This window comes from Thalassobacterium sedimentorum (assembly GCF_031127905.1).
In the GTDB taxonomy this organism is placed as follows: Bacteria; Verrucomicrobiota; Verrucomicrobiia; order Opitutales; family Coraliomargaritaceae; genus Thalassobacterium; species Thalassobacterium sedimentorum.
Map to the genome: position 1 here is coordinate 1 of NZ_JARXIC010000004.1, position 57,671 is coordinate 57,671.

49 protein-coding genes (1 of these 49 running past the window's edge) are annotated in these 57,671 nt (G+C 50.9%); 20 read left to right on the plus strand and 29 right to left on the minus strand.

Annotated features, from left to right (window positions below; all coding sequences use genetic code 11):
• The coding region (locus QEH59_RS03230; RefSeq protein WP_308983918.1) for a hypothetical protein at window positions 1–191 on the minus strand (191 nt) is incomplete at its 3' end.
• 41 nt (window positions 192–232) lie between these two features.
• Here QEH59_RS03230 and QEH59_RS03235 point away from each other — a divergent pair.
• The 8 genes from QEH59_RS03235 to QEH59_RS03270 all read left to right on the plus strand — a co-directional run bounded on the left by QEH59_RS03235 (window position 233) and on the right by QEH59_RS03270 (window position 8,442).
• Window positions 233–541, plus strand: a complete 309-nt coding sequence (locus QEH59_RS03235; RefSeq protein WP_308983919.1) for a (2Fe-2S) ferredoxin domain-containing protein — start codon at window positions 233–235, stop codon at window positions 539–541.
• 31 nt (window positions 542–572) lie between these two features.
• On the plus strand, window positions 573–1,709 hold the full coding sequence (locus QEH59_RS03240) for a homocitrate synthase/isopropylmalate synthase family protein (protein ID WP_308983920.1): 1,137 nt from the start codon (window positions 573–575) through the stop codon (window positions 1,707–1,709).
• A 4-nt stretch (window positions 1,710–1,713) separates the two neighbouring features.
• Complete coding sequence (locus QEH59_RS03245) at window positions 1,714–2,226, plus strand: hypothetical protein (RefSeq protein WP_308983921.1); 513 nt, start codon at window positions 1,714–1,716, stop codon at window positions 2,224–2,226.
• 10 nt (window positions 2,227–2,236) lie between these two features.
• The gene (locus QEH59_RS03250; RefSeq protein ID WP_308983922.1) at window positions 2,237–2,695 is read left to right on the plus strand and encodes a flavodoxin domain-containing protein; all 459 of its coding nucleotides are present in this window, start codon (window positions 2,237–2,239) and stop codon (window positions 2,693–2,695) included.
• A 139-nt stretch (window positions 2,696–2,834) separates the two neighbouring features.
• A complete protein-coding gene (nifJ, locus tag QEH59_RS03255) occupies window positions 2,835–6,416 on the plus strand; it encodes a pyruvate:ferredoxin (flavodoxin) oxidoreductase (protein ID WP_308983923.1) in 3,582 nt (1,193 codons plus the stop codon).
• 22 nt (window positions 6,417–6,438) lie between these two features.
• Window positions 6,439–7,215 carry an NAD(+)--dinitrogen-reductase ADP-D-ribosyltransferase gene (locus QEH59_RS03260; protein ID WP_308983924.1) on the plus strand — a complete coding sequence of 259 codons (777 nt, stop codon included), beginning with the start codon at window positions 6,439–6,441 and terminating at the stop codon, window positions 7,213–7,215.
• Complete coding sequence (locus tag QEH59_RS03265) at window positions 7,212–8,228, plus strand: ADP-ribosylglycohydrolase family protein (RefSeq protein WP_308983925.1); 1,017 nt, start codon at window positions 7,212–7,214, stop codon at window positions 8,226–8,228. Before QEH59_RS03260 ends, QEH59_RS03265 begins: the two co-directional genes overlap by 4 nt.
• On the plus strand, window positions 8,221–8,442 hold the full coding sequence (locus QEH59_RS03270) for a Nif11-like leader peptide family natural product precursor (protein WP_308983926.1): 222 nt from the start codon (window positions 8,221–8,223) through the stop codon (window positions 8,440–8,442). Before QEH59_RS03265 ends, QEH59_RS03270 begins: the two co-directional genes overlap by 8 nt.
• Before the next feature lie 84 nt (window positions 8,443–8,526).
• Here QEH59_RS03270 and QEH59_RS03275 read toward each other — a convergent pair whose 3' ends face one another.
• From QEH59_RS03275 to QEH59_RS03285, 3 genes are all read right to left on the minus strand, one after another.
• Window positions 8,527–10,875 carry a glycosyltransferase family 4 protein gene (locus QEH59_RS03275; protein ID WP_308983927.1) on the minus strand — a complete coding sequence of 783 codons (2,349 nt, stop codon included), beginning with the start codon at window positions 10,873–10,875 and terminating at the stop codon, window positions 8,527–8,529.
• Between the two features lie 19 nt (window positions 10,876–10,894).
• Window positions 10,895–12,358 (minus strand): glycoside hydrolase family 130 protein, encoded by a 1,464-nt coding sequence (locus QEH59_RS03280; RefSeq protein WP_308983928.1) that lies wholly within the window; start codon window positions 12,356–12,358, stop codon window positions 10,895–10,897.
• 475 nt (window positions 12,359–12,833) lie between these two features.
• Window positions 12,834–13,796 (minus strand): glycoside hydrolase family 130 protein, encoded by a 963-nt coding sequence (locus tag QEH59_RS03285; RefSeq protein ID WP_308983929.1) that lies wholly within the window; start codon window positions 13,794–13,796, stop codon window positions 12,834–12,836.
• Window positions 13,797–13,938: 142 nt separating this feature from the next.
• Here QEH59_RS03285 and QEH59_RS03290 point away from each other — a divergent pair, with 142 nt between their 5' ends.
• Window positions 13,939–15,399: a beta-N-acetylhexosaminidase gene (locus QEH59_RS03290; RefSeq protein ID WP_308983930.1), complete on the plus strand. Its 1,461-nt coding sequence runs from the start codon at window positions 13,939–13,941 to the stop codon at window positions 15,397–15,399.
• 117 nt (window positions 15,400–15,516) lie between these two features.
• Window positions 15,517–16,473 carry a substrate-binding domain-containing protein gene (locus QEH59_RS03295; RefSeq protein WP_308983931.1) on the plus strand — a complete coding sequence of 319 codons (957 nt, stop codon included), beginning with the start codon at window positions 15,517–15,519 and terminating at the stop codon, window positions 16,471–16,473.
• A gap of 55 nt (window positions 16,474–16,528) precedes the next feature.
• Here the strand turns inward: QEH59_RS03295 and QEH59_RS03300 are convergent, their stop codons facing one another.
• The 6 genes from QEH59_RS03300 to folB all read right to left on the minus strand — a co-directional run bounded on the left by QEH59_RS03300 (window position 16,529) and on the right by folB (window position 21,043).
• Entirely contained in the window at window positions 16,529–17,509 is a 981-nt protein-coding gene (locus tag QEH59_RS03300) for a zinc-dependent alcohol dehydrogenase family protein (protein WP_308983932.1), read from the minus strand.
• Window positions 17,510–17,621: 112 nt separating this feature from the next.
• Complete coding sequence (locus QEH59_RS03305) at window positions 17,622–19,025, minus strand: nitronate monooxygenase (protein ID WP_308983933.1); 1,404 nt, start codon at window positions 19,023–19,025, stop codon at window positions 17,622–17,624.
• A 137-nt stretch (window positions 19,026–19,162) separates the two neighbouring features.
• Entirely contained in the window at window positions 19,163–19,888 is a 726-nt protein-coding gene (locus tag QEH59_RS03310) for a uracil-DNA glycosylase family protein (RefSeq protein ID WP_308983934.1), read from the minus strand.
• 4 nt (window positions 19,889–19,892) lie between these two features.
• Window positions 19,893–20,177, minus strand: a complete 285-nt coding sequence (locus tag QEH59_RS03315) for an Rdx family protein (RefSeq protein ID WP_308983935.1) — start codon at window positions 20,175–20,177, stop codon at window positions 19,893–19,895.
• Between the two features lie 12 nt (window positions 20,178–20,189).
• Entirely contained in the window at window positions 20,190–20,687 is a 498-nt protein-coding gene (folK, locus tag QEH59_RS03320) for a 2-amino-4-hydroxy-6-hydroxymethyldihydropteridine diphosphokinase (RefSeq protein WP_308983936.1), read from the minus strand.
• Window positions 20,678–21,043: a dihydroneopterin aldolase gene (folB, locus tag QEH59_RS03325; RefSeq protein WP_308983937.1), complete on the minus strand. Its 366-nt coding sequence runs from the start codon at window positions 21,041–21,043 to the stop codon at window positions 20,678–20,680. The genes folK and folB overlap by 10 nt, the downstream gene beginning before the upstream one ends.
• Window positions 21,044–21,166: 123 nt before the next feature.
• On the opposite strand from folB, the gene QEH59_RS03330 reads away from it, so the two are divergent.
• Both QEH59_RS03330 and QEH59_RS03335 read left to right on the plus strand, forming a co-directional pair.
• A complete protein-coding gene (locus QEH59_RS03330; protein WP_308983938.1) occupies window positions 21,167–22,531 on the plus strand; it encodes a type IV pilus twitching motility protein PilT in 1,365 nt (454 codons plus the stop codon).
• Window positions 22,532–22,560: 29 nt separating this feature from the next.
• Window positions 22,561–23,607 carry a type IV pilus twitching motility protein PilT gene (locus tag QEH59_RS03335; RefSeq protein WP_308983939.1) on the plus strand — a complete coding sequence of 349 codons (1,047 nt, stop codon included), beginning with the start codon at window positions 22,561–22,563 and terminating at the stop codon, window positions 23,605–23,607.
• Between the two features lie 53 nt (window positions 23,608–23,660).
• On the opposite strand, the gene QEH59_RS03340 is transcribed toward QEH59_RS03335, so the two are convergent.
• The 8 genes from QEH59_RS03340 to QEH59_RS03375 form a co-directional block, all read right to left on the minus strand.
• Window positions 23,661–24,725 carry an alpha/beta hydrolase family protein gene (locus QEH59_RS03340; protein ID WP_308983940.1) on the minus strand — a complete coding sequence of 355 codons (1,065 nt, stop codon included), beginning with the start codon at window positions 24,723–24,725 and terminating at the stop codon, window positions 23,661–23,663.
• A gap of 383 nt (window positions 24,726–25,108) precedes the next feature.
• Complete coding sequence (gene mgrA / locus QEH59_RS03345) at window positions 25,109–26,098, minus strand: L-glyceraldehyde 3-phosphate reductase (protein ID WP_308983941.1); 990 nt, start codon at window positions 26,096–26,098, stop codon at window positions 25,109–25,111.
• A gap of 56 nt (window positions 26,099–26,154) precedes the next feature.
• Entirely contained in the window at window positions 26,155–27,078 is a 924-nt protein-coding gene (gene aroE, locus QEH59_RS03350) for a shikimate dehydrogenase (RefSeq protein ID WP_308983942.1), read from the minus strand.
• 50 nt (window positions 27,079–27,128) lie between these two features.
• Window positions 27,129–29,186 carry an ATP-dependent zinc metalloprotease FtsH gene (ftsH, locus tag QEH59_RS03355; RefSeq protein WP_308983943.1) on the minus strand — a complete coding sequence of 686 codons (2,058 nt, stop codon included), beginning with the start codon at window positions 29,184–29,186 and terminating at the stop codon, window positions 27,129–27,131.
• A gap of 7 nt (window positions 29,187–29,193) precedes the next feature.
• Window positions 29,194–30,648, minus strand: coding sequence for a tRNA lysidine(34) synthetase TilS (tilS, locus tag QEH59_RS03360; protein WP_308983944.1), 1,455 nt, complete (start codon window positions 30,646–30,648; stop codon window positions 29,194–29,196).
• A 159-nt stretch (window positions 30,649–30,807) separates the two neighbouring features.
• Window positions 30,808–32,736, minus strand: a complete 1,929-nt coding sequence (speA, locus tag QEH59_RS03365) for a biosynthetic arginine decarboxylase (RefSeq protein WP_308983945.1) — start codon at window positions 32,734–32,736, stop codon at window positions 30,808–30,810.
• Window positions 32,737–32,901: 165 nt separating this feature from the next.
• Window positions 32,902–33,282, minus strand: a complete 381-nt coding sequence (gcvH, locus tag QEH59_RS03370; protein WP_308983946.1) for a glycine cleavage system protein GcvH — start codon at window positions 33,280–33,282, stop codon at window positions 32,902–32,904.
• A gap of 91 nt (window positions 33,283–33,373) precedes the next feature.
• Window positions 33,374–33,883 carry a PEGA domain-containing protein gene (locus QEH59_RS03375; RefSeq protein WP_308983947.1) on the minus strand — a complete coding sequence of 170 codons (510 nt, stop codon included), beginning with the start codon at window positions 33,881–33,883 and terminating at the stop codon, window positions 33,374–33,376.
• A 215-nt stretch (window positions 33,884–34,098) separates the two neighbouring features.
• Between QEH59_RS03375 and QEH59_RS03380 the strand changes: the two genes are divergently transcribed.
• Complete coding sequence (locus tag QEH59_RS03380) at window positions 34,099–35,151, plus strand: hemolysin family protein (protein ID WP_308983948.1); 1,053 nt, start codon at window positions 34,099–34,101, stop codon at window positions 35,149–35,151.
• Here the strand turns inward: QEH59_RS03380 and QEH59_RS03385 are convergent.
• The 5 genes from QEH59_RS03385 to QEH59_RS03405 form a co-directional block, all read right to left on the minus strand.
• Entirely contained in the window at window positions 35,148–37,499 is a 2,352-nt protein-coding gene (locus QEH59_RS03385; RefSeq protein ID WP_308983949.1) for an ATP-binding protein, read from the minus strand. The two genes, QEH59_RS03380 and QEH59_RS03385, sit on opposite strands and share 4 nt — an antisense overlap.
• Window positions 37,496–38,719 carry an ABC transporter substrate-binding protein gene (locus QEH59_RS03390; protein ID WP_308983950.1) on the minus strand — a complete coding sequence of 408 codons (1,224 nt, stop codon included), beginning with the start codon at window positions 38,717–38,719 and terminating at the stop codon, window positions 37,496–37,498. The genes QEH59_RS03385 and QEH59_RS03390 overlap by 4 nt, the downstream gene beginning before the upstream one ends.
• Window positions 38,720–38,727: 8 nt before the next feature.
• On the minus strand, window positions 38,728–41,055 hold the full coding sequence (locus QEH59_RS03395) for an FG-GAP repeat domain-containing protein (RefSeq protein WP_308983951.1): 2,328 nt from the start codon (window positions 41,053–41,055) through the stop codon (window positions 38,728–38,730).
• On the minus strand, window positions 41,052–42,836 hold the full coding sequence (locus QEH59_RS03400) for a DUF3352 domain-containing protein (RefSeq protein ID WP_308983952.1): 1,785 nt from the start codon (window positions 42,834–42,836) through the stop codon (window positions 41,052–41,054). The genes QEH59_RS03395 and QEH59_RS03400 overlap by 4 nt, the downstream gene beginning before the upstream one ends.
• Before the next feature lie 77 nt (window positions 42,837–42,913).
• Window positions 42,914–43,855, minus strand: coding sequence for a S1C family serine protease (locus QEH59_RS03405; protein WP_308983953.1), 942 nt, complete (start codon window positions 43,853–43,855; stop codon window positions 42,914–42,916).
• Between the two features lie 333 nt (window positions 43,856–44,188).
• Between QEH59_RS03405 and QEH59_RS03410 the strand changes: the two genes are divergently transcribed.
• Window positions 44,189–44,509: a DUF4870 domain-containing protein gene (locus tag QEH59_RS03410; RefSeq protein ID WP_345785320.1), complete on the plus strand. Its 321-nt coding sequence runs from the start codon at window positions 44,189–44,191 to the stop codon at window positions 44,507–44,509.
• Window positions 44,510–44,530: 21 nt separating this feature from the next.
• Entirely contained in the window at window positions 44,531–45,397 is an 867-nt protein-coding gene (gene cdd / locus QEH59_RS03415; RefSeq protein WP_308983955.1) for a cytidine deaminase, read from the plus strand.
• A gap of 57 nt (window positions 45,398–45,454) precedes the next feature.
• Here cdd and QEH59_RS03420 read toward each other — a convergent pair whose 3' ends face one another.
• The 5 genes from QEH59_RS03420 to murJ form a co-directional block, all read right to left on the minus strand.
• Window positions 45,455–46,708 carry an ABC transporter permease gene (locus QEH59_RS03420; protein ID WP_308983956.1) on the minus strand — a complete coding sequence of 418 codons (1,254 nt, stop codon included), beginning with the start codon at window positions 46,706–46,708 and terminating at the stop codon, window positions 45,455–45,457.
• Window positions 46,705–47,397, minus strand: coding sequence for an ABC transporter ATP-binding protein (locus tag QEH59_RS03425; RefSeq protein ID WP_308983957.1), 693 nt, complete (start codon window positions 47,395–47,397; stop codon window positions 46,705–46,707). Before QEH59_RS03425 ends, QEH59_RS03420 begins: the two co-directional genes overlap by 4 nt.
• Window positions 47,390–48,472 (minus strand): efflux RND transporter periplasmic adaptor subunit, encoded by a 1,083-nt coding sequence (locus QEH59_RS03430; RefSeq protein WP_308983958.1) that lies wholly within the window; start codon window positions 48,470–48,472, stop codon window positions 47,390–47,392. Before QEH59_RS03430 ends, QEH59_RS03425 begins: the two co-directional genes overlap by 8 nt.
• Window positions 48,469–50,013, minus strand: coding sequence for a TolC family protein (locus QEH59_RS03435; RefSeq protein ID WP_308983959.1), 1,545 nt, complete (start codon window positions 50,011–50,013; stop codon window positions 48,469–48,471). Before QEH59_RS03435 ends, QEH59_RS03430 begins: the two co-directional genes overlap by 4 nt.
• Before the next feature lie 101 nt (window positions 50,014–50,114).
• Window positions 50,115–51,683, minus strand: a complete 1,569-nt coding sequence (murJ, locus tag QEH59_RS03440; protein WP_308983960.1) for a murein biosynthesis integral membrane protein MurJ — start codon at window positions 51,681–51,683, stop codon at window positions 50,115–50,117.
• A gap of 158 nt (window positions 51,684–51,841) precedes the next feature.
• Between murJ and QEH59_RS03445 the strand changes: the two genes are divergently transcribed.
• The 4 genes from QEH59_RS03445 (at window position 51,842) to dxs (ending at window position 56,409) form a co-directional block, all read left to right on the plus strand.
• Window positions 51,842–52,912 carry a phosphate acyltransferase gene (locus QEH59_RS03445; protein ID WP_308983961.1) on the plus strand — a complete coding sequence of 357 codons (1,071 nt, stop codon included), beginning with the start codon at window positions 51,842–51,844 and terminating at the stop codon, window positions 52,910–52,912.
• A gap of 66 nt (window positions 52,913–52,978) precedes the next feature.
• Window positions 52,979–54,154 carry a phosphotransacetylase family protein gene (locus QEH59_RS03450; protein WP_308983962.1) on the plus strand — a complete coding sequence of 392 codons (1,176 nt, stop codon included), beginning with the start codon at window positions 52,979–52,981 and terminating at the stop codon, window positions 54,152–54,154.
• 8 nt (window positions 54,155–54,162) lie between these two features.
• Window positions 54,163–54,399, plus strand: coding sequence for an exodeoxyribonuclease VII small subunit (gene xseB, locus QEH59_RS03455; protein ID WP_308983963.1), 237 nt, complete (start codon window positions 54,163–54,165; stop codon window positions 54,397–54,399).
• A 114-nt stretch (window positions 54,400–54,513) separates the two neighbouring features.
• Window positions 54,514–56,409: a 1-deoxy-D-xylulose-5-phosphate synthase gene (gene dxs / locus QEH59_RS03460; RefSeq protein ID WP_308983964.1), complete on the plus strand. Its 1,896-nt coding sequence runs from the start codon at window positions 54,514–54,516 to the stop codon at window positions 56,407–56,409.
• 149 nt (window positions 56,410–56,558) lie between these two features.
• Here the strand turns inward: dxs and QEH59_RS03465 are convergent, their stop codons facing one another.
• Window positions 56,559–57,125, minus strand: coding sequence for an iron-sulfur cluster assembly protein (locus QEH59_RS03465; protein ID WP_308983965.1), 567 nt, complete (start codon window positions 57,123–57,125; stop codon window positions 56,559–56,561).
• A gap of 311 nt (window positions 57,126–57,436) precedes the next feature.
• Here QEH59_RS03465 and QEH59_RS03470 point away from each other — a divergent pair, with 311 nt between their 5' ends.
• Window positions 57,437–57,671, plus strand: the start of a protein-coding gene (locus QEH59_RS03470) for a hypothetical protein (RefSeq protein WP_308983966.1). 863 nt of this gene lie beyond the right edge of the window; only the first 235 of its 1,098 coding nucleotides appear in the window; its start codon is at window positions 57,437–57,439; its stop codon lies off the right edge, out of view.

Here is a 57,671-nt window from a genome sequence, read left to right on the forward strand (position 1 = left end):
AAGAGAAACCAAACTTTTATATGTAAAAACCAACTAACAGCTTCTACGTTCTTGACACAAACTAACATAGCAGGGGCTTCACTTGTGAAGACCGCCGATCCTAATCCAAAGCGCATCAACCTAATACAATCCAAAAACAGCAACACCACGGGCGTGACAAGTCGCGCCCCTACAAAAAGCAAACCAATCATCACCCATCATTCATCACTCATCCCCCATCATTCATCCAACCATGAACAAACCCGAACACCACCTATTCATCTGCGGAAGCGCCCGCGCCACTGGCGAACTCAAGGGCGTCTGCTGCAACAAAGAATCCGTCGCCCTGCTCTCTTACACTCAGGGCGAAATCCAAGACCGCATGCTCGACGGCGTTGAGGTCTCTATGACCGGTTGCCTCAACATGTGCACCCGCGGCCCGGTCGTGATCGACTACCCGGGCGGCCACTTTTACGAGCACGCGACCGAAGAGTTGATCGACGAAATACTCGACTCGATTGAAGACGGCGAACTCTGCGAAACCAATCTCATCGCTGACTAGAACCATTGAATCAGGCCACGACCTGCATAAGATGCCACCGAAAGCTCCCTATTTAATCGACACGACACTACGCGACGGCGAACAAGCCGCTGGCGTCGTTTTCGCGCTCTCTGAAAAGCTCCAGATCGCGCGCGAGTTGGATGCGCTCGGCTTACCCGAATTGGAAGTCGGAATTCCTGCGATGGGGGCCAGTGAACGCGCACATATCCGCATGATTGCCGCCAGCGGCCTACAATGCAAAATACTGACTTGGGGACGCGCCACGGTCGAAGACTTACGCGCCGCCATGGGCTCCGGTGCCGACGGCTTTCATTTCTCACTGCCCGCCAGCGAACTGCATCAGCGCATTTGGAAAAAAGATGCCGCATGGGTATTCAAAACAATGGAGTCGATCAGCCGCATCGCAGCGGATCATTTCGAGTATTTCACCATAGGTGCGCAAGACGCCTCACGCGCCGACAATGATTTCTTAAAATTATTCATGCACGCGGCCCAAAGCCTTGGCGCAAAACGTATTCGCTACGCGGATACGACAGGACGCCTCAACCCTTTGCAAACACAGCAAGTCATTCAAAACCTGCGATCGCACGCAGATATCGAAATCGAGTTCCACGGTCACAATGACCTTGGCATGGCCACCGCCAACAGCGTCACCGCCCTGCTGGCAGGCGCCGACTGCGCCAGCGTCACCGTCAACGGGCTCGGCGAACGCGCGGGCAATGCACCGCTGGAAGAGGTCGCCACCGCACTATTATGTTCCTCACGAATTGACCTTGGGCTCGATATCAGCCGCCTGGCATCGCTCAGCGACTTAGTCGCCCACGCCTCCGACCGCCGACTCAAATGGGACAAACCGGTCACAGGTAAAGGCAGCTTCACCCACGAGTCCGGCATCCATTGCAGTGGCCAGATGCAAGACAAGTCCAGCTATGAAGTTCTCAAGCCCGAAGCCGTTGGGCACACACGCCCCCCACATGTCATCGGCCGCCACTCCAGTTGCCGCGCATTGATCGAAGCAGCAGCTCAACTGGGCTGGCAGCTTGAGCAATGCCAAGCGGAACAATTACTGCCCCAAGTGCGTGAAACCGCCACCCAACTCGGCCGCGCACTCGAACAAAACGAACTCAGGCAAATTTTCCACACACTCAACATAAAGAAAGCATCCTAATATTATGGCATTCTGGCTCTACGCAAAAAACGGCTCTACTTTCGAGCGGATTCAATCCATCAAATTAACCGGTAAGGCTGGCATCCTGGCGCGCTTTTTACAATCGCACGCAAGCGATGACACTCCCTTCACCTGGGAGTTGACACCAGCCGCACTGGTCGAACTAGTCGACCCTTCACTGGACAGCGCCAGTCATGAGATCGTCATCGACATGCTGCCCGAGGGTTTAACCGAGGTCAGCCTCTATCGAATGACCTCTCTGCGCGGGAGTTCGGAGTATGATGAATCCGATCTCGTGATGGCCTTCAAGCTACTCCAGCAGGGCCCGATCGCGGCCTCAGCCAACGAGTTCAAGAAGCGCTTTGTCTGCAACACCCCGCCCAACGGCCGCCAAATGGTCGAAGCCTTCCATCTCACCGGCGGCGTAGCCACCGGCAGCTACTACTGGAGCAAACCCAAGATGGATATCGGTGCCGCGATTTGTCCGGCCACAGCTAAAACATCTAAAATCAACTAGAAAGCAGAACATGAAACTCACGGTATTCTACGGAACTGAAACAGGCAACGCCAAGGGATTGGCTCAAAAGGTCGCCAAAAAAGGCGAAAAGAACGGGGTCGAAGTCGACATTGTCGACCTGGCCAGCAGCGAGGTCTCTGTCCTCGAAAGTATCGATCATCCCTTTGTCGTCATCATCTCCACCTGGGACGACGGCGCGCCCCCACCGAAATGTGTGCCCTTCTGCAAAGCTTTGGCGGAAACCGATCTCTCACTGACGGGAAAGCAATACACCGTGCTCGCTCTCGGTGATACAGAATATCCGCTCTTCTGTGAGTGTGGCAAACAAGTCGACGCTCGCCTCTCAGCCCTTGGCGCTGAAGCAGTCATGCCACGCACCGACCTCGGTGCCGACTTCATGGTCAGCTACATCGGCTGGTCTAAGAACTTTTGGAAGACCATGGCCAGCGTCTACGGCGTCAAAAAGTAAAAACTAAAACGTAGGGGCGCGACTTGTCACGCCCGCGTATGCAAAGCCATCCGAGCCTAAGCCACCGAGCCGCCAACTCGGCCGAACCGAAAAGCCAACAACCACTGCGGGCGTTCACAAGTGAAGCCCCTACATCTTTATGAAAAATAACGAAACAAAGCGCATCACACTTGATGCTAACGAAGCCGTCGCACGGGTGGCGTATCGCATGAGCGAATTGATCTCGATCTATCCGATCACTCCCTCCACCTCGATGGCGGAACTCTGCGACGAATGGGCCGCAGCCGATAAGCCCAATCTCTGGGGCGAAGTGCCCAAGGTGATGCAAATGCAAAGTGAAGGCGGCGCCGCGGGCACCTTACACGGCACCGCCATGGGGGGCGCACTCAGCACTACTTTTACCGCCTCGCAAGGCCTGCTACTGATGATCCCGATTCTCTACAAGCTGGCTGGTGAATTGACCCCCAGCGTGTTTCACGTCTCCGCCCGCGCCATTGCGACCAATTCACTGTCGATCTTTGGCGACCACAGCGATGTCATGGCCTGCCGCCAAACCGGCGTGGCACAGCTGGTCTCCAACTCGGTGCAAGAAGCTCAGGATATGGCCGCCATCGCCCACGCAGCGAGCCTCGCCACCCGCCTGCCCTTCATGCACTTCTTCGACGGCTTTCGTACCTCGCATGAATACAATTCCCTCGACACACTACCTGACCAAGTGATCGATAGCTTGATCGATCCAGAATCACTAGCCGCGTTCTATGACCGTGCCCTCAGCCCCGACAAGCCAAGCGTGCGCGGCACTGCTCAAAATCCAGACACCTATTTCCAGACCCGCGAAGCAGTCAACAGCTTCGTCAAAAAGACGCCCGCCATCGTACAAGCTCTGATGGAGAAGTTTGCCCTGCTCACCGGTCGCGAGTATAAACTCTTTGAGTATTACGGCCATCCCGAAGCGGAACAGGTCATCGTCATGATGGGCTCAGGCGTTGAAACGGCAGCGCAAACAGCGGAATTCCTGAACGCCAATCGCGGCAGCAAATATGGGGTCGTCGCCGTCCGACTGTATCGTCCGTTTTTCACCCATGCCTTTATGCACGGAGCACTGCCGCAATCCGTCAAATCGATTGCCGTGCTCGACCGCACTAAGGAGCCAGGCTCCATCGGAGAACCGCTCCATCTCGATGTTTCGTTAGCCTGCCGCAAGGCCAGCCGCTGCCCGAACCAATGCCGCAGCATTGACCCACTGGTCGTCGGCGGCCGCTACGGTCTGGGCTCGAAAGAGTTCACTCCTGCGATGGCGAAATCTGTATTTGAAAATCTACTACAAGAACGCCCCAAGGATCACTTCACAATCGGCATCCGCGACGACGTCACCGAACAATCGCTGGACTTCGACCCTAGCTTTACGTTGGAGGACAAAGGCACCAAATCGGCGATGTTCTATGGGCTCGGCTCGGATGGCACAGTGGGCGCCAACAAGAATACTATCAAAATCATCGGGGAGGCCACCACGCTCAACACACAGGCTTACTTCGTTTACGACTCCAAGAAATCCGGTGGCTTGACCACCTCCCACCTGCGCTTCGGTGAAAAGCCAATCCAAGCGCCCTACCTCATCGACGAGGCCGACTTTATCGGTTGCCACCAACCGCAGTTCCTCGGCCGGGTGGATATGCTGAGCCAACTCAAGTCTGGAGGCACTTTCTTGATCAATACGCCCTGCGCCGCCAGCGACATATGGGGGCGCCTACCTTACGAAGTGCAAGCAGCACTCATTGCCAAAGAAGCGAAACTCTACGTCATCGACGCCTACAAGGTCGCTGCTGAGGTCGGCATGGGCCGCCGCATCAATACCATCATGCAAGTGGCTTTCTTTGCACTGAGCGACGTCATCCCCACCGACGAAGCGATCCGCCGTATCAAGGGAGCCATCGAAAAAACCTATGGGCGCAAGGGGCCCAAGATTGTCGAAATGAACTGCGCCGCCGTGGATGCCGCGCTCGCCTACCTGCAAGCCGTCGAAATCCCAGCGGAGACCACCGCCCGCCCGGAAGCGGTCAAGTGGGTGCCCGACGAAGCGCCCGACTTTGTGCAAAGAGTCACCGCTCGTCTGCTGGCAGGCCAAGGCGACCTGCTCCCCGTCAGCGCATTCCCTGTCGACGGCACCTGGCCCAGTGGCACTTCACAATATGAAAAGCGGAAGATTGCCACCGAGATCCCGGTCTGGAACGCAGCCACTTGCACCCAGTGTAATAAGTGCGCCATGTTCTGTCCCCACGCCGCCATTCGTCCCGCTGTCTACGACAAGTCCGCGCTGGCGATGGCACCGGACGGCTTCCCACATGCGGATTACAAGGGAACGGATGGCCCCGGCAAAGCCTACACGCTGCAAGTTTTCCCCGAAGATTGCACGGGCTGTAATGCCTGCGTCGAGCTCTGCCCCGCACGCGATGCCGAGGGCAAACGCGCGATTGAGATGACACCGATCGACGCGCTATTGCAGAAAGAAAAAGAAAAGTTAGCCTTCTTCCAAAGTCTGCCCACCCACGAGATCGACGACGCCAAACTGACAGCCAAGAACCTGCCCCTGCGCAAACCGCTCTTTGAGTTCTCAGGCGCCTGTTCCGGTTGCACACAAACACCCTATGTGCGCAGCCTAACACAACTCTTCGGCGACCGCCTACTAGTGGCCAATGCCACTGGTTGTTCTTCCATCTATGGCGGCAACTTGCCCACCACGCCCTACTGCACCAACAGCGCAGGCCAGGGTCCCGCATGGGCCAATTCACTCTTCGAGGACAATGCCGAATTCGGCCTCGGGCTTTACCTCTCGGCCAAGCATCGGACAGAGAGTGCCCGCCGCTTACTGCTGAAATGTAAAGACATCATCGGGAGCGATGCGGTCGATGCCGTGCTGGACGCCAGCACCCAGACGAGGGAAGAAACACGTGCCCTGATTCTCAATATCGAAACGCGACTTAAAGGAACCACCGACCGAGACGCCAAACGCCTCCTGCAACAAATCGATTATCTGGTGCCCAAGAGCACCTGGATCGTCGGCGGCGATGGCTGGGCCTACGACATCGGCTTCGGCGGCCTGGACCACGTGCTGGCCAGCGGTGAAAACATCAATGTGCTCGTGCTGGATACCGAAGTCTATTCCAACACAGGCGGCCAATCCAGCAAGTCCACCCCCACTGGGGCGATTGCCAAATTTGCCGCAGCGGGCAAGACTCAACCCAAGAAGGATCTGGCGCAAATCGCCATGAGTTACGGCGGCATCTATGTCGCCCAAATCGCCCTGGGTGCCAACGAACAACAAGCGATCGAAGTCATCCGTGAAGCGGAAGCCTATGAGGGCCCCTCGCTGATTCTCGCCTACGGCCCCTGCCTCGCGCACGGCATTGATATGGCACTGGGACCGGAGCGTCAAAAGGCCGCCGTCGACAGTGGTTACTGGCCGATCTACCGCTACGATCCACGCAAGACCGAGCAAGGCCTGCCCGCCTTCCGCCTCGATTCCTTCGAGCCCTCCGTACCGGTGGCTGAGTTCATGCGCAAAGAAAACCGCTTCCGCTCGCTGGAACGCAGTTCTCCGGAACGCGCCGCGGAACTCTTCGCAGCCGCTCAGCAGCAAGTTGACACCCGCTGGAGTCGATTGGAAAAACTAGCCGCCGCGCAATTGGAGGACGACGACGATGACGACGACGGCTGGGGCTGAGCCGCCCAGAATACGTCATCGAATGAACCTCTGCAATCTTCCGGCATGGGCCGTGGCATCTGTCAGCTTTAACCAAGCACCGACGCCACTGCACATCGCCGGAGTGCGCGAGTCCAACCGCCGACTATTTGAAAAGCTCGACAGCATCCATGCCCCCAGTGAGCGCGCCAAGGTTTTCCACGACTACTTGTGTGTGAAATTTGCCCTGCACCACTGGAAGGCCTTCACGGGCGATAGCCGCAGCAGCTTACGCAACAGCTACCTGCGATTTCTCAATGGTTGGGGCATGGATAGTAACGGCATCGAAGGTGCAGTATTGAAAAGTTGGATACAGAGCCGTTTCGGAGTCTCTCCCACCTATCATCGTGGCATCCTAAAGGACGAAGCATCGGGCGAAGAGGACAACCGCTACGCCTACGATCGTATGCGTGGTCGAGCTCGCACCAATGCCATCGATTCGCAACTCGACCTGCTCTACGAGTATTGCCAATACGAACAAGCCCGACGGGCCCCCGAGACCACAACGCTTACCCTGTTTCGAGGCACCAACGATCCAGAAGAGCACTTTGTCCGTCGCATCCAAAACAAACGCCACGCCATCGTGCGCCTCAATAACCTCGTCTCTTTTACCGCAGACAGGGAACGCGCATGGGAATTCGGGTCCACCGTCTGGAAGACCACCGTCGCCATCGCCAAGGTCGTCTTTTTTAGCAGCTTGCTCGGAGGCAGTGTCCTTTGCGGCGAAGCCGAATACCTGGTCATCGGCGGCGACTACGAAGTCGAGGAACTACTCTATTGAATAACGAACATTCAACATCCAAGGCTCCACAGCAAAACCTCGCAGCGCCCCGCGATCCGGTGCGCGATGGCATGCTGGGCCTACTGGTGGGCGATGCCTGTGGCGTCCCTTACGAATTTCGCGATCCACGCGATTTGCCGCTCTTCGAACAATTGGAGATGCAGCCCCCCAAACGATTCGCGCGCAGCTATGCCCATGTCAAACTAGGCACCTGGTCCGACGACGGCGCACAGGCACTCTGTCTGTATGCCTCGATGCGTGAATGCGGCATGTATCACGCTCAGGACTACGCTGCTCGGCTCATCAAATGGCACGACCGCGGCTATATGGCCGTCGACCACTACGTCTTCGACATCGGCAATCAAACCAGCACCGCCATCGGCCGGCTCAAGCAAGGCACCCCCACCCGCTACTCGGGACTCAGCGGTGAACGCAACAACGGCAACGGCGCACTCATGCGTTGCCTCCCACTCGCCCTCCTGCATCAGGGCAATGACGTCGCCCTGGTCTACGAAGCCCACGCGCAGGCGCGCCTAACCCACGCTCACATACGCTCACAAGTCTGTTGCGCACTCTATTGCCTATGGGCACGCCGCGAAATGCAGCAACACACATCCCCCTGGGAAAGCGCCATCGCCACACTGCGCGCCATCTACCGCCGCGATCCTCCAGCACTCCACGAACTCGACACACACATCCGGCCCGAGCGCCGCGCAGACGGCAAAGGCACCGGCTACGTGCTCGACAGTTTGCATAGCGCCCGCTGGGCCTGTCTGGGGCCGAACTACGAAACCATCATTAAGCGCGCCATCTCCCTTGGCAACGACACCGACACCACCGCATGCATCGCGGGCGGCATCGCCGGCCTCCGCCACGGGGCGCAAGGCATCCCCGCCCGTTGGCTCGAACTCCTGCGCGGTAAAGAAGAACTTAAGCGATTGGGCATCTGGCATGACTCATCTCATGCCCCCAATGGCCTGCACCAACATCAACCAAGCACCACTCATGTCTGAAGCTAATGTAGAAAAACTCCTCCTCGCCGGAGGCTCCGATAAAAACCTGCGCGCTCGCTACAACGTCATCGAAACGAAGGAAAAGTTCGTCGAGACAGCCTGCGCCGAGGGCTACGAATTCACCCTCGAAGAGCTCGAAGCGGTCCTCAAAGAAGAGGAACTGTCCTTCGAATCATCCGGCAACCCACGCTCCCGCGCAATTTGGCTGCGCTAGCGAGCCTTTCGTAGTAACGAGCTTCCAGCCTGTTGTTCTCCCAAACCGACAAGCTGGAAGCTTGTCACTACGCGACGCTCCGCATCATGCACTAAGCTCTGCCATGGGGCTGTGATCGGTTTCCACAGGACGGGCAAAAGCGCTGAGGGCATTCTCCTGAGCTTTCATTTCGGCCAATGAGAGCAAGAAGGCCAACGTGGATTCTGCACCTTGATTGTAATTGAGTCGGTCGACATGCAGACCGTCACGGCAACCACCGGTAGAGGCATCATAGACGGGCACGCCGAGCTTATTAGTCCCGAGGAACCAGTCAAATGCCTGCCAGGCTTGATAAAGCCACTTGTCGTTCTTCGTGACCAAGAAGGCCTCAAGACAGGCAGAGATGGTAACATTGGCTTCAATCGGCTGCTGATCGAAAGTGGCCTTGGCTTGACCTTTAGGGTAGAAGCCTTCGCTACCGATGGGCGCGAAATACCCGCGCTCGTCCACTTGTTGCTGCATCAACCAATCCAAGCTGCTCAGGCCGACTTGCAGCATCTCCTCGTCGTGGAGCCCACGCCCGGACACGATCAGAGCATGCGGCAGACGTGCGTTGCAGTAGGAAAGTATCGGCTCAAACCACGGCCAATCATCGCTGGCTTGCTCGCGATAAAGTTCGAGTAAGCGCTGCGCCAACTCGGAGCGGGCATCTGAAATCGCGCGCACTCCAGATAAGCGGCGCTGATACTCGTGCAGTCCGATCAAGGCAAAGGCCCAGGCGCGGGGCGAGCCCATGCTGAGCACCGCAGGCAACGCGCTTTCAAATAAACGGGCGGCCCAATTTTGCAGGTTGATATCGTGCGAACGTCCAACGCAGGCACCTAAAGCCCAAAGTGAGCGGGCGTGTGAGTCGTCGGAACCCGCCTCTTCGAGCCACCTGCGATCGAAGCTCATAAAGTTGCGAAAGCGCCCGTTCTCCACATTGAAGGCATGCTGCAGAAAGGCCGCGTATGTCTGAGCTAAGTGTCGATAGCTTTCATTCCATGCGTCGCCGGCATGTATATTGTCGAGCATGGAAGTTAAGACCAACGCGCGCGCATTATCATCAACACAGTACCCCTCATCGAAATTGGGAAAGGAAAAAACTGCATGCTGAAACAGTCCGGTCGAATCAGTCATATTGTGCAGATGCCGGAGATTCAACTTCGGTAATTCAAAATTCTTCCACCACTCTTCAGTCGGACCACGACGCAGGCTGGCGTGCTTGCGCTGCACTTGTTCTGGCGTCACCCCCGCATCGATTCGTGCTTGTCGAAAAACATCTGCATAGGACTGCGCAACGCGGCTCCACACCATACGGCGCCCATCCAGATATGCATGCTTACGCATGGCGGCCAATTTACCTTCGTCGCTGAATAAACCATTTACCGCGGTGGCAATAGCCTTGGCATCTCTGAATGGAACTAGACAACCGCGACCATCGGCCAGTAGCTCTTCGGCGTGCCAATAAGGCGTAGAGACCACAGCCTTACCGCTGCCGTAGGTATATGCCAGAGTGCCAGAGGTGATCTGCATCTGATTCAAATAAGGCGTCAGATACACATCGCAGGCACCGATAAACTCTTTGAGCTCTTCGATTTCTACGAAGCGGTTGAAAAACAAAACGTTCTTCTCGACTCCCAGATCACGGGTCAACTGTTGTAGGCGGTGCCGATAACTCTCTCCTTCCTGTCGGACCAGATTGGGGTGTGTCGCACCGAGGATAATATACACGGCATCCGGATGTTCCGCGATAATATCAGGCATGGCTTCGATGGCATATTCCAAACCTTTGCCAGGTGAAAGTAGACCGAAGGTGAGTAAGACCTTTTTCCCTTCCACCCCGAACTGATCTTTAAAGAAGGTCGGATCCACAAACGGCATATCCGGAATGCCGTGCGGGATCAGCGAGATTTTATCTTCAGACACATCATAGGTATCACGTAAGATACTGACGCCCTGTTCACTCATAGTCACCACACGCTGGGACAAACGCACCAGCTCTTCAAAAACGCGGCGCTGATTGGGATTGGGCTCCGTCAGAATGGTGTGAAAAGTCGTGACCACAGGCAAACCGGCCTCACGTAGGAAGGTTAGCAAATGTCCCCCTTCGACACCGCCGTATACGCCGAACTCATGCTGCACACAAATGGTCTCCACATTGTGGAAACGCAAAAACTGAGCGGCGCGACGATAATCATCCAAGTTCTGCTCGTTGACCTCAAACTTCACTTCCGGCGGATACAAGTAATCCTCCTTCGGGTCCGTGACGGCGACGACCAGGCATTCAGTATCCGGTAGATGTGCCGCTACGGATTGTCGCAAGTCGTGAGTAAAGGTGGCAATTCCGCACTTGCGTGGCAGGTAATCCCCAACGAATGCTACTTTGTTTAATTCTGTAATCGGTTTCATCATAATACAAATCATTCAAGCCTCAGCGCGGATTTCCGGCCTGCTTGAGCTCTGTCAGCAATTCTTCTAAATCAAAGGTCGCAAAGCTAGTGCACTGATCACTCAAAGCATATGGGAGTATCAAGCGACCGGCGTGCACCAAGGCGCCACAGCTATACACGACATTCGGCACGTAGCCTTCACGCTCCCGTGCATCGGGCGCCAGCAAGGGACGTTTCAAACGGCCAATCACACGTGAAGGATCGTCCAAATCAAGTAAGACTGCGCCGATGGCATATTTGCGCATAAATCCAACACCGTGGGTCAGCAGCAACCACCCTTCGGAAGTTTCAATCGGCGAACCACAATTGCCTAACTGCACATATTCCCATGGAAATGTCGGGCGCAAAAGCAAGGTCTTCTCATACCAGAAGTGCAGCATGTTGGAATACATCAGATAGACGTTCTCATTATCCTGCCGCGAAATCATCGCGTAGCGTCCATTGATCTTTCGTGGGAAGAGCGCCATTCCTTTGTTTTGCACTTCGGGCCCGTTGAGGGTATTAATGCTGAACTCACAGAAATTCTTGGTCGCAAGCAGTTGCGGTAAAAAGGCATGCCCGTTGTAAGCCGTATAAGTCGCGTAATAAATCGATTGCCCATCCTCCTCTTCAAAACGGACAAAACGTGCGTCTTCAATCCCACGCGTTTCGGTCGAGGAATAAGGAAAGATCACGCGCTCACTCAAATCACCGGTAGGGTTAAAATCCAATTCGTAATTCGCCCGCGCCAGCGATAAGAGCGCATCGGCATTTTCCCGCTCGATCGCGGGGCTAAAACGATTACGAGCCAAGGCCCGCAGCACCACCGCCTCCAATTGCAGCAAGGTAAAGGAGTCCTCCAACTCTTCCATAATCTCCCGCGACCACGGTGTATCCAGCCCCAGTTCATGCAACTTGCGCAGAAATAACGCTCGGTCATAAGACGGGTCCGCCTCTACGGTCCCACTATTCACCAATGGAGAGGCCGGATCGACGGTCACACGGCCCTGGGCATCGATCCGCCCGGTGCGAAATGTTATCGAGGAAATATGCCCCTCACCTGTCGCCCGCAGGCTCATGATATAACGCAGTTCCCCCTGCGTAAGCCCACTCTGATCGGGATGCGGCACAATGGATGGATTAAACAAAGCCGCTGCTTCCAAAGCATATTCTTGTAAGAAATAGCCACCGATCAATAGCTTCCGATCCTCCGTCATCGGCATATCCGTAAGCAGGAACTCTTTGACCTGATTAAAACGGTCCAGGAAAATGGCGCGCGGATTCGTATGCCGACCTCCAAACTCATCGAGCAGGCGCTTCGCTTGATCTCTCGCGCGCCGCTCACTAAGGGAAAAGACGCGTCCAATGATTTTAGCAATGCGCTCGCGATTGTGTAACTCAAAAGGACGGATCACGACTCTGGATGGATCCGGCTGTAACAGGATGGGCGTTCGATTTCGCTTCATATCATTAATAGCTAGAACAGTCTATTTAACACCTCTTTCATCTAACGTATGATTGAACTATTCTATTTTACATGTTCAAAGGGCTAAGCCCTCGGAACGAAACGACAGTGTAATGCATCCCCAAAGAATTGCACTCCCCACGGAGAGATAAGTCATCTACTTATACCCCGATCCGCCTGAGCTAATCTCAGCAACAAGCCTATAGTGAAAAGTTATGCCAATATCATTTCGTTTCATGTCTGAACAAAACCTTCGCCCGCATCACCTGCACATAATATGCCAAAAATAACACCAGCGAACCGGCAATCACTGCCAGAACCGGACCTCAACAGAATCTCAGTATTTATCTAAGTTCGCACAGTATTGAATCTTAATGGACGCAATAGTAGCCATAAAATGACAGGCGACACTGCCTTATGACACTGAGACAAAAAGAACTGTTTGAACGACTCAAATGAGACAAAATAACTCAAGGCTAGGATTCCAAACTCGCCAGCAAATCATCCAACGAAACACGCGCAGCGCAAGTCACCCGATCCGCAGCCCCATAGTAGATCTCCAGCTGTCCCTGCCCCAGATCAATGGTTCCATTATGAAAGACCACCTCCGGCATGAAGCCCTCGCATTCATAAGAAGCCTCGGGAGAAAAGATGGGCTGCCACGAACGCCGGATCACCTGCCACGGTTTTTCCAAGTCCAGTAGCAGCAGTCCCAGACAGTAGCGTGATTGATGATTGCATCCATGATAGAACGCAAACCAGCCTTGCGACGTTTTGATTGGCGGACTCCCGGCGCCGATACGCTCGCAGTCCCAGTGAGCAGAACGCGGCCCAGCTACAAATCGGTGGTGGCCCCAGTCTAACAAATTCTCAGAAGAAGCGGTCCAGATGGAAGCTTGCCCCGCGTGAACCACCGCAGGACGATGCAAGACCTGATAGCGCCCATTGATTTTCTCAGGAAACAAGGCACAGTCTTTATTATCCGGTGCAAATATAATGCCCCGTCGCTGAAACGATTTAAAGTCTGCCGTCTCTGCCAGCACAGTGACCACTCCCCGCTCGGACACGGCTGAATAATTAATATAATAGCGCCCCTCCAGCTGTGTGATCCGCGCATCTTCGATCCCAAAGGTCTCGTATGCCGTCTCCGGATAAAGAACTGGCTCTGCCCCGATGGAAAAGTGCTGCCCATCCTCCGAAGTCGCCACGCGGAAGTGGCTGAGGCTCGTCAGATAGATCTGATGCTTGTAAGTAAAAAAGCGGGGATCTGTATAGTTCAGCTTCGGATCATCCAAACGAAACTGATGAATACGAACCTCCCCAGCCTCCAGATCCAGGACGGGCGAGGCAATACAGCCCCGCTCGGCGATGGCTTTTTCTGCAACACGAATCAAAAGCAGACGCTTACCTTGAAATAAGGTCGCAGCAGGATTGAACACACACATCACTTCAAGCCCTGCTTGCGATGGCCGAAGCTCAGACGGCGTCAATATAGGATTATTAAGAAAACGAGTAAGTACAGACGACGCATTCATTTCTATTTGTGACTCCAAGTATACTTCTCCAACATGCCCCCAAAGCATGAAAAAATCAACCCCAGCAGGCACGGCACAGAGCCCCGATTTCACCCCCAGCTGGAGCCAGGTGGCTCCTCTCTTTGAACGTCGCGGACTGATGCTCGACATCAGCCGCAACCGGGTGCCCACAATGGAGACACTGCGCCAGTTGATCGATGCTCTGGCGGCATTGCAGTATAATGAACTACAGCTCTATACCGAGCACACCTTCGCCTACGCCCAGCACGAAGTGGTCTGGCAACATGCCTCTCCCATGACAGCGGAGGAAATCCGTGAGATCGATCGCTACTGCGCGGAGCGCGGCATCGAGCTGGTGCCCAATCAAAACTCCTTCGGACACATGGAACGTTGGCTGCGGCATGAAGCTTATAAACCGCTGGCAGAATGCCCCGACGGCTTCGAGCATCCCTGGGCAGGCTGGCGTGAATTTGGCAGCACGCTCTATCCAGACGCACGCAGTGCCGACTTCATGGATGACCTCTACTCCGAGCTACTGCCCAACTTCACTTCACGGCAAATACACATCGGCGGCGACGAGCCCTGGGAGCTCGGCAAAGGCCGCAGCGCGGCACGCGTCGCCAGCGAAGGCAAGCACCGCGTATATCTCGACTTCATGAAGCAACTCTTCGCGCTGGCGGCGAAGCATGGGCACACGCCACAGTTCTGGTCCGACATTATCATGGAGCGCCCGGACCTGGTGCCGGAGTTACCCCAAGATGTCATTCCCGTGATATGGGGCTACGAAGCCGACTCCCCCTTTGCCGAACAATGCCGTATCGTCGCCGAAGCCGGCTTTCGCAATCAATTCTATGTGGCGCCCGGTGCGGGCAATTGGAACTCCTTTAGTGGACGTCTGGATGTGGCCGAAACTAACATTCAACTGGCGGCCCAGCAGGGGCATGCCCACGGCGCCCGTGGTCTGCTACTGACTACCTGGGGAGACAACGGACACCATCAACCCTGGCTCACACTCTATCCCGCCCTGGTGATCGCCGCAGCCGCGACCCATGGTCAAGAATTGGAAGCATCCGAATTGATTGAAACCATCGACAAGCTCTTTTATCCAGATCAGCCCGAGGGCAATGGCGCAGCCATTTGTGCCTTGGGACGCATCGATGCTCAACTCCCCCAACCCGCACCTCCCAATAGCTTGCTGCACAGCGCATTCTTTGCCAACGAAACTGAATTCAACAAAGCCATTCGACCACTCACCAACGAGCAAGAACTTGCGCACTGCGCCGCAGCATTAGATACAATTCAAAGCGAACAGCTCGATCCGGAAATTGGCCTCTCGATTCAGCTCAATCGAGCTGGACTCGCCCGATTTCAAGCTCAGTTAAATAGCGAAATGCAACAAATATTAATTGAGAATTTTGCACAGCAATGGCAACGCCATTGCCGCGTGGGAGGACTGGCTGACAGCTTGTCGCGTATGCAAAAGAACATGGCGACAGCTCACAAATAAAAGACAGACAATTAAATAGGAAAGTCCTTGATACCGAATAAGTCTAGCGCAACATCCACTTAATTACGAACAAAGCCGATTGCCAACTGTCTACAGAGATCACTAACTCCCTCATCTATGCTCCAAAGACTATCTCTACTTGCACTCCTACTATGGACTCTCCCATTACCAGCTCAAAACCGCGAGCTTTTGGGCGAATATAAAATTGGGATCGTAGGGCGTGATCAGGATAACGCAATCTATCAAGCGGCACACGCCGGGGCGCAGGCAGCCACCCTCGAACTTAGCGAAAAGTATTCAATCGATATTGAATTAGTGGTCTTCACTCCCAATAAAAGCCAAGGCGCCAATCAAGTAACTGCATTGGCAGAACTTTTTATCGAAGATGCAGATGGCCTTATTATTAGTCCAGAGAACACAGACTCCGTCCGCGCATCTTTAGAGTTTGCCATTCAGCAAGGCCAAGAAGTTGTCTATTTTGAAAGCCAATTACCAGACATACCAGCACTGGCATCGATCCTAGCCGACGAAGCCGAAGCAGGCCGAATGGTAGGACGCACCATATTAAAAAAGCTGCCGACTAAGGCACGCGTGGCCATCCTAACCAGCACCGATCCCAGCCCTGAGCTAAAACAACGCATGCAAGGACTAAGTGAGGTGCTGGGCTATCGCCGAATAGAAACCACGGTAGGCTGCGAACCCAACTACCAATCAGCGATTACAGCCATTATAAATGCTGAAAAAAACGATCGTAATGACCTGATAAAAGGCTGGGTTTTCCTAGAAGACTGGCCGCTGTTAGGCATGCCAGCACTTCCCTGGGCTCCCAAAGAACTACCCACCGTGGCAATTCAATCCTCGCCCTCCGCCTTCATGTATGTGGACCAAGGCTACCTGGATGCTCTAGTCGTACACCCATATTATGAATGGGGCTACCGAAGCGTTGAAGCTATGGTCGAAAAACTACACAAGCAACAGCCTCCCGAAGAAAAAATTCTACGAACTCTTCCACGCGTCGTCGATCGACACAATGCAGAGGATTATCGTGAAAGCTGGAAGCAATGGCTAAAATAACCAGATCACAATCAGAGCCACATGATGTTGCAGCGTAGACTGAACGCCACGACTGCTAAGGCTGAAGCAATACCTTACCAAGTCGTGGCTGACTATCATGTTGAATGGCTGATTCGTATTCACTAAACGAATACGTTTTTTCGATTGGCAAGCTCAGACGACCGTCCGCCATCATTGCATACACTTCGGCCATCACATCACGCACGCCAACCAAACCGTTGCGCTTACCATATCGGTCCCACCAAAAACCAGTCAACCGCACATCGTTAAAAATCAAAAAACGTGTAGGAAAACGCACCTTGTCCCCCACCATTCCACCAAAGGTCACTTGTGTGCCACCATCCCCCAAAGCCTTAATTTGGTCAATGGCACTCTCGCCACCAATGGAATTGAGGGCAAGTTGCACGACAGCCCCACGAGTAATTTCTGAAACACCTTTAGCCCAGCCAGTGCCTTCCAGTACGACATGATCCGCTCCCATCGCCTTGAGCGGCTCGACTAATTCCTCTCGACGCACTTGACTGATCGTCTTCAACCCCATGGCCTTCGCCATTTGAATGACCGAAAGACCTACCGCCGAATTTCCGGCATTCTGAATCACCCAATCACCAGGCTTCAAATCAACAATTTTCTTTAATAAACAATACGCTGTGGGCGGATTGATAAAAGAAATCGCCGCCTGCTCAACTGGTACTTCAGGAGGAACAATCAGTAGTTCATCAGCAGCCACACAAGCTGCAGCTTGCCATGCGCCATCCTCACCGGGAAAGCGCACCCGAGTGCCGATCTCAATACCACTCACGTCTGCTCCGAGCGCGTCCACAACGCCGACACCTTCACGCCCCGCGACTGCTGGTAATTCGCGCAAATTACCATAGCTACCACCAATCATACCATAATCAGAAGGATTGATGGTCGCGAATTCCAACTTCACACGCACCTCACCAGCCCGTGGCTCTGGTTGGGCAATTTGTTCCAATTGTAAAACTTCGAGAGGCTTCCCAAAGCTATGATGTCGTAGTGCAGATTGTTTCATAGAATAAGATTAAAGAGAATAAGTGAAAACGCTAGCGCTAGGAGAAGTTTTCCCTAGGTGACGGCCATATCACAAACAAGAAATAGAATCTTCCACAGCATAAGCTGCAAAACTAGGCCAGAAGGTAGTCAATGACGTCATTCGCGGAATAACTGGATTTATGCGAACCAAGAATAGGGTCCAGGAATCGCATGTCTTCGCCCCATGTAACGAGGGGCTGTACCGCAGTACCACGTCGAACCTGTCCCATACCTATGGTCGCGAGTAGGCCATTGCAAAGACAGTGCTTACCTTCTGCTTCCTCGGAGGTCCCGCCTTTATTGATAAAGGGTTTACGTGGGCTGGCAGGACAGCGATAGCCCAGCGTGCCATCATCCTTGGCATACACGTGACGTAAGTACCCTAAATCACATGCGCGGCAAGCATCACGCCCTGAATTAGCCTCAACTTCTACACGCTTAAATGGATATCCAGTTGGTGAAGCCTTAAAATCCGTAATCACATTCAATGTTCCGGCACGATGTTGCTGTATGATCTCAGTCTTGATTTGATCAGTAATGCCTGATTCCTCACTACAGGCAAATGCCGTACCGACCTGTACTCCGCAAGCACCTGCCTCCTTTGCCTGACGTAGGTCCTGCGGTGAGGCACAGCCTCCCGCCATCCAAAAAGGCAGTCCCAAAGCCGCGACTTTTTCAACCGAACAGATATCTCGCTCCGAATAGGCGTCCCCCCGGCGAGGAGGTGCATTATGTCCGCCTGCATTGTAGTGCTCGATGACGAAGCCATCGACTTGGCCACTGGCTTTTTTCACTAAGGTCTTCGCAAGTATATCCGATGAGATCACGGCGAAAAACAGAGGGCGCTTAAGAGGTTCCTGCACTGCAGAAACATGCGTGCCCGGATGAAATGAGGTCAAGAACTCCTGCGAACGATCGGATGTGATAACATTTAGTTTCATCTCAACCGGCTGCAGCTGTGACATCTTATCCAGTGCACCGGGTATCCCCAGTGGAATCCCCCCCCCCATGATGACCACATCCACCTCTGCCAACATCGCTCCAAATAGCGACGGCAGTGTCGGCAACTGAATTTTCTCCAGTAGGTTAATACCAACCATACCAGTGTTGCCTTCCTTCGCCAGATACACTTCCACAAAATTGGCCACGATCAGCAGCTCTTCATCTTCGCGCAACATATCTGCTGTCGGCATCGGTTTTAGTTTATACGTCTCGTCAATAGGTTTGCCTCCATCAATAAACCAATCTCTCAGAATCGGTTTTACCATCTCCTGGTATGGGAAAGCCGCCATCGCGCGGCGCATGTGCCCTCCCTCATCTCCATCCTGCAATCGCCGAATTAAAATGGTATCCAATGCAGTGCCCGAAATTACGCCGAGTTGCCTCCGCTTAGCCACCGCATTTGCCAAGCGCCAATTAGAGACACCCGCCCCCATACCGCCTTGAATAATTTCAGGATAGGCCGTCGCCTGCGAAGAATCTAAAGTATTTAACATAAGATTCCTTAATAATACGACAGCTTAAAATATGTCGAAACTAATGCCAAGTCTAGCGCCTGTTATAACGCCAGCTATACGCGCACATTAATAAATCACATTTCAGGACAGGGAATTTAATAAAATTCCAGTATTCTTTACCACACGCCCATGGCCACAAGCTGTTGTTCCGCCTGCTCTGCCCAACCACGATTAGCAGCGGGGCTAGCGGGACTGGGATGCAAAATACGTCCAACTTTCAAGTTATAGCCGCGCAAAGCTTCTTTTGCACGTGCTTCTGCAAAGGCGCCCACACCGATCACCCACTCAGGCTGCAACAAATCCACCAAGTCACGCAGGTGCTGATCGCAGACGGCATACAAATCTGCAAGTTCCGCCACGGGCAACTTATCGGGTGTGCGATTCTTACCACTCGCCTCCATAAAAACCAGCGGGCAATAATTAGCCACAAAATGCTGCTCAAAAAAGTCGGCTGCCACCGGATATTTATCCGCAAAGAGCCCCCACAAACGACGTCCACTCACCTCACTTCGCTGACAGGAAAATCCTTCAATCGGACGCTTGGGATGCTCATAGTCAGGGCTCAGGATGGTCGTTTCAACCCCCACCCACTCACGGACTGAGCGAATCTCTCCAAAGGGCACTCCCGTCTGCGCCATACCAAACGGACCTGGATTCATCCCCATAAAGATCACTCGCTTACAACTTCGCGCATGTTGCTCGAGATAGCTTCGATGCCCAGTCCACGCATAACGCAGAGGATTATAAACATGCGTCGTTGGCTCGTCAAAGTGAAGCGCATCAACACCATCAGCCAAGCGCTCGGCAGCGGCAATCGCTTGTTGCGCAATTTCAGCGGACATCTGCTTACCTTTCAGCACGATCACTGTGCCCCAAATCACGTTCAGGTGCGATCTGATCACGCACGCGTTGCTTCAATTCTTTCATTTCTGGAAAACGTCCCTCAATCTTACGATCCCAAAGCAAGTGAGCGTTGACCGTCACACTAAAGGTTCCACTGATCTCAGCAGGGCGCAGTGTCACCGCGCCCAACTCAGACTCGAAGGTAGTTAAGAGTTCCTGCGCCGTCCATGCAGCTCGTAGCAACCAGCGACAGCCAGGGCAGTATTCGATTTCGATTTGTGGCTTCATTTGTCTCAAAAATTAGGCGTTTAGCCTCAGAGGATGCAGCGTCAAGCCCTCTTTAGATAAAGTGGCTGCCAAATCGGCAACACGTTGATCACCGATCCGTAACTCGGGTGCAATAGCATTGAGAGGGTGCACGACGAAGTCGCGCTCTGCGATACGCGGGTGTGGCACATGCAATCGCTCGCATTCAATCGTCTCCGATCCATAAGCAATCACATCAAGATCAATCGTGCGAGGTGCCCACTGCCCTGTACGCACGCGCCCAAGCTCTGTTTCCACCGCTAGACAACGATCCAAAAGCTCCAGTGGGGCCAAGCTGGTCTCCACCTCCGCAATCGCATTGAGAAAGTCGTCAACATCTCCCATTCCCACAGCACGATTCTGGTAAACGGGGCTCACCTGCAGCACCTGTAAACGCTCGTCGACCGCTAAGCGCACCAGCGCCGATTGCATCTGGCCCAATCGATCGCCGAGATTACTCCCGAGCGCAATATATGCTCGAACTAGCGACATCGTGTCACCTCCGCCGCGAAGTAATCGCAGATACAATCGACTGGTACGGAAGGCTTCTTCACCGTAACCGTAATCGAAATAATTTTAGCAAAACGCTCGAGAACCCGTGCTGCAATTCGATCTGCCGCTGCCTCAATCATATTAAAGCGCTGCTGAGTAAAGATCTCCTTCACCGTTGCATACAATTCGACATAGTTTACTGTCGACTCAGGACTATCCAGCGAAAGATCCAGTGAGGGATTGAGCGTCACCACCACATCCACCCGAAACCGTTGCCCTAAGACCGCCTCCTCTTCGAGAAGTCCATGTCGGGCAAAAAACACCAATTCTTTAAGCTCAATCTTCGCGCTCTGCATCTGAGCAATAAACACTTGGAGCTTCAGAATTGAAAGGATACAATTTGCAATAGAAATTGATTTGAGTGACTCTAAGCACAAGAAACTCAATTCGAGACCTCGACTACCAACCTCACAAACTACATGCGCCCCGAAATCCACTGGCTACTCCACTTTTGCTCGGAGAACAAACTTCTAACTTCTAATCAAATCACTGGCATGGTGACCAATTTAGATCCAAGTATGGATGTCGACTCCGTGGCCAGACTATTAACCAGCACCGGCTGGGTTACAGATACAGATTTTCTAACGGAGGCGGTGACTGCAGCCAATCAAAATACTCAAGAAGGCTTTGAACTACCAGAAATCCCCGGCATCGAGCTTGAAATGGACACTGGCTTCACAGGCTTCCCCGCCTTTTCTACATTTAATACTCTGTCAGATGCCGAACTTTTCAAAGCAGTCAAAACACTCTTTGTAGAGTGTCAAAAAATAGGTGCCAGCGACCTACACATTACCGGAGGCGCACGACCACGCATACGTCATCATCGGCGCATCGTTTATTTGAGCAATACTCCGCTATCTGACAAACTGGCACGACGCATCAATTTAATTCTGCTGAATGAGTCACAACGCAAGCAATTTGAATTAGACTTGGACCTCGACTATGCTCTTACAATAGATGGCATTGGTGAACATAATGGAATGCGCTTTCGTGCCAATCTAATGGAACATAAAAATGGAATTTCCGGCGTTTATCGCGTTGTTGCGAACCGCCTAATGAGCCTCGAAGAACTGGGCTTTCCCAATGCCCCCGACATTCGAAAACTACTCGCCTATCACAACGGCATCATTTTAGTGACCGGCCCCGCTGGCAGCGGTAAAACCACCACACTCGCCAGCCTGGTGAATGAGCTCAATCAATCACGTCAGGAGCATATCATTACCGTTGAGGACCCCATCGAGGTCATGCAGGAATCTGCCAATAGCATCGTGACCCAACGACAAATTGGCGACCACACACAGTCCTTTCACACCGCGCTCAAATCCGCGTTGCGGGAAGATCCCGACATTATCGTCATCGGCGAGATGCGTGATTTGGAAACCATCGAAATGGCGGTCACCGCAGCCGAAACCGGGCATCTAGTCATCGCCACCATGCACACCCGTGATGCCATTTCGACACTCAATCGCCTACTGGATGTATTCCCGCCCCGCCAGCAAAGTCAAATTCGTGCAATGACCGCAGGCTCCTTACGCGGCATACTCTGTCAGCGACTCTTACCTAGCGTAAATGATGAAGTCGTGCTCGCCTGCGAACTATTGGTCAATACCAACGCTGTCGCCAATATTATACGAGATGGGAAACAAACTGGCCTCAATAACGTAATGCAATCTGGCAAAAAATATGGTATGCGCACGATGAACGACTCGGTGAAAGAGTTGCTCGAAGCGGGCAAGATCTCAGCAGAGACCGCAGCCACACACACCTACAACACCGAAGACTAAACCCTGCTCATTCAAAACATCCCCACAGTATGAACGATTTAGATACACTACTCACTGACATGCTGGAACGAGGCGGCTCCGACCTCCACCTATCAGTCGGTGCCCGACCGAAAACACGCATTGATGGCCTGATCCACCCACTCAGCGATCAGCCTATTCAAGCAAACGAAATGGAGGCGATGCTACAAGCAGTCACACCGGAACATCGTTGGCGGGCCTTTCTCGAAAGCCACGACACCGACCTCGCGCATGAAATTCCCGGAAAGGCGCGTTTCCGGATGAATCTTTTCAGAAACAGCAAAGGGATGGCCACAGTGCTACGCCAAATCCCCTCCCGTATCGCTAGCATTGATGAACTTGGGCTACCGCAAGCGCTGAAAAAGATTGCGAACTATACTGAAGGACTCGTGTTGGTCACTGGACCTACTGGCAATGGAAAATCCACCACACTCGCAGCGATCATTGATGAAATAAATGAAAGCAGCCAACGCCAGATTATTACCCTCGAAGACCCCGTCGAATTTGCCCATCAGGATAAAAACAGTACCATCCTGCACCGTGAAATTGGCGAACACTCGCATTCATTTACCGCAGGTCTCAAAAGTGCCATGCGCGCAGACCCCGATGTAATCCTAATCGGAGAAATGCGTAGTATGGAAACAATTCGGCTCGCTCTCAATTGCGCCGCAATGGGTATGCTGGTATTCGCCACCTTACATACCAATAGCGCAACTAAGACCATTGATCGGATCATCGATGCATTTCCTTCAGATGAGCAGAATCAGGCCCGTATCATGCTCGCCGAATCTTTGCGAGGCATCGTATCTCAACTGCTGTGTAAGCGCAAAGATGGAGGGCGCATCCCAGCCCACGAAATCTTACTCAAACATGGATCACTGCCCAATTGTATACGTAATAGTGCCCACTCCAGTATCCGTAATATTATCGATCAAAACCGCAGCGCAGGTATGGTCTCTCTAGATGTATCGCTTCGCAAACTGCTCGATGATGACATCATTACGATGGAAGAAGCTTATATGAAAGCGAGCGACAAAGCTCAGTTTAAGCCCAATTAAAGTAGGCAGCAACTGAAGATAACTGGTTTCCATCAACCCAGCCCCCGTATGCGCTAAGGTGACTCATCTGCGTCTCTCGCCGTCAATTTAAGAAAATACGATGAATCATCTAAAAGCGTCACTTCCACGACATATCGGCCCTCGCTAGATTCATAGGCTTCTAGACGTGTCCAGGGCCCCTCCACTCTCGAAGCTCCCATCCCGTAAAAGGTAATGGTCGCCTCCTCTGTTGACGGCTGATACTGCGAATCCACTGGAAAACTAAGACGTAACTTATTATCCCCAACACTCGTATCTGGGTACCGTGCACTGCCGAGATCAGAATGCCCAGGATCCAGGCCCATAATCATTTCGAGTAAATTCGGCAAACGATCGCCATCCGGATCTGCTTCACGAAACGCAGCTGCGCCAGATAATTCGGGAAAATTCATCAGCCAGGTTTCATAAGGAGTGCTGTCGATCGTGTCCCCCGCAAACTGATTAACAAAAGCAAGCACTGCTGCAGAGCCATTTGGCCCACTGCCATGATAGGCTCGCGGCCAATAGTGCCCAATCCCCTCCAGTAGAACATAAGAACTGGTCGCATTTACGACTTCGACGTTCGCACCACTCAATTCAGACTGAATCTTAGTGAAGTCAGGCATGAAAGACAAGCTGCCCGCATTACGAAGCGCTACAGCCGACATATACTCCGACAGTACACCAAAATGATAAAGGTGGTCAGCATCCCCTGTTCCAGTGATAGGATTTACTTTAGGATCGTCCGCGCCATGCATGTGCAACAAAGGTACTGTCATAGGCCAAAGACTATGCTCAATCACGCTCTCATTATAATAGGCCCCATAGGGTACCGCAGCAGCGATCAGATCAGCATGATCGCAGAGCATGCGATAGGTCATCAGCGCTCCAGCCGAAAAACCCGTAATGGCGAATTTAGCCCGAGTGGGCGCAATCGTCGCGATGTCGGCCACTACTGCCAACAAATAGTCGGCATCACCTCGACTCCCCCCAAGCGGATCTGCAGCATCCCACGACGAAACGCTCGCGATACCAGAGCTACCATTTGCATAGATCACGATCACATCATCGGCGGCACTCTCCTCTTCGAATTGTGCCATATTTCTAAAGCCTTCAGCATCAAAAGTTGCCGGATGTAGTGCTAATAAAACCTGTATAGGCTCACTTCGCACAGCATAATCCTCAGGCAAATAAGCAAGGTACTCCCGATTTTGAACAGTTCGCACATGTCGCATATGTGCGGACAGCATGTGGTTGAACGCGAGCAAACAAAGTAAATAGCCCCAATGGCGTAATAAAACAGCCCAGCGGCATCGCAGCCAGGTACTCAGCCACAGGCGCCCCCAATCGCAAAACAGATGCTGTCGAAAACAAAGCATACTGTATTAAAGCGTTCTCAAGGAGAAAAAGTTGCAGTGGATGTGCTCATCAAGTCAGCATTCAGATCAATGAGTAATCACTTTGATACTATTGTCACTTAAAACTAAGACTGACTCACTTGATCAATCGCTTCAAGTTCCGCCTGCGTAAATGAATCTGCCTCGATCGCAGCAATATTGTCTAGAACCTGTTGCGGACGGCTTGCTCCGATAAGAGCCGAGGTCACTACAGAATCACGAAGTACCCACGCCAACGCCATTTGGGCCAAACTTTGCCCACGCGCCATTGCAATCTTGTTCAAGGCATGAATCCTGTGCAAATTTTCCTGCACAGTATCTGATTTTAAGAAACCAACCTGCTTCGCCGCCCGGGAATCAGCAGGAACATGCTTCAAATATTTATCGGTCAACTGCCCTTGCGCCAAAGGACAAAAAACAATCGAGCCGATACCTTCCTCATCCAAGACATTCGTTAGTCCATTTTCAATCCAACGGTCAAAAATATTATAACTAGGCTGGTGAATTAAACAGGGAGTACCGAGTTCACGCAAAATTCGAACGGCTTCACGAGTCTGTTCTGCAGAATAAGAAGAGATACCGGCATAAAGCGCCCGCCCCGAGCGCACTGCCGTGTCAAGTGCCCCCATCGTTTCCTCCAGCGGCGTATCGGGATCGTATCGATGACTATAAAAGATATCGACGTAATCGAGGCCCATACGGTCAAGACTCTGATCGAGACTAGCCAGCAGATATTTGCGGGAGCCCCACTCACCATAGGGACCATTCCACATATGATATCCAGCCTTAGTTGAAATAATGAGCTCATCCCGATAAGGCTTAAAATCTTGCGCAAAGATCTTTCCAAAATTCAATTCCGCAGAGCCAGCCGATGGCCCGTAATTATTCGCAAGATCAAAATGTGTAATACCATGATCAAAGGCGGTATGCAACATGGCGCGCGCATTGTCAAAATCGTCGACATCGCCAAAATTGTGCCAGAGTCCAAGCGAAATCTTGGGTAATTTCAGGCCGCTACGCCCACAGCGGGCATATTGCATTTGATCATAGCGAGTGGCTGCGGCAGTGTAAGACATAGATTAAGGGAGGCCTGAGGTGAAGTGTATGAATTAAGGCACCTGTCCAGAGAACGTCAGGAAACAAAGCGCGGAGGTAATTTCAATGCGTGGCATGCGGCACGCATCATAGTATGCGCATCAACTTTGGCACCAGACCAAATCTCAAGTGAACGACCCCCCTGATGCACCAGCATAGAAAGTCCATTCGCAGCCTCAAGGCCCCGCTCACGAGCCTCTTGCAGTAAACGAGTCGTGTCAGGATTATAAATCATATCATACACGACCCAATTGTTAGCAAGCATAGCAACATCGAAGGGGGCAGGATCTGTATCTTTCAGCCCCAACGAAGTGGCATTCACCAAAATACCATGTTCTGGCAGATCCGTGGGTGGCTCGCTAAGCGCAAAGGCTTGCACGCAATCGCCTCCCGGCATAGCCTCGACAACACGTATCAATTGCTGCAAGCGCTCCACACTGCGATTGCCAATATACAGACGATGACAGCCCTCCAACACGCATTGCACGGCTGCCGCACGAGCGGCACCACCTGAGCCCAGAAGTATGACATTAGCTCCTTTGAGCGAGACCCCAAGATCGGCTTGCAAAGCTTGTTTGAGGCCGTAGCCATCGGTATTAAATCCATTATATCCGTGCTCCCCCCAGACCAATGTATTGACAGCCCCCATACGCTCACCGTCAGGCGAAACGCCGGCAATTAAATCCATGGCCTGAACTTTATGAGGAATCGTTAGATTCAAGCCCAGAAAATTACGCTTAAAAAATAAAGGTATCGCAGTTGCAAAATCCTCTGGAGCAATATCGAAGCGATAGTAAGTCCAGTCATTGAAACGTGAATCAGCCTGACGCATTTTAGCGATAGCCGCATTGTGCATGGCAGGACTTACTGAATGCTGAATCGGGTGCCCGATGACTGCCAGTGAAGTGCCCTCGAACTCTTGGGTATCAAGGTCTGCTAAAGTGTAGGTAAATTCAGTCAAAACTAAAATAGAGTTAAAACAGCGGCTACCGCGAAGGCGAAGAAAGCAATCTATGCAGGTGCCGGAGCTTCTTCTCCAGCAAGACTCCCCTTATCATCATCTTCCTTGTTCACTTTCTTAGGCTTATCATCACTGCCCTCATCCTCTTCAGGTTCCTCAGCAACTATCTCACGCTTAACAATGGGTGAACGCATTTCACCGTGCTCAATGATCTCAAGCACATGAACACCGTCAATCGTTTCGTGTTCGAGTAAGGACTCAGCAATCACATTCAGCGCATGCCGCTTATCATTAATAATTTCAAGTGCTCGGGCATATTGTTGCTGAATCATATCCCTCACAATTTGGTCAATTTTCTGAGCGGTTTCTTCACTATAGTTCTTCGCACTCACACCGCCATGCCCCATATAGCCACCACTCTGATTCTCTCCCAAAGCGACCATACCAAGTTCTGACATGCCCCAATCGCACACCATATGCCGGGCCGTGCGACTTGCCATACTAATATCGCCCGAGGCACCACTAGTGATATCCCCTAAGACAATCTCTTCAGCGGCGCGGCCACCCAAGGTGCAGCAAATATCATCGATCAGACGACGCTTTGAATGATTCAACGTATCCTTCTTAGGCATGAACATGGTAGAGCCAAGACTTTGCCCCCGTGGAATGATCGTCACCTTATGAACCGGCATATGCCCGTCATCCAGGACCCCCTTAATCAAGGCATGCCCCGCTTCATGATAGGCAATAATCTTGCGATCTTCCTCGTCCATCAATTTGCGGCGTTCGCGTCCAAAAGAAATCTTATCACGCGCCTCATCAATATCGTTCATCTCGACGGCTTTCTTATTATAACGCGCAGCAATGAGCGCCCCCTCATTTAAGAGGTTGGCTAGATCGGCCCCAGAAAACCCCGGAGTATTACGGGCGACGTGCTCGAGATTCACCTCTTCAGAAAGTGCAATTTTCTTAGCATGCACCTGCAAGATTTCACGACGTCCATTCAAATCCGGCAAATCGATCGTGACCTGACGGTCGAAACGCCCCGGCCGCAGTAGTGCATTATCCAAAACATCAGGACGATTGGTTGCGGCGATAATAATCACACCCTCATGACCGTCAAAGCCGTCCATTTCAACCAATAGCGAGTTCAAGGTTTGCTCCCGCTCATCATTACCACCTCCCACGCCAGATCCGCGCTGACGGCCCACTGCATCAATTTCGTCAATGAAAACAATACAAGGAGCATTCTTGCGGCCTTGTTCAAACATATCACGCACGCGTGCGGCACCGACCCCAACGAACATCTCTACAAAATCAGAACCACTGATGGAGAAGAAAGGAACCTCGGCCTCGCCCGCTACAGCCTTAGCCAAGAGCGTTTTACCTGTGCCCGGAGGGCCGACCATCAAGACGCCCTTAGGAATGCGCCCGCCGATACGCTGAAATTTCTTAGGATCTTTAAGGAAATCAACCACTTCAGAAACCTCTTCTTTGGCCTCATCACAACCAGCAACATCCTTAAAATTAATCGACCCCTTCTCACGAGTTAACATCTTAGCCTTGCTTTTGCCAAAATTCATTGCGCCCTTGCCAGCACTTTTCAACTGACGCACGAAGAGGAAATAAAGTAATCCAATAATTAAGAGGAAGGGCAGGAAGCTAATCAACACATCCTGTAAGCCAGTACTCGCACGTTTTTCCGTAAGCACTTCACGCACCAGTAAAAAATCATCCTCAGTCAAGCGCCCGCGAGCGGAAAAGCGAATCTTAGCAGGCAATTCTTCACCAGTCGTCATGCCATCTGATGTATGCAGCAGTGCGGGGTTAGTCATTTCACCGCTAATGACATACCCGTCGCGACCATACGAGGGTTCGGGCTCCATGACGCCATCGCCTTCAGCGATGTGCCCCGCTTTAACAGCCACAACGAGCTCGCTGATGGTCAATTGCTTGACATTGGTTCCGGTGCCAGGATTGGCGAACCAAATCGTTAAAATAGCAGCAACGATGACCAGATAGACGAGCAACACCTTAGGCTGAAAGCGCTGAGGTGAGCCGTTATTACCGGGTTCGTTCTTTTTTGGCTTGTTGTTCTCTGATGACATGAATGGGTCAAAGTGGTTTTCTTGATTGGTAAGTCAACCTAAGAGCCGTCTTCGTTGCAGAGTGAATTTTATAGCTCTCTGCGGGGGGAAATCCCGGCACCCAGATGATTTCCTCGGAGGCGTTAAGGACAAGCGGAAGAATTTTTCGTTCCTCGAATGGAATCCTTCGGTCAATAAACCAGTCTTTTAGCTTTTTACGCCCTGGCGCCCCCAACGGATGGAAGCGATCCCCCGGCTGCCAGGCACGTAATTGAAAAGTGCTCTCGTCATCATAATGGATCACCGCTTCGATCCGCGGGTTGACTCCTCCGGATTCCACCCATTGCCGCAGTTCTGGGCTCAACTCCACGACTTCAGCCTCAATAAAAGCGCCAGTTGAAAGTAAAACTGGCTCACTCAGCTCTAAAATCGCAGGTTGCAGAGCCGATCGCTCCTGAAACAGGTCCTGATGCTCCCACTTGAGCACTTCCGAATCCACAACTAAATAGTGCGCACCCGCGCTCATGCGATAATCTGTGCGTTCGCTCCGTAAAGTTTCGATCAATATATCCATGGCCGGCGCCCCCACAGAACCAATTAACCCGTGCCCATTCAGCCATTCAGTCAGCGCACGCCGCAGCAAGGCAACTGGAACAGCACACAATAAAGCGCGCGGCAACTCCTGCGCATGTGTATATGCCTGCGGCAAATAATGACGCGCCAACAAGTCTAAAGCTGCGGCATCTTCTTCCAGCAAACGACGACTACGCGCAGCTCCCACTACAGGATCACGCCCCAGGGCTTCGGCCAAATCAGGAATAATTTCCTGTCGCAAGGCATTGCGCGCAATACTAACATCCTCATTGGAACGATCCTCGCGCCAAATTGTAGAGGTTGCATGCAGGGCCATGCGAATATCTCCTGCCCTCAGATGCAACAAGGGGCGCAGGTGCGTGGGTTGCCCCTCAAACACGGCAACTGGACGGGGAGCTGCAAGTCCATCTGAGCCACAGCCTCGTGCCATACGCTGTAACTGAGTTTCTAAAATATCATCGAGCTGATGACCAAATAAAATATAGCGACAGTGCTGCCTTTGGGCTGCTTTACGCAAAAAGTCCAATCGCAGTGCACGCGCGGTGGTCTCGGTAAAAGCAGCTTCATAGTCCGGTCGATAATCACATAAGAAGGGTACATCAAAGGCCTCAGCCAATGACTCCACAAACGCCGCATCCGCATCTGAATCTTCCTCACGCCAACGATGATTATAGTGAGCAACATGCAAATTCAAACCAAGCTCCTCGGCGCATGCCACCAAAATACAGAGCATGAACACCGAATCAGCCCCTCCGGAGCAAGCAACCAAGACCGGACCGGCCCCTTGAAGGTGCCCCCGGGTCGATGGCTCAATCGACGCATCACCAAATCGCCGTTGCAGAGCGACAGCATGGGATGGCCAATCAATCAATTGCGAAGTATTTGACATGACAGCAACTCACAAAAGAGAACGATCGATCCGGATGCGAGATTTTGCTGCGACGAAATGACTGATTTTTACGGATTGATCCACTCGCCAATCTCACACCTGCCTCCGAGCGCAGGTATGCTCAGAATACGGTAATAATGAGTGCCCGCCATCAGCAACTTAAGTCGCCAGATAAGTATGCCCACGCAACAGCTCCGCATACTCATCCAACATGCGAGTCCCCTCTCGAGGCTTAATTTCATCCGCCTTTGTAGCGCGATCGATCTGCTTCTTCATCAAACGCGTAAGAATATGACCATCATACTGAGTAAAACCAATCACATCATTAACTGTGAAGCCCTTAATACTATCCTCGATATAGAAACCGTCCTCTTCATCATCTTCCAGAAAAACGTGCACTTCATTCACACGGCCAAAAAGATTGTGCAGATCGCCCATAATATCCTGATAAGCTCCCACTAAGAAGACCCCCAGGTAATACGGATCCTTAGCTTTCAACTCATGTAGCCGAATCGTGTGCCGTATGTCTTCAACATCCGTAAAACTAGAGACCTTCCCCTCACTATCACAGGTAATGTCCACCAAGGTCGCATCCACATCCGGAGACTCATTCAGACGATGCAACGGAGCAATAGGAAAGAGCTGTTTACAGGCCCAATGATCAATCAGAGACTGAAAGACAGAGAAGTTACAAACGTACTGTTCCGCCATCATTTGAGGCAGACTTTCCAACTCTTCAGGCGTATAACTACTATGCTTAGCCTGCTCGCACAGCTGCTGACAAATCGCCCAATAAGTCGAATCAGCCTGAGCGCGCTCCGCGAGGTCCAAATAGCCCAAACTAAAGAGATGATTGGCCTCCTCCTTCTTCTGAACAGCATCGTGATAGCGCTCTAATGGCGTGGAACCATGCTCATTATCCAGATTTGCCTGCAAATCACGCAGGACCGGATTGAGTTTTTTACGCTTCGGCGCAGGTTTGGGAGGCACTGCGGTCTTAGAAATTCGATCACATACCTCAGTAATCAAAATTGAGTGCGGCGCCACAATCGCACGTCCACTCTCGGTCACGATATCGGGCACATCAATTTCAGCGTCCTGGCAAACAGTTTTAATATTATAAACGACATCCCGCGCATACTCGCGCATGGTGTAATTCATTGAACTCTCGTAATTACTACGGGAACCATCGTAATCAATCCCCAGCCCTCCCCCGACATCCATCAGTTCCATTGGGAAGCCCATTTTGGCCAATTCACAGTAAAAACGAGCCGCCTCTACAGTGGCTTTTTTAATAGTCTGAATATTCGGCACCTGGGAGCCGATGTGAAAGTGAATTAAGCGCAGACTCTCCGTTAAGCCCGCACGCTTCAGGCGCTTAGCCGCATCTATAATCTCCGGACTAGTCAGTCCAAACTTAGCATCTTCCCCCGATGAACTGGCCCACTTCCCTTCGCCAACAGTCGACAACTTAATGCGGAAACCAACACGCGGAGTCACACCCAGTTTTTTAGAAATTTGAATGATGCGCGGCACTTCGCTGAGTTGCTCAACAACCAAATAAATTTCCTTGCCCAGACGTAGGCCCTGCAGCGCCAAACGAATAAACTCATCATCCTTATAGCCATTGCAGATAATCAAAGACTTGGGGTCTTTATGCATCGCTAAAGCAATCATCAGCTCAGGCTTACTGCCGCACTCCAGCCCATAATTAAATGGCTTCCCAGCATCCTGAATCTCTTCAACGACCTCGCGCAATTGATTGACCTTTATCGGGAAAACGCCCCGGTAACGTCCTTCATATTTCTCATCCTGAATGGCTGCTCGGAAAAGCTCATTGAGTTCAATCACACGCGTATGTAACAGGTCCTGAATACGTACCGTCAATGGTGGCTTGAGTCCCTTCTGAGCAGCCTCCTTGACAATGTCATGAATACGAATACTGCGTTGATCACGCAAGGGATGCACCTGCATAAACCCCTCGGAATCCACCGAGAAATGGCCACCGCCCCATCGCTTCAAACCGTAGTAATTTTCGGAATCCGCCACCGTCCAGCGCGGCCTAATGTCTTTGTGCGAAGCTGTCATAATATGTACCGCTTAAGGGTTAGCGGATGTATCGCGCGTCTATCTACAACACGAAACAACCAATGAATGAGCTATTATATATAGCATGTAAACAAAGAGTCATGTAAGCAACATGTTCACTTACAACATGGTTACGAAGAACTTCGTTTACGAACATTAAAGCCCTCAGATCAACTCAGAATATGCTTCTGCCTGCAACAGAGCCTCAATCTGCGAAGCATCCAAAATGCGAATCTTTAAAAGCCAGCCCTCTTGGTATGGGTCACTATTTAACAACTCTGGCTCTGAATCCACGTTATCGTTTACTTCCAAAACTTCCGCGTCTAAGGGCATATACAGGTCCGAGGCAGCCTTGACACTTTCAACAACCCCAAACGTGTCCCCTGCACTAAAAGAGTCACCAACTGAAGGAAACTCGACAAAAGTAATATCGCCCAAGCTCTCTTGCGCGTAATCAGTAATGCCAACTGTGGCTGTGCCGTCCGCGTGGACCTGAATCCACTCGTGATCTTTAGTATATTGAAGGGCTTCAGGAACTTGGCTCATTAAATCGGAGGAAAATACAGCAATAAAGAAAAGCGAGACAGAAAGTCGAACAAGTGTAAATCAGATGCAAAAATTACTGAAATACCCCTAATTACTGGGCATCAAAGAAAGCAATAATTTGCTCGATGATGTATCGATGCTCCAAAGGAGTGATCTTTCCCATTTCGAGTTGCTGGTCCGCAGCCAATGCTTGCTGCGCCATGCGCTCGAAAGGATCGGCTCCAGTCGAATGAGGCACAAGACCACTCTTCATTTCAGCCTTCATAGTACCCGGCTCTAAATCTACATAGTACCCGAGGTCTTCCTGTAGGCCAAAACGCACGAAGTTTTCAGCCTTATCATTAGGCACTGGTGTAAAATACTTCACCGCAGAATTGTATCCCTCTTTTTCAAGACGAATTTCATGCGCCATCTTACGAGGCAAGGCGACCTCCATCGGAGTGATGCCCCGAGCCTCACCATTGATATAAACGCTGGCTTCGTTCGGAAAAGAAAGAATAACAACATTCTGAGGCACGCCGCGCTCAAAAGAGGCACAACCTGCGAAAAGGAAGGCGCAGAGAGAAACAGAAAATAAGGTAAGGTATGGGGAAACTTTCATGCTAATTAGCTTAATATTATAGAATTTGTGCGAAGCATATCGGCTATACTAAAATACGGTCAAGACTTTAGCATAGTTAGATATAAGAATCTCAGCACACAGTTTATCTAAATAATACTTGAAACAAAATGTAAGCGCGCCATCAAGGCTACTTATTCGTGCGCTTGTAATCTACAGGTCAACCAAATGGTATGACAACAAGATGCACCCTGATAATGATATTCGCTTTCATCTTAGCCATCGCCTTTACAATTGGCATTTCCGCTCTCTGCTCGGTCTTAGAAGCCATGATCCTGAGCACCACAACTGCTGAAATCGAGGGATTAAAAAAGTCTCACCCGAAACGGGGGCAAAAGCTGGAAAAGCATAAGCTGGGCTTAGAAGAAACCAGTTCCGCGATTCTCAGCCTCAACACCATAGCCAACACCCTGGGTGCCACCATGGTCGGCGGCCTCGCCGTGCAGATGTGGCCAAGCGATCATAACATACTGCTCAAGGTTTCCAGTGCGATGGCTTTGGCAATTCTGTTTTTCTCTGAAATCATCCCTAAGAATGTGGGTGTGCTCTACCGCCCCACCTTACAACCGATCCTAATATTTCCACTGGTCTGGCTATGCGCGGTGATGACCCCCATCTCAAGCGTGGTCGGTTTTGTGGTACGCTTCACTCTGCGCCCGCAAAAAAGCACGACCGATAGCGATGAAGAAATTCTACTATTAGCAGAAAAAAGTGCGAAAGAAGGCACTCTCACAGCCAATGAGCGCGACATGATCAATAACGCACTCAGTCTGGATGAATTACTCGTCAATCAAATCATGACCCCGCGCACCGTCGCCTACGTGATCGATGGACAGGAAACGATCGCGGCATTACTGGAAAAAAGTAAGGACATCCCTTTTGCTCGTATCCCGATCTATGAAGAGCACACAGACAATATTACCGGTATTGTGCGCCGTCGGGATATATTGGGCGCCATGGCTGAAGGGCAACAAAGCCGTCAGATTAAGGAACTGGCGAACGAGGCAATCTTCGTGCCAGACAATGCCACCGCCTCTGATGCCCTACAGACGTTTCTGAAAAACCATCAGCAACTTGGAATCGCAGTTGATGAGTTTGGATCAATGTCGGGGGTAATCACGATGGAAGATGTTATTGAGCATATAATTGGCCAGGAAATTTTTGAAGACGATGATCCGGCAGTCGATATGCGTGAACTCGCCCGCCGACGTCAATTCGCAGAAAAGCGCAAACAACGCCGGGATCATTAGCCGGTTTTCACGCGCTCCAAATGTTCAATATAACGCATTAAAGCTCCTTTAAGGTCTTCCAACATCACTGGTTTTGTCACAAAATCATCCATTCCAGCATCCCGGCAAGCCTCTCGTGTCTCGCCCAAGGCATTCGCGGTTAAGGCAATAATATAAGGCTGAACCGCCACTGGCAGTTCTTCTCGAATCTCGTATGTAGCGGCAATGCCATCCAGCTCAGGCATTTGCAAATCCATAAAAATCAATTCAAACCCATCTGATTTCATTAGATCGACTGCCTCACGACCATTTCTGGCCCATTTTGCCGTCAAGTCCAAGCGCTCGAGAATTTTTGTGGTTAGCTTATAATTCGTCGGATCATCTTCCGCGACTAATATACGTGGAGCTATTTTAAATTCCAACGCAGCGCGATCTAACGAGACTCGACGCACATTTAAACAGTCCGTCTCTGAGGGCACAGCATCTGCAATAAATAAGGTGAAGCAACTCCCCACCCCAAACTCACTCTCGACAGTGATTTCACCGCCCAGCATTTCCACCAAACGACGGCTAATTGCGAGCCCCAGCCCGGTCCCACCATATTTACGAGTCGTCGACGAATCTGCCTGTGTGAACGCAAGAAAAACATCGTCGATCTTATCTTCAGGAATTCCAATTCCAGTATCGCGCACTGATACGTAATGCCGCCCCTGCCCACCCACATCACTGCCCGGCGTCGACCAAGCTCTAATATGGATTTCTCCACTGGCAGTGAACTTCACCGCATTACTAATCAAATTATTCAGAACTTGCTGTAATCGGGTGCGATCAGAATAGATCTCATCGGGCACAGAATGATCGATGTCCACAGAAAGTGCCACTTGATTTCGCTCTGCACTCAGCTTAAAGATACCTGCAACCTCTTGCACAACTTCCTCGAGGCAAACAGGTTCAAGCTCTAATTGTACCTTACCTGCCTCAATTTTCGACAAGTCCAAAATATCATTAATCAGCTCCAGCAAGATATTACCAGAACTCCGAATCGAATCCAAATCTCCACGTTGCTCTGCATCCAAATCTGTATCCTGCAACATCTCACTGAATCCTATAATAGAATTTAAGGGCGTCCGAATCTCATGACTCATCGTTGCTAAGAAGGCACTCTTCGCCATATTCGCTTCCTGCGCCGCATCGGCCAACTTGCGGGAACGCACTGTCGCCAGCTGCAGCTCCCTGGTTCGCTTACGAACCTTTTCCTCAACCTCTGCATAACTACGCCTCAACTTCCCTGTCATATCATTAAACGCACGCGCTAAATCATCGAGTTCGCTCTTTCCGGTCGCAGCCACCTGTAAATTAAAATTACCACCCGCCACGGCATTGAAGCTTTTGCGCAATTGATTAATCGGTCGACTAATACTGACAGAAAACCAAATAGAGAGACTGACAGAACTAGTTAACAAGATGACCGCGGATCCCCAATAGATAAATACCAGATGCTCACTTTGTCGCTGGCTCTGCTGCTGTCCTCGTTCAATCAAGCGGTTCACCATATCGCGCAATCGTGCTCCATGATTTTCCAGTAACTCAACAGCCTCCGTTTCTGCCTTGGCAGCCACAATAAATTCGATCGAAACCGCACTCAGCCCTTGAGAAATATCATACAACAATTCTCGATAGGCCTCTTCCTCTGGCAGCTCGACTTCGTCAAGTAAACCCAAAAATTTCGAAATTGCCTCGCTATAGGCCACCTGTGCAATGCGAAAATTCGCTTGAAAACGACTCAAATCATTCTGCAATAGCAAATCACGGTCGATCACACTCACAGCCCGATTCAACCACCCCCACAACTGGCCATTCATCAGTAATAGATCATCCATTAACAGATGTGCCTGTTCAAAACCTTTGCCGGTGCCCAAGCCTTCGTGCTGCTCCATCAATCGCTCCTGCACCTGCTGATTCATCGCACCAAACCGAACGACATCCTCACGCACCTGTTGGTCCAACTCGGATAAAAAGTCCTTACTGGCAACTAAGCCGGAAAACACTTCGCTAAATTCATTCACACGCTCCAACATACCATTCACGAAAATGGACTCTACCTGATCCCCTTCCGCCAGAACTTGAGTAAGCGCCCGCGTCGTCGCCGCAAGTGAATCCCTTACATAGGAAGCCCCGGTCAGGCGTTCCTGATATATACGATGACCAATCACCACATTCGAGATCTCACGCGAAACGACGTGAAGCAAATTCAGCCTACGCTCCTGATGTTGCACCTCATCCATTACATAGCGACTGAGCCCTAGAAAAACAGCAAAGAGCAGTATAGCTCCTGCTAAGGCAATCGCGATCTTAGTTGAGATTCTCATAGTATTTCGGGAGCATGTTCAGACACTTCCTCAATCAGAATCGCCTGCCCACCTGACATCTTAGAAATTCGTATGACCGTTTGCATCTGCCATGGCAAGCCATCTTCCATACCTCCATTGACCCGAATCATTTCGACATGCTCATAAAAAGGATCCACAAAACTAAAATCAGGAAGCACTCGATACATAACTGAGGTCTCTTCAAGCGAGGCCAATCCAGCCTGTCGAATACAGGCAAGCATGAATTCCAAGGCATATAATTTAACCTCCGCCTCATGATTCCAGGTGCCCGCAAGGTCTAGGTAGCGTGCCTTAAGTTCTTTAAAATACGCGCTACGCCCCTCATCCACACAGGGTCCCCCCATGAAATACACGTCATCGCTAGCCGCTCCAATCTTAGCGAATAAATCCGGCACTTGAGAATTCTGCGTCGCAATCACCCCCAAATAACCACCTTGACGCAAATGATCCACCAATATGATACATGCCTCTGGTGGGCAACCGGCAAGCAGTATCGCCTCCGGATCAGCCGCCACGATGCGCTTTACTTTCCGACGCAAATTTTCCAAGTTTAAATCCAAATCAAAGGTCTCTTCCGAAACATCAAAACTAGAAAACGGCACTAAGGCCAGCCCCGCATCGATCGCCAAATTCTCCGCAATTTCTTTCTGCCGGATGCCTTCTTCGGTACCATAAGCCATCACTAATACTGATTGTATATGCCTGATCTCACGTAGATGTTTTAGCAAAATAGGTAAGCTTTGCTCTGGTAAAGGTACCCCCAACACCCCGAGACTATTCGCGCTCTGAATCACTTGGTCGAAACCATAGTGCACATAAAAAACACCGCTGCCATCCAGCACACGAGCAGCTGCAGTCACAGTGCTGTCTCCCAGCGGGCCAATCACATAATTCACACCATCCGTGGTTAAATCGTGCGCGACCGAAGTCGCTTTGGAAGCATTAAAAGCATCGTCTACAATGATCAGTTCAATCTTGACGCGTTGCCCCTGCACCAAAAAGCCTCCTCTATCGTTATAATAATCCGCTATGACTTGCGCACAACGTACAGTCGCCAAGCCCCAAGGTCGCGCAGGGCCCCTTAAAGAAGCAATGACACCCACCCTCAACACTGGTTCTTCATCTGCCAATTGTGGGCGACAGCCGGAAAACCCACTCACCCAAAATACTGCAATGAATAGCAAAAGTAGCGAATGCATCAGACGGCTCATTCTTGCAAATAGAGGATGATACGATCGTGCACCAAAAAGGCAAAATCCAAGCGCCCATCCCCATTTAAGTCAGCCGTCACCGTCTCGCGCGGCTCTAGCTTGCCTCCGGTGCGCCCCTGATAGTGCATATTTTGCTCAAAAATCTCCCAAAACATTTGGCTACGCACGCCGAGCTCACTTCCGCGTAGGATTTCTACAACATGCTCGTTACCATCTACAGCGACCAAATCCTGATAACCATCAGTATTAAAATCTGCCTCAACCACATGACTGAAATAAACGTCTTCGAGGTCAGTTTCATAGCGGGTGCCAACTTCACGCTCCCAGCTATCTGCACTCGCAGCATAATACCAGAAACGATCATCACCATAGAGTAAGTACGCCTGCGAATGCTCTGCTCCATCACCAAATTTCGTCCAACCTGAAAGCGCGATGGAGCCAGCAGCTTCCGTGTGGCGGTATCGCAGAACGCCATCTTCATCACGACTCAGAAATTGTAACTCGCCTTCCTTAGGCACATAGAACACTAGGCCCTGAAGTTGGCCGTCCGAATCTAAAGAAGGAATCACCGCCGCAATAGTATCACTACTGCGGCGCGCATTAAATTGATCCACCATCTCCAGCTCTCCAGCACGATAGCGAATCGCACGCGCAAAGCCTGCACGCGCAGCTACTAACTCGTTCACGCCGTCGTCATCAACATCAATCACTGATACCTGAGAGGACGAAATATCCTTAAGTAAACTCTCTCGCACACTTGAGCGCTCACAGACAATCTCTAATGCATAGGCATCTTCACCCGATTTCGGCGCCAGTAGTATCGGCGCCTCTCTGGGAACGAAAAGCATCAATCCCGCACCACGTTCACCAAAAATATCCAGTGCACGGATACCGCTCGGCTTACGCCGACCTTCTGTCAGCTTCACCTCTTGCATGACCTCCCACTCAGAATCCATATGCTGACGGTCCATAGGACGCACGATGAGTAACTGCATCCCCTCCTTGGACTCACTAATTAATGCCAGCTCAAAGTATCCATCACCATCCAAATCAACCGCTTCGCAAACTAAAGGCTCCCCCTGTCCGATTGCGAGTAAACGAGGGAAAGAAATTCGACCGCTGGCATCATACTGACTCACCCCCAGCGTCTTTTCCTCCCGACTCAAAGCAATCAATGCATCGCGTTCGGAATCAAAGAAGCGACCAGCAGTCAATGAAGAGATTGCTGAAAATGTAGGGAAGCGCTTGGATGCCATAAAACGTCCATTTTTCTTGAGGAAAATCATCAATTCCGAACCTGCAGGATTCGCAACCTGTAGATCACCTTCACCATCGCCGTTTAAATCACCAAATGCATAGCGCGCAGATTCCTGTGTTTTTTTGAATACCGAATAGATCTGAGGCTGTATCCCTTCCAATGGCATGCCAGCCACCGAATCTACTCCAGTGGTGACCTTAAAAAATTCGAGCGCCCCACTCCGCGAATCGACCGAAACAAAACCTCTCTGCGATTCCGCAGCAAGGGCAGCGTACATACGTACTGGCCGATCAAGTATAAAACGACGCTCCGCTCCAAACCCACCTGCCAGCAACTGCTCGCGCACCACCAGCGATTGTTTCCCCTCTGAAGTCACATAGCAAATTTCACCCAGACCATCTCCGGTGACGTCGACTACCTCCAAATTGAATGGGTTCTCTCCGGTGAGGAAATACACCTCAGCTTCTTGCAACTCATCGGCCTCTCCCTGAGAAAAGACGCGAACCGAATCAGCAGTGAGCAGCACTAACTCAGCCTGTCCATCACCATCCACATCAGTCACTTTTAATGTGCTTTGCCAGCCGAGTGCATCAAAGCCATCAAATTCCTGACTAGTCAACCAATCGCCCGACTCTCCCTGAAAACGAATAGTCAACGGTACATCGCGGGCGGTATAGGCAAGGTCCACTCGTCCATCACCGTTCAAATCTCCCACCCCCAAATCAAACATGGGAAAACCAATGGTAATTTTCTCTGAATCAAAGCCTGCGTCTTCTAATGCTGGTTCCCAACGATCACGCTGCAAACTGCGCTTGGTTTCCATGCGCAGATCTTCTTCATTACGCTGATAGAGCAATTCAATTTGTGCCGTATCATTATTAATAACCGCAAAATCTGAACGTCCATCTCCATCTAAATCAGCGACTTGTAAGGCGCGAGTGGACCAATCCAGTTTAATAACCTTAGGTTCACCAAAGCCAAAGTCAGGACGTCCCTGCGCAGCAAGTATGCTCCCGCAGCAACTAGTGAAAAAAAGCGCCTGCACTGTAAAACTTTTAATCATCATTTCGAATCCTCACGTGCTCGTATGAACGAACGGTTAAATAAGCCATCCTCTGCTTGGTTTGTTTCGGAAATCAAATAAAATGGCAGTGATAAGTCGCGCGGGAGCTGAGTCGTATTCAAGGACGCATCCCCCTGAGCTCCTTGACTCGCCTGAAGCAACGACTGCAACATCGGCAGTAAAAATTTTTCGAGTTCAATATAGGACCGTGCCACTGCATTGGGTTGTGCCAGATGCTCGAACATAGCCTGAGTATCCGCTAACTGCCAGAAACCATCTTCGCTGGACTCAAGACGGCTCAACACCTCCTGCAGCAAGCCCACCCGACCGACACTCAGTATCAATTCGGAGCGCGTGATCACATAGCTGATAGTTCCATTAGAGGCCCCTGCTGGTGCAGCCGTTTGAAAGGAATGAATTCTCTGTCCAGCAAACTCTTGAGTCAGAATTTGCTGGCGCAGCCCCGGAACTAAATCCTTTAATCCCTCTAAAGCTCCAGAGAGCGCTTCCGAATCTTCCAACTCGAGGACGAAAACCTGATCTGGCTCAAGAAGCCCTCCGGCCTCGCGAGCGCTCTCTGCAAGTAATGAAAGAGAAACCATTTCTCCCCCAAAATTCTCCAATACTGCTGAACGAAAATCGATTCCAGTGTTCGTGCGTAAAACCTGCAACTGAGAATCAATCTGTCCACGCAACATCGGACTCGCCGTCATCAATAAATTTTCCAACTGAGTCAACAGCTCGCCTAGATCCAAATTTGTAATTGCAGTGGATAAGACTCCATCCGGCACATAACGCGCTGCTGGCAATGGCTGCTCAGCATAGGTCATCAGGCTTAATAGACCATTCTTTTCACGATAAAGTAGGCCGCTATACAGCTCTAGCCCGGAATCCACTAAATCCCCATTAAGAAAACAAGCCCGCAGGGACTCTAAAGATAGCATTTGATTCAAGCTATCCGGGCTCAAGCCCAACATCATTGCCCCTCCTTGCATCGCTTTATCAATCAAAGCCTCATTCAAAGGAGGCAGGATTGTCTCCAAATTAACATACAACTCGAGATCTCCCCGACCAGCTTCCTCACGCGAACGAATATAGGCGTCGCGATCTCCTAATGCAGCATCTGGCTCGAGTTTAATTGCCTCCACAGCAGCTCTCAATCGGTGTTCAGGAGTGGCCAGAACAAAAATACCGTCAACCAAAGCGTAACCATCCTCAATATAGCTGTTCTCTCCATCAAAGGCCTCATCGAAATAAAGGGTCTCTCCCATAAAAGACTCTTCGATCATGGTATGCTCAATTAAAGGATTTATCTTTTGCTGGCTCTCTGCATTTCGCTCAAATTGTACCTGCATCAACTGCTCAAGCTGTTCAAAGTCTCCGGAATACTCCGCCATGAAAATCAGCTCAGGCCGTTCCGCCTGTTTCAGCATGAGTTCTGGAGCATTATAGCAAGCCAGTGACACCTGCCCAGGAAACAACTCGAACAAAGCATCCACGGTTAAACCAAACTCAAGCTCTAAGACATCCCTAAAGCTTTCCTCCTCCGTCTCGCCAGCCTCTTGTCGCAGCTGCATAATTAAATTTAAAACCTCCTGCAAATCAGAATCTTCCGCCGCTTGCACAAAAGGATGCGTGTCCCATCCTGCATGCATATCAGCCAAGCTGCGCACAGCAATATAGAGATCTGCATCTGCTTCAGTCAATTGGTTCAAAGGCGTGGCTGACAATGTCACTGCTGTCGCCACCAAGCAATATGCGGTCCAGATTTGTTGAATACCCATGTCTAATATCTAATATAAAATGTCTGTGTCGATAAAGAAGACCGAGATTTCGATCAGAGTTCCCATTATAGTTTCAATCATTTTACCTTTGGCGGGCTTAGATAACGAAAGCCTGCATTTGGATTGCGAGGATCAAAAGCATAGGCATCACGATTATCGATGAAGGACTTTAGCGTACCCGAGGAAATTGAAAAACCCAAGCCTTCGGCACCCACCGCAGCAATCTTCATGTTATTGACCCCAACAACTTCCCCCTGAAGGTTAAACAAGGGCCCTCCAGAGTTACCCGGATTAATTTGTGTAGTCGTCTGCAAATATAGACGTCCATTAATCACCCGATTGGCCACGCTAATAATTCCCTCCGAAACAGTGCGATCCAAGCCCAACGGACTGCCAATAGCGAATACAGTTTGACCCTCGCGCAGCCCTTCATCCACCGCTGCAAGTGGTACAGATACAAATGACTCCGACGGTTCAACTTCAATTTTGAGTAATGCTAAGTCTAACTCCGAACTCGTTGCCACGATGCGAACATTATCATAGGTCTGCTTGGTTAATTCATGCTGCCCCTGCTTGAAAATTGTAATCGAGATACGGTGCTCTCCAGCAATAACATGATCATTCGTCACGACATAGCCCGCTTCATGAATCACAAAGCCAGACCCCAAACCAGTGGGCGTTTGCACCAGCCCCACGGCCTCTCCCAACACATCCACCCAATCGCGAATAGTTTGATCACCACGGCCCTCTGACACTCGATAAAGTGTCTGCCCCTGCAGTCCCGGGGCAGCAGTGATCCCCGCCCCCACGTTCCCGGCGTGCCCTGTCTGCACCTGCGCAATCGCAGCTTTGGGCACTGGTAACAAATCAAACCCGAGATCAATATACACTGTATCCGCGCGCTCGACAACGACCTCTCCCGCAACAGTCGCACCATTTTTTAATTCAAGTGAATGGAAGGCCTGTGCCACCGCTGTACTCGTAACAATCAAAACTAAAATACTCAGAAATTGAAGCATGACTGAGACAAAATCAAAATAAGCGCAACACGCCAACAAATTCCCCTGAAAGTAATACTCATTTCCGAAGTTTTCAAAACGCCTGGAACAGAGCTCCCCAAAGCAATTTACTTGAACTCAATACGACAGGTGCACCGCTAACATAGAAGAGCAGAATCGGTCCACCAATGACGTGATTTCGGATTGCACCCATGCACACTTATTCTAAGTTATGTGGCTATGAGCACTGAAACCAACCACGACAGCGAGAAAGACTCCACTCCAATCGAAACAACATTGGAATCGCCAGCCAGTTCAGAAAGACCAGAGAAAATACCAAACGGCGACAAGACAATGGCAATGCTATGTCATTTACTCAGTTTCGTCGGCCTTCTCGGGGTTCCTATCGGCAATATCCTCGGCCCTCTCGTCATTTGGCTGGTCAAAAAAGATCAAGATCCATTCGTAGATGCAACCGGGAAAGAAGTGCTGAATTTTCAAATTACGGCTACGATTTATGGTATCATATGTGGCTTACTGGTCTTTGTCGTTATCGGTCTCTTTTTACTACCAGTATTAATCATCGCCGTGGTTGTTTTAACCATTATAGGTGCACTCAAAGCAAACGAAGGTATATTGTATCGATATCCCTTTACTATTCGTTTCCTTAAATAAAATCGTACGGACCTAATTTGCGTGGCTCTACCGGATTCAACTCTCGATCGTGTACTCGCGGATTTAGACTCAGCGACTGCGAACTACATACGTGATGCACACCAGCAGCTTGACTTCTGTGGGCAACTGGAAGGAGTCACTGCCGATCTCGCCTCAAAACTACTCCCACTGGCTGCAGCCTACTCCGTACATCCGATTTCAGGCATCGCAGTCGGTGCGATCGCAGTGGCCGCATCCGGCAAATTCTATCTAGGCGCCAACCTGGAATTCCAAGGCATGCCACTACATGCCACACTGCATGCAGAACAATCAGCCGTGCTGAACGCATGGATGCACAATGAACATAGTATTTCCGAGCTAGTGGTCTCCGAGACTCCGTGCGGACACTGCCGACAGTTTTTATGCGAACTGTCGAATATGGACACACTTAAACTGCGTATAGACCACGAGATATACTCGCTGAAAGCACTCTTACCGCAGGCCTTCGGCCCCACCCGCCACAAGGGGCACGGCCTACTGGACAGCCCTCCGATCCCACTGGAAGCCGTCAAACCTCAACCACTCACCTCCCAACAACGAGCAATCAACGCCGCTCAACGCAGCTACGCTCCCTACAGTCGCTCTCCGGAGGGATTCATCTTAGAATGTTTAGATGGACAAATATTCTCTGGTCGAGCTGCAGAATCGGCCGCCTTTAATCCCAGCGTGCCCGGAGTGCTGGTAGCACTCAACCAGCGCAATCTCTCCAGTAGTCGCCATGTCGCGATTTCCACCGCAACTGAAGCAAAGTTAGCTACAGCCATCAACAATCCACTGCCTTTTGCCAGCACCCTGATCAACTCAATTTCAAATGCTGACATTCAAGTGGTACAAATGGACGCGCGCTAGCCTCCCCGACCCTAACCTGCATTCAAACCTGAGAAGCATATACGTGGGACTTGCATGCTACTCGTACCTCAGTGCATCGATAGGATCCAGGCGTGAGGCGCGCATCGCTGGATAAACACCGGAAGCAAGCCCGATCAAGCTACTAAACAGAAAACCGTAAAACATCGCAGTCACCGGCATAACACTGATATTCTCTCCCTCAGGGATGAAATCACGAGCCAGCGAGAGTAAGCCAACACTGGCAACCAAGCCCAATAGACCGCCTAATACAGAAATCACGACCGCCTCTGCAAGGAACTGAATAAAAATATCATGACTACGCGCACCGATCGCCTTCCTAACACCGATCTCGCGAATACGCTCACTCACAGAAGCCAGCATCACATTCATAATCCCTATACCACCAACAAGTAAGGAAATACCGGCAATCCCGCCCAACGAATAGGTAAACGAATTCTCCAATTTCTTAAGCTCAGCCAGCTGTTCATCTTGTGTGCGTATTTCAAAATCACTGATGCCTCGATGTGTCTGCGTCAGTGTATTCTCTATTTGCTCGATCAAGTCTGGCATGTCACCGACATCATGTGCGAGAATTTCGATACGATTGACTTCATCATCGCCCTTATAACGAGCCATGGCAGTTGTGGCAGGAATATAGTTATACCGCTCTTCACGATTAAAACGACTTGAGCGCCCCGCAGGAGAGGTCACCGATTCGATTGGCTGAATCTGCCCCACAATCGTATAAACTTGTCCACTCACTCGAACCTGTTCCCCAATCACACGAGACTGCCCAGGAAACAATGCATCGGCAATATAGGCCCCCACCACAATCACTGGACTTTTCGACGCGACATCATAATCTGAAATAAACCGGCCATGCTGAATCTCATTGAGCTTAATCCCGGAATAATCGGGAGTCACCCCCTGCAACAATGCTCCTCGCCGCTGACCGTTCGCAATGAAACGCTCCCAATTCATATCAACTACCGGTGAAACGTAGGCAACCAAGGGAATCGCCTTATCGATCGCACCAATATCACGCCAGGTCATCCCCGGCGAAATTCCTGCAATATGCTGTTGCCATTCAGGCGCTTCCTGAGGATGCACCTCAAGCTTGAGAACCCCTCCGCTACGTTCAAAAGATGCTCGCATATTGCCTAACATGCCCTGCACGATGCCCACCATGGCAACCAGTGCAGCCACTCCAAGTATAATACCACTCATGGATAGTAGCGAACGTACCTTATTCGACCACACCTCGCGCAACCCATTTGCAGCGCCCGTATATATATCACCAACTGGGTTCACAAAGCACTGTCCTCCACAATCTGTCCATCCTGCATACGAATGCGTCGTTTCGCATAGGCTGCCACTTCATCGTCGTGAGTAACCAATGCCAGCGTAATGCCCTCATCCATTAACGAAGCAAAAAGCTCCATGATGCGCCCACGGTTCTTAGTGTCCAGATTACCAGTAGGCTCATCTGCTAAAATGAGACGTGGCTGATTAATTAAAGAGCGTGCAATCGCGACACGCTGGCGCTCTCCACCAGAAAGTTGACTGGGTCGATGGCTGGCACGATGGTCCATTCCCACTCGCTCAAGCACAGACATACCAAGTTCTTTCTTATTAGCCACACGTTGCCGCCCATAAACCAATGGCAACAAAACATTATCCAATACAGTTAATTTCGGCAGCAAATTAAAAGACTGAAAAACAAATCCGATACGAGTCGCACGTAGTCGCGAGCGCTCTCCCCGACTGATTGCGGAAACATCACGTCCTTCAAAGGCCATCTGCCCCTCCGTAGGGCTATCCATAAAGCCAAGCGTATGCATCAAAGTAGACTTACCTGAGCCCGAAGTCCCAATCACCGCAATAAACTCACGATCCTCAATCGTGAGATCCACGCCATTGAGTGCATGTACCAGCTCACTTCCGACTTTGTAAGTGCGGCGAATGGAACGAAGTGCAAAAACTAGATCTGGATCAATCATTTGATTTGCGGAACTCCAGCGGGCGACTCAACGCGACGACTTCCCCCTCTTCCAGGCCCGAACGTATCTCAACGTGCTGTAAATTATTAATACCAGTCAGCACTTCGCGTCGCTCCCAACCAGTAACAGTTTGCACAAAGCAAATACTCTGCCCCTTGTCATTGAAGACACCCGACAACAAGACACTCACCACATTCTCAGCAAATTCAATAGGCACTTCAACCGTAGCACTGATACCGGGCCGCACACGATTGTCCGCGACCTCAAAGACGACTTCGATCGGAAAGACACGCACATTGCCATCTTTACGCGCAGAGGGCGCAATCACACTTATTTTCCCCTCAACTTCGAAATTAGGAATCGCATCAAAACGTAAGAAAGCAGGCTGACCGATGTATAATTTCTCCACATCCACCTCGTTGATATTCGCCTCCATGAAAAGCTCATCCAGCTGAGCAATGGTCAGTAAATCACTACCATTCGAAACCGAACTCGCTCCTGAGATAACCTGTCCTTCGACAACATCCAGCAAGGTGACCACACCATCATGTGGCGCTAGAATGGTTGTTTTTGATAAATCTTCGGCCGCATCATCCAAACGAGCCTGCGAAATCTCCAGCGCTAATTGAGCCAGATGTAGCTCGGTTTGCGCATCCAGGTATTCTTTCTCACCCACAAATTTCTTAGCATAGAGCTCTTCCAAGCGCCTATAGTTGCGTTCCGATTTCTCCAGGCGCAGCCGCTCAGCTTCAAGACTGCGTTGCGCCTCACGCAATCGCGTCTCTAGGCTGGTGCGATCCAATTCCAACAATACCTGGTCGCGCACAACTGTCTCCCCCTCCTCAATCTTAATTTCAGTAATGCGACCGCTGATTTCAGATTTTACAATACTACTCAATAAAGGAAGCACCTCGCCCGTGGCCGGCACCACGGATTTCAAATCGCGACGCTCAGCAATATCAAGCCGAATCTCCCGCGCTGGCTGACCACCACTATGGGGAACAACCTGCAAGAGACCATAGATTCCTCCCGCGATAAGCACGAGGATACAAAAAGAAATAAGCGCACGTTTCATGGTGTATTCGATGAGAGTGAAGTAGTTAGCTCAGCAGATGGTTCCAACACTTGCGTATAGGGATCAACTATGTCCCAATCCAGGCCATTACGCTGTAGTAATGTGCCATCGACACGGCTGAGGCGCACAGTCGCACGCAGCGTCTCAATCAAAGATGCCAAATAACGACTCCTTGCCTGATCAAAATCACGCTGAGCCTCGAGCACATTGCGATACGCAACAAGGCCGGAACCATAGCGAGCGCGTTCCTGCTCAAAGGCCTCCTCGTTCAAAAGCATTGCAGTCCGCGTCACTTCAATCCGCTTCAAACCAGTGCTGGCCGAGCGCCATGCGTTGCGTGCTGCAAGAGCTTTTTCCTGTTTAATATCATACAGCTCTAGGCTCGCTTGCTCAACGCTTCGCTCCGCCTGACGAACGCGGGCGCGCGCCTCACGAAAGCCCCATGGCACGCGTAGTTCCATCCCCAAAGACCAATCGTAGCCATCTGCATTGTACGCCCCGCGATAAGCAGTGCTTCCGTTCGTATCTCGCCCAAGATAACTCAAGCCACCCGTAAAATCCAGATCAGGGCGCGTTTCATCCTGCGCCAACATGTGATTAATCCGCTCAATCTCCAAACGACGTTCCTGTATCTGCGCCGCGACATCATTGAGCACAGTATCTTTAACGACCACTTCAATCGGACGCAGCGGCTCCATCTGCCCCGGTAACCCTGCCACAAACACTTCCTGATGAATCGGTTCAATAAAATCTGCAAGCCCCATGCTTCGCCGCAGGGCATCTTCCGCATCTGCGATCACATTATCCGCCTGCAGCACCGCTTCTTGCTGATTGAGCACCTCCGCTTCCGCTTGCAACACTTCCAGTGGAGTCACCAACCCCAGACGTTCACGCTCTCGATTTTCTTCTAATAAATTCTCCGCTAGCGCGAGACTGGATGCAATTAATGTACGATCAGCACGCGCATAGGCGAGATTCCAATAAGCAATTTCGGTATCCAAAATCAAATCAAGGATCTCCGAGCGTAGCTCAAAAATCGAACGCTCTGCAGTGACCTTGGCGCGCGCAAGTGGAGCCAGATTCACTCTCGACCATGCACCTTTCAGCAATGGTTGACGAATACTAAGACCCACATCTGTGCCATAATCGGGGTTTCGCGCCGCATTATTATTCGATGCACTGCGACTAATCGAAGAATCAAGTGTCACCGTCGCACCCGTTGAAAAGCGTTTATCCACACCAACACTCGCACCACGACTCTCGCTTTCTGGTGCGGTGGCGGCATCAAGCGCACTACTCGAAGCCGCGGATTGACGCTCATCTAAAGAGGTCTGCCCAAATAAAGATAGATCAAACTGCGCATCCTCGATCTCCACTGAATCCAGTGCATTCGCCGGCTCATAAGTAGCAATGCGCAGCCCAAGATTATGCTCCAGAGCCGCAGCGATCGCTGTTTTTAATGACAACTCCGAAGCAGTCGCCATTGTAACACCAACACTCAGCATAAAGGGTATGAAAATTCTATAAAAATAGGCAAACATATGACAGAACAGCCTACCAAGGCAGATGCTATCAAAATATCAAACAAATGTTTACGCTTTTACTAAAAGCCTGACTCTCCTAAAAAGAAGAAAGGCCTCAATCATTCCTCACGTTTTAAAGATCGCTGCGGTAAATATCTCACAAAAAACTCTTTCAACATCGATAGCTCTTCAAAGCGCAGGCAATACAACATTCCAAGGTAAACGAGTATGCCACCTGGCACACAAAGTAGCACGGTCACAGCCGCACTCAATTTCTCCCCCAGATCAAACTGGGCGAGATAAGGCCATGCAAAGGCACATACCAAGCCCATCACAACTCCAGACAAACAAATTTTCAATAAGGCAGGCCACAGCGCCCCGAAGCTCAACGCAGCACGACCTGACGCCAGCGCCCGCCATAATAATACACTCTGCACCAATGCAGCGAGCACATTGGCAGTTGCAAGCCCCGCCGCGCCCCAAAACTGCATCAGCAACAGTCCCGACAATAAATTGATCAATAAGCAGCACCCCGCCACTCGAACAGGTGTCCGCATATCCTTACTCGCGTGCAAGCCTCGTGTCGCAAAGGTTGCCGCTGAATACAGTGGCAACCCTAAACCATAAATCGCCAGCAGGGGCACTGTCGCTAACACATCTGCTTGCTCGAAAGCTCCCCATAAGAAAAGGAATTCAAGAATAGGCTTTCCAAGCACCAATAAACCCACCCCGGCAGGCAGTGAAATCCCCACCACCAAACGCATGCCTTGCAAGAATGCACTCGAAAAACCTGCCTCATCACCACTGGAAAGCGCCCTGGCCAACAATGGAAAAAACACCGTTGCCACAGCGATGGTGAACACTCCAAGTGGTAATTCCATCAAACGACTCGACAAATAGAGCACCGATACCGCCGACTCATCCAAGGAATAAGCCAATAAACGTGAAACAAGTATATTGACCTGCAATATCGCCGCTCCCATCAGCCCGGGCAAAAACAAGCGCCAAAGTTCCGCCAACTCTCCGCCACCAGGCGCTTCCAAACGTGGACGCCACCCCTGCCGCATGAGATCCAAGGCCGGCACTATCAATTGTAAGGCCCCGCCCAAAAGCACGCCCCCACACAACCAATAAACTATCCGGGCAGTCTCAACATCCAAGCATAGACCTGCAAGCAGCGCTGCAATCATCGCCAAATTTAGTAATATCGGCGTGGAAGCCGCCACCGCAAAACGCCCCACTAAATTCAGGCCAGCAGAAATAATTGCCGCCAGACAGATAAAAAACATATAAGGCAGCAACCACACCGCAAGCCCCGCGCCAGTCACCCAACGCTCCGGCAACCAGGCACTGCCTGCAGCCCAAGCCAAAAATAGCATGCCCACACCCACAATCAAAATTAATGCCAGCAACAAGCGTAATAATACTTGATTAAAAAAACGAAATGCGCCCTCACGCCCCTCGCGCTCCAGCACATCCGAAAAAACTGGCACAATGGCCGAGGTCAATGCGCCCTCCCCCAACAAACGTCGAAACAAATTAGGCAAGGTAAATGCTAGAATGAACGCAGAATTCCACAAACTGGTCCCCAGAGCCGCAAATATTAAGATATCACGTAACAATCCCAATAGACGAGAGCCCACAGTTGATAAACTGACCACGACGATGTTTTTAATATTTTTTAGCATCAGGTTGCAGAGCACGTAAAAAAAATCATTACTTAGCCCGCAGATTAGAAACTACGCCGTAAAAAACTTTGGCAATTGTATATTTAGTGCTCTTAGTTCTTCGTCTACATTCTTCTTTTCATCACAATATACCCAATTCAATCCCAAATCACTTCACTATGCCACTTATTTCAAAATTGACCGTCCGTCTCAAACGGCACCCGAAACGCGTCGTCTTCCCCGAAGGTAGCGACCCTCGTATCTTACAGGCAGCTCGCCAATTCGCTTCCAACGATCTGGGCATCCCAATCCTAGTGGGGGATCGGGCACAAATTAAGGAAAACGCTGACAAGCTCAACGTCAGCCTGGAACGCATCCGCATCATCGAGCCTCGTCGCAGCGATGAGTGGGACAATTTCACGAAACAATTTCAAGGCCTACGCCGCTTCAAAAACCTGAAAGACAAAGAAATTGAACAATATTTGGAAGATACCAATTATTTCGCGACGATGATGTTGGCGACCTCGCAAGCTGATGCCATCGTCTCCGGTGCCACCAGCTCTGCCTCCAGCGCTCTGCGCCCACTACTGCAAATTATCCCACGTTTACCCGACGTGGCCACTGTCTCCTCGCTCAATATTTTTGATCTCGAAGACCTGGAGACTGGAAAAGACCGCGAACTATTCCTAGCAGACTGCGCAGTGGTCCCCAATCCAACCAGCCAGCAACTCGCCGACATCGCGGTGACCACTGCTGCACTCAGCTATCACCTCACCAACACCAAGCCCTACGTCGCACTACTCAGCTACTCGAGTAAAAGCATCACCAGTAAAAATCCAACTGTGGCGAAAATGAAAGCTGCCACCGAAATGGCCCGCAAGAAAGCTCTCGAACTAGGCATTCCAATGGAAATCGACGGTGAATTACAAGTCGACGCCGCACTGGATCCGATTACCGCCAAGACCAAGAAAATTGAAGGCCCCGTTGCAGGACACGCCAATGTGCTGATATTCCCGGATCTACACTCCGCTAATATCGCCTCAAAATTGGTCGACACACTCACACGCGCACGCAACTACGGACCAATTTTGACTGGCCTCACCAAACCAGCTGCAGAAATCAGCCGCGGAGCCACTGCGAGTGATATCTTTGGCACTGCTGTCATGGTCGCCTCACAAGCCATTGACCACAAGCTGCTCTATCCTACTGACAACAGCGAAGACTTAAACGAAGACGTGACTATCCTTTAAATCATTTACCTTGCAACCGGACGCCGAACAACCGGCCCCGCCTATTCACTTATGTAAAACGAACTTATGGCGCCTCCCTCGAAACACTTCACCGAGCCTGACGACACCGAAATCTTAACTGCACCACGCAATAAGACGACCAAACGTATCTTCATCGCAGCCACTCGTATGAATGATGGGAAGACCACCACCAGTCTGGCTCTCTTTGCTGCCCTCCGAAGCATCACGGAACGTGTCGGCTTCATCAAACCGGTGGGTCAGCGTTTTGTCGAAGTGGGAGGCCATCAAATCGACGAAGACTCCGTCCTGCTCAACCAGATTTTCGACGTCAACACGCCAATCCATGCGATGAGTCCAATCGTGATTCATCACAGTTTTACCCGTGATTACCTGGATAATCCGACCGCGAATCATACTGAATTAATCGATAAAATGTGTCGCGCATTCGATCGAGCAGCCTTCGAACGCGATTATATTATTATTGAAGGCACCGGGCATGCCGGAGTAGGCGCTGTCTTTGACATGTCCAACGCGGATGTGGCCCGACACCTCAATGCCAAAGTTATTATCGTCGCACGTGGCGGTATCGGACGTCCAGTCGATGAGATTGCCCTGAATAAAGCTGTATTCGAAGCTGCTGGCGTACAGATTATCGGAGCCATTATTAACAAAGTTGAGCCCGATAAAATCGAAATGGTAGAAAAATACTGCCGTATCGCTCTCGAACGAATGAATATTCCACTGCTCGGCTGTATTCCCCACGAAGGCAAGCTCACACAACCGAACTTACAACAGGTTGTCGAGGAAACCAATGGCCGCTGGCTCAACGGCAAAGCTAAAGGCGGAAAAAACCGCATCGACAAAGTCATTATCGGTGCAATGGCCGCCAAAGGACTCGTCGAACATCTAGACAATGGCGTCTTGATCATCACCCCCGGCGACCGAGAAGACATCATCCTCTCCGCAATCGCTTCAGATAGCATCGGTGCGGAAAACTCAATCGCCGGAATCATACTCACACGTAGTATCCTCCCCCATCCCCGCCTAATGGAGATGATAGCACAAACCTCGATACCAGTCGTACTTTGCGCAGAGGATAGCTACAAAGTGGCTTCCAAAGTCAATAACATGACCGTTAAAACCCAACCCAGCGACGACGATAAGATTCCCATCATCAAAGATCTCATCACTAAAAATATTGACCTTGAGGTGATTCAGAACGCCTTTGATTCACAGGAATAAAACTCAATATGCCCGCTAAAAAAGAAGAACCCACTTTCGAACAATCGGTCGAACGCCTTGAAGCCCTCATTGCCGCAATGGAAAATGGCGACACGCCACTTGCAGACTTAGTGGCCAAGTTCGAAGAAGGCTCAAAACTACTCAAACAATGCCAAGTCCAACTAAAAGAGGCCGAGCTGAAAATCGAAAAGCTCAACATCAAGACAGGCCAACTTGAAGTATTCAACGACGTCGGTGAAGATTAATCTCCGCTGCTAAGGCTTAGCTATATTCGTGCCCGTCTCGCAACCAATATGCCGGCGACAATAAAGTCGCGCATCCGATAATAATCCAGTTTCAGATCGATTCCTTCCATTCTAATGTCCTTACTCGCACGGATACAGTCGCCCAGCGACGTTAAAAAACTTTCCTCAGAACAACTCCCGCAACTTGCTCAGGAGATCCGTGAACGTGTCATTCAAACGACATCGAAGAACGGAGGCCACGTGGGCCCGAACCTAGGGGTCGTCGAACTCACGATTGGGCTGCATCGGGTCTTCAACACACCAACGGATCGCTTCTGCTTCGACGTGGCCCACCAAGGCTACATTCACAAACTACTGACTGGCCGTAACGACGAACGCTTCGACCACATACGCACCAGCGATGGTTACAGTGGCTTCTTATCGCGCGCCGAAAGTGAACATGATGCTTTTGGCGCTGGCCACGCCGGCACGGCACTCTCCGCCGCACTGGGCATGGCTACCGCACGCGACCAACGTGGTAGTGACGAACACGTAGTCGCGCTCTGCGGCGATGCCGCCTTCACATGTGGCATTACCATGGAAGCTCTCAATAACGTTGCGGCTTCCACCAAGCGCCTCATCATCATTCTCAACGATAACAAATGGTCGATCGCCAAGAACGTTGGTGCTCTCTCACGCTATTTCAACGAACTGATCACAACTCCCGCATACAATCGTCTCAATGATGACATAGAACGTTTCCTACAAAAAATGCCAGGAGGTGAATCGATTATAAAACTCGGTTCCAAGTGGAAACAAGAGACGAAGGACTTTTTTGTCTCCTCATCGATCTTTGAACAATATGGCATCCGCTACATCGGCCCAATCAACGGTCACGACCAAAAACAGGTCGAGCACTACCTCGAATTTGCTAAAAATGCAGAACAGCCGGTGATCCTCCATGTGTTGACTGAAAAAGGTCGCGGCTACGATGTTGCCATTCAAAATCCAGAACGTTTTCACGGAGCCAGCCCATTTGACATAGAAACCGGTAAAGGCGCTCCGACAGCAGCCGGCACTCCGCCCAAATACCAGGATGTAATGGGCGAAACACTGGTCAAACTCGCCCAAGCAGATAAAAATGTAGTGGGCATCACAGCAGCCATGCCCTCTGGCACCGGCCTCAATATTCTGGAAGACAAACTCCCGGAACAATTTTTCGATGTCGGAATCGCAGAAGAGCACGCAGTGTTATTTGCGGCAGGTATGGCAACCTCTGGCTTCCATCCGGTCTGCGCGATTTATTCAACCTTCCTGCAACGTGCCTACGACCAAATCATCCACGACGTCGCCCTACAAAATTTACCAGTTCTCTTCTGTATGGACCGTGCTGGGCTCTCGCCCAACGATGGAGCGACTCACCATGGCCTCTTCGACTTATCCTACCTGCGTTGTGTCCCTGATGTTCTCATCATGGCGCCAGCCAACGAAGATGAACTCGCCGATATGATGGCCACTGGATTAGCCTATCAAGGCGCAGCCTTCATCCGCTACCCACGCGGCAATGCGATTGGCACGCCCCTCAAAGAGACACCCGCAGAATTAGAAATCGGCAAAGCACAACGATTACAAAAGGGCACCGATATCGACATCTGGGCGATTGGCACCATGCTTGCCGACGCAGAGCGATTGGCAGAAAACCTGAGTACACACGGCATTCAGGCTGGTATCGTCAATACGCGCTTCGTGAAACCACTCGACGTCCAAACACTCACCCAAGCGGCGACACAAACTCGCTTAATCGTCACCATGGAAGACCATGTCATCACAGGCGGACTCGGAACAGCAGTGATGGAAGCGCTCCAAGAAGCCGATATTCTCTGCCCAGTCGAACGTATCGGCTGGCCGGATAACTTTATCGAACATGGCAGCTCTGTCGCCAAATTACGTGAAGAAAACGGCCTCAGCCCCCAAGCGATTTTAGAACGAGTACTTTCGAAGTACGCGAAGCGACAAGCCATCGAAGAGTGAGGGAGGGCGAAAAATTAAGCGCGATAAATGGGTTGCCTATGCCGACCTAATGTAGTTCCAGCATCGGACGGACCGGCGCCCATCTCGACCTAATGAGCAGACAGATTAATCGCAAAATGCCGGGTAAACTACAGCTATTTAGAGTCGGCCTACTCCAGCCCTAGTTTCTGACGGCCCGCCTCAGAGATCATGTGTGGTGTCCAAGGCGGATCCCACACAATGTCCACCTGTGCGTTCGATACTCCGCTCAAAGCTTCTATATTCTTTTTTGCATCCTCCGCAATCACTGGTCCCATACCACAACCTTGTGCAGTCAGTGTCATCTTTACATTCACTTGATGGCGTCCCTCCGCATCTGGCTGGTCGATTTGTAAATCGTATATTAAACCTAAATCCACAATATTAACTGGGATCTCAGGGTCAAAGCAACCTCGCATCGCATCCCACACCTGCTCTTCACTAAAAGGCAGATCCTCAGGGGCTGAATCAGCACTCTTCGCACTCGCATCCAACTGAGCTTGCGCCTCTGCACCCAGCGCATCCCAATCACGACTCGCTAAACGAAACAGTCCGGAATCCGTGCGGATCGTAACCGTGCCACCAAGTGCCTGCGAAATCACAGCACGCGTTCCCGCAGCAAGCGTTTGCGTCTCTCCCGCAGGAATGATGGTCGCTTCGGTATCACGTATAAGAGTTAATTCTTCGTTAAACTGCATAGCGCATTAACACACCATAATTACTGCTCCTGTCAATCCACAGCACGGATAAAGCTGATATCATTTACATCAGTGACCTCCTCGCAGGCGCGGATTATTCTTGGCAATGAGCTATTGATATTGAAATACTCACGTTTTTAAATTTTCCACCCCTCTCATATATTACGATGCTTCGCTCCACATTCAGACCCTGCGCCAGGCTATTACTTATAGCCGTTATTAGCTACCTGATAAGCTCTCAGGCATTCAGTGCCAAAGAGCAATCCATTGATTTAAGCGTCCTCTCTAAACGCGAAGCCTTAATCCCCCAGATGACGGCTAGCCAGAGAATTCAGTATTTGAAACTGGAGGAAGCAATCGAAGAGGCGCAATCCGACTTGAAAAGCGGTCAGTACATGATTAAAACGAAGGCATCGAGCTTGGACCCGAATCGCAACGTCCAAGAGATCATCAAACGCGGCGAAGCAACCATCAAGCGCGCACAAGCCGAAATAGAGAGCCGCCAAATCGGTTTGGCCAACTTGCTTACAGAAGTTGAAGTCGAGC

Bases quoted from the DNA above. Each gene is read 5' to 3' on its own strand.
- QEH59_RS03450 (WP_308983962.1), top strand. From the start codon at position 52,979: ATGGCGCCTCCCTCGAAACACTTCACCGAGCCTGACGACACCGAAATC.
- nifJ (WP_308983923.1), top strand. From the start codon at position 2,835: ATGAAAAATAACGAAACAAAGCGCATCACACTTGATGCTAACGAAGCC.
- QEH59_RS03340 (WP_308983940.1), bottom strand. From the start codon at position 24,725: ATGGCACAATTCGAAGAGGAGAGTGCCGCCGATGATGTGATCGTGATC.
- QEH59_RS03250 (WP_308983922.1), top strand. From the start codon at position 2,237: ATGAAACTCACGGTATTCTACGGAACTGAAACAGGCAACGCCAAGGGA.
- folK (WP_308983936.1), bottom strand. From the start codon at position 20,687: ATGTCGCTAGTTCGAGCATATATTGCGCTCGGGAGTAATCTCGGCGAT.
- QEH59_RS03385 (WP_308983949.1), bottom strand. From the start codon at position 37,499: ATGAGAATCTCAACTAAGATCGCGATTGCCTTAGCAGGAGCTATACTG.
- folB (WP_308983937.1), bottom strand. From the start codon at position 21,043: ATGCAGAGCGCGAAGATTGAGCTTAAAGAATTGGTGTTTTTTGCCCGA.
- QEH59_RS03390 (WP_308983950.1), bottom strand. From the start codon at position 38,719: ATGCATTCGCTACTTTTGCTATTCATTGCAGTATTTTGGGTGAGTGGG.
- tilS (WP_308983944.1), bottom strand. From the start codon at position 30,648: ATGTCAAATACTTCGCAATTGATTGATTGGCCATCCCATGCTGTCGCT.
- QEH59_RS03435 (WP_308983959.1), bottom strand. From the start codon at position 50,013: ATGTTTGCCTATTTTTATAGAATTTTCATACCCTTTATGCTGAGTGTT.
- QEH59_RS03305 (WP_308983933.1), bottom strand. From the start codon at position 19,025: ATGTTAAATACTTTAGATTCTTCGCAGGCGACGGCCTATCCTGAAATT.
- QEH59_RS03290 (WP_308983930.1), top strand. From the start codon at position 13,939: ATGAAAAAATCAACCCCAGCAGGCACGGCACAGAGCCCCGATTTCACC.
- QEH59_RS03235 (WP_308983919.1), top strand. From the start codon at position 233: ATGAACAAACCCGAACACCACCTATTCATCTGCGGAAGCGCCCGCGCC.
- QEH59_RS03380 (WP_308983948.1), top strand. From the start codon at position 34,099: ATGATATTCGCTTTCATCTTAGCCATCGCCTTTACAATTGGCATTTCC.
- speA (WP_308983945.1), bottom strand. From the start codon at position 32,736: ATGACAGCTTCGCACAAAGACATTAGGCCGCGCTGGACGGTGGCGGAT.
- QEH59_RS03315 (WP_308983935.1), bottom strand. From the start codon at position 20,177: ATGAAGCCACAAATCGAAATCGAATACTGCCCTGGCTGTCGCTGGTTG.
- QEH59_RS03240 (WP_308983920.1), top strand. From the start codon at position 573: ATGCCACCGAAAGCTCCCTATTTAATCGACACGACACTACGCGACGGC.
- mgrA (WP_308983941.1), bottom strand. From the start codon at position 26,098: ATGTCTTACACTGCCGCAGCCACTCGCTATGATCAAATGCAATATGCC.
- gcvH (WP_308983946.1), bottom strand. From the start codon at position 33,282: ATGAGCCAAGTTCCTGAAGCCCTTCAATATACTAAAGATCACGAGTGG.
- QEH59_RS03375 (WP_308983947.1), bottom strand. From the start codon at position 33,883: ATGAAAGTTTCCCCATACCTTACCTTATTTTCTGTTTCTCTCTGCGCC.
- QEH59_RS03310 (WP_308983934.1), bottom strand. From the start codon at position 19,888: ATGTCCGCTGAAATTGCGCAACAAGCGATTGCCGCTGCCGAGCGCTTG.
- QEH59_RS03335 (WP_308983939.1), top strand. From the start codon at position 22,561: ATGAACGATTTAGATACACTACTCACTGACATGCTGGAACGAGGCGGC.
- QEH59_RS03400 (WP_308983952.1), bottom strand. From the start codon at position 42,836: ATGGGTATTCAACAAATCTGGACCGCATATTGCTTGGTGGCGACAGCA.
- xseB (WP_308983963.1), top strand. From the start codon at position 54,163: ATGCCCGCTAAAAAAGAAGAACCCACTTTCGAACAATCGGTCGAACGC.
- QEH59_RS03405 (WP_308983953.1), bottom strand. From the start codon at position 43,855: ATGCTTCAATTTCTGAGTATTTTAGTTTTGATTGTTACGAGTACAGCG.
- QEH59_RS03280 (WP_308983928.1), bottom strand. From the start codon at position 12,358: ATGAAGCGAAATCGAACGCCCATCCTGTTACAGCCGGATCCATCCAGA.
- QEH59_RS03410 (WP_345785320.1), top strand. From the start codon at position 44,189: ATGGCAATGCTATGTCATTTACTCAGTTTCGTCGGCCTTCTCGGGGTT.
- QEH59_RS03260 (WP_308983924.1), top strand. From the start codon at position 6,439: ATGAACCTCTGCAATCTTCCGGCATGGGCCGTGGCATCTGTCAGCTTT.
- QEH59_RS03425 (WP_308983957.1), bottom strand. From the start codon at position 47,397: ATGATTGATCCAGATCTAGTTTTTGCACTTCGTTCCATTCGCCGCACT.
- QEH59_RS03275 (WP_308983927.1), bottom strand. From the start codon at position 10,875: ATGATGAAACCGATTACAGAATTAAACAAAGTAGCATTCGTTGGGGAT.
- QEH59_RS03430 (WP_308983958.1), bottom strand. From the start codon at position 48,472: ATGAAACGTGCGCTTATTTCTTTTTGTATCCTCGTGCTTATCGCGGGA.
- QEH59_RS03465 (WP_308983965.1), bottom strand. From the start codon at position 57,125: ATGCAGTTTAACGAAGAATTAACTCTTATACGTGATACCGAAGCGACC.
- ftsH (WP_308983943.1), bottom strand. From the start codon at position 29,186: ATGTCATCAGAGAACAACAAGCCAAAAAAGAACGAACCCGGTAATAAC.
- dxs (WP_308983964.1), top strand. From the start codon at position 54,514: ATGTCCTTACTCGCACGGATACAGTCGCCCAGCGACGTTAAAAAACTT.
- QEH59_RS03330 (WP_308983938.1), top strand. From the start codon at position 21,167: ATGCGCCCCGAAATCCACTGGCTACTCCACTTTTGCTCGGAGAACAAA.
- murJ (WP_308983960.1), bottom strand. From the start codon at position 51,683: ATGCTAAAAAATATTAAAAACATCGTCGTGGTCAGTTTATCAACTGTG.
- QEH59_RS03445 (WP_308983961.1), top strand. From the start codon at position 51,842: ATGCCACTTATTTCAAAATTGACCGTCCGTCTCAAACGGCACCCGAAA.
- QEH59_RS03395 (WP_308983951.1), bottom strand. From the start codon at position 41,055: ATGATGATTAAAAGTTTTACAGTGCAGGCGCTTTTTTTCACTAGTTGC.
- QEH59_RS03270 (WP_308983926.1), top strand. From the start codon at position 8,221: ATGTCTGAAGCTAATGTAGAAAAACTCCTCCTCGCCGGAGGCTCCGAT.
- QEH59_RS03245 (WP_308983921.1), top strand. From the start codon at position 1,714: ATGGCATTCTGGCTCTACGCAAAAAACGGCTCTACTTTCGAGCGGATT.
- QEH59_RS03295 (WP_308983931.1), top strand. From the start codon at position 15,517: ATGCTCCAAAGACTATCTCTACTTGCACTCCTACTATGGACTCTCCCA.
- QEH59_RS03300 (WP_308983932.1), bottom strand. From the start codon at position 17,509: ATGAAACAATCTGCACTACGACATCATAGCTTTGGGAAGCCTCTCGAA.